This is a genomic window from Pseudomonas taeanensis MS-3 (assembly GCF_000498575.2).
Lineage (GTDB): Bacteria > Pseudomonadota > Gammaproteobacteria > Pseudomonadales > Pseudomonadaceae > Aquipseudomonas > Aquipseudomonas taeanensis.
Map to the genome: position 1 here is coordinate 1 of NZ_AWSQ01000005.1, position 57,671 is coordinate 57,671.

General features: G+C 59.2%; 45 protein-coding genes and 1 pseudogene (1 of these 46 running past the window's edge). 7 read left to right on the forward strand and 39 right to left on the reverse strand.

Annotated elements, in window-relative coordinates:
* Nucleotides 1–1,271: glyoxylate carboligase (gcl, locus tag TMS3_RS17385; RefSeq protein ID WP_025166563.1), on the reverse strand; the 1,271-nt coding region annotated here is incomplete at its 3' end.
* 337 nt (nt 1,272–1,608) lie between these two features.
* On the opposite strand from gcl, the gene TMS3_RS17390 reads away from it, so the two are divergent.
* Entirely contained in the window at nt 1,609–2,049 is a 441-nt protein-coding gene (locus tag TMS3_RS17390) for a GlcG/HbpS family heme-binding protein (RefSeq protein ID WP_025166564.1), read from the forward strand.
* A 226-nt stretch (nt 2,050–2,275) separates the two neighbouring features.
* On the opposite strand, the gene TMS3_RS17395 is transcribed toward TMS3_RS17390, so the two are convergent.
* Nucleotides 2,276–2,920 (reverse strand): TetR/AcrR family transcriptional regulator, encoded by a 645-nt coding sequence (locus tag TMS3_RS17395; RefSeq protein WP_025166565.1) that lies wholly within the window; start codon nt 2,918–2,920, stop codon nt 2,276–2,278.
* Nucleotides 2,921–3,143: 223 nt separating this feature from the next.
* Here TMS3_RS17395 and moaA point away from each other — a divergent pair, with 223 nt between their 5' ends.
* The 3 genes from moaA to TMS3_RS17410 all read left to right on the forward strand — a co-directional run bounded on the left by moaA (nt 3,144) and on the right by TMS3_RS17410 (nt 7,370).
* The gene (moaA, locus tag TMS3_RS17400; RefSeq protein ID WP_025166566.1) at nt 3,144–4,139 is read left to right on the forward strand and encodes a GTP 3',8-cyclase MoaA; all 996 of its coding nucleotides are present in this window, start codon (nt 3,144–3,146) and stop codon (nt 4,137–4,139) included.
* An 82-nt stretch (nt 4,140–4,221) separates the two neighbouring features.
* Nucleotides 4,222–5,040 carry a transporter substrate-binding domain-containing protein gene (locus TMS3_RS17405; protein ID WP_025166567.1) on the forward strand — a complete coding sequence of 273 codons (819 nt, stop codon included), beginning with the start codon at nt 4,222–4,224 and terminating at the stop codon, nt 5,038–5,040.
* Between the two features lie 269 nt (nt 5,041–5,309).
* Nucleotides 5,310–7,370 carry a CHASE2 domain-containing protein gene (locus TMS3_RS17410; protein WP_407691625.1) on the forward strand — a complete coding sequence of 687 codons (2,061 nt, stop codon included), beginning with the start codon at nt 5,310–5,312 and terminating at the stop codon, nt 7,368–7,370.
* Between the two features lie 45 nt (nt 7,371–7,415).
* Here TMS3_RS17410 and TMS3_RS17415 read toward each other — a convergent pair whose 3' ends face one another.
* Both TMS3_RS17415 and TMS3_RS17420 read right to left on the reverse strand, forming a co-directional pair.
* The gene (locus tag TMS3_RS17415) at nt 7,416–8,012 is read right to left on the reverse strand and encodes an OmpA family protein (RefSeq protein WP_025166569.1); all 597 of its coding nucleotides are present in this window, start codon (nt 8,010–8,012) and stop codon (nt 7,416–7,418) included.
* 13 nt (nt 8,013–8,025) lie between these two features.
* Nucleotides 8,026–8,568 (reverse strand): FecR family protein, encoded by a 543-nt coding sequence (locus TMS3_RS17420; protein WP_235576662.1) that lies wholly within the window; start codon nt 8,566–8,568, stop codon nt 8,026–8,028.
* Nucleotides 8,569–8,582: 14 nt separating this feature from the next.
* On the opposite strand from TMS3_RS17420, the gene TMS3_RS17425 reads away from it, so the two are divergent.
* Entirely contained in the window at nt 8,583–10,694 is a 2,112-nt protein-coding gene (locus tag TMS3_RS17425) for an HD family phosphohydrolase (protein ID WP_235576663.1), read from the forward strand.
* 380 nt (nt 10,695–11,074) lie between these two features.
* Nucleotides 11,075–12,049, forward strand: a complete 975-nt coding sequence (locus tag TMS3_RS17430) for an HD-GYP domain-containing protein (RefSeq protein WP_025166572.1) — start codon at nt 11,075–11,077, stop codon at nt 12,047–12,049.
* 418 nt (nt 12,050–12,467) lie between these two features.
* Here the strand turns inward: TMS3_RS17430 and TMS3_RS17435 are convergent, their stop codons facing one another.
* From TMS3_RS17435 to TMS3_RS17445, 3 genes are all read right to left on the reverse strand, one after another.
* A complete protein-coding gene (locus tag TMS3_RS17435; RefSeq protein ID WP_025166573.1) occupies nt 12,468–12,695 on the reverse strand; it encodes an anti-sigma factor in 228 nt (75 codons plus the stop codon).
* Complete coding sequence (locus tag TMS3_RS17440; RefSeq protein WP_025166574.1) at nt 12,689–13,294, reverse strand: RNA polymerase sigma factor; 606 nt, start codon at nt 13,292–13,294, stop codon at nt 12,689–12,691. The genes TMS3_RS17435 and TMS3_RS17440 overlap by 7 nt, the downstream gene beginning before the upstream one ends.
* 374 nt (nt 13,295–13,668) lie before the next feature.
* Nucleotides 13,669–15,867, reverse strand: a complete 2,199-nt coding sequence (locus tag TMS3_RS17445; RefSeq protein WP_025166575.1) for a M14 family zinc carboxypeptidase — start codon at nt 15,865–15,867, stop codon at nt 13,669–13,671.
* A gap of 513 nt (nt 15,868–16,380) precedes the next feature.
* On the opposite strand from TMS3_RS17445, the gene TMS3_RS17450 reads away from it, so the two are divergent.
* Nucleotides 16,381–16,833, forward strand: a complete 453-nt coding sequence (locus TMS3_RS17450; RefSeq protein WP_025166576.1) for a hypothetical protein — start codon at nt 16,381–16,383, stop codon at nt 16,831–16,833.
* 51 nt (nt 16,834–16,884) lie between these two features.
* Here TMS3_RS17450 and TMS3_RS25090 read toward each other — a convergent pair whose 3' ends face one another.
* From TMS3_RS25090 to tssA, 32 genes and pseudogenes are all read right to left on the reverse strand, one after another.
* The gene (locus tag TMS3_RS25090; RefSeq protein WP_152985524.1) at nt 16,885–17,472 is read right to left on the reverse strand and encodes a hypothetical protein; all 588 of its coding nucleotides are present in this window, start codon (nt 17,470–17,472) and stop codon (nt 16,885–16,887) included.
* On the reverse strand, nt 17,447–19,879 hold the full coding sequence (locus TMS3_RS17465) for a hypothetical protein (RefSeq protein ID WP_025166579.1): 2,433 nt from the start codon (nt 19,877–19,879) through the stop codon (nt 17,447–17,449). Before TMS3_RS17465 ends, TMS3_RS25090 begins: the two co-directional genes overlap by 26 nt.
* A 61-nt stretch (nt 19,880–19,940) precedes the next feature.
* Nucleotides 19,941–21,242 (reverse strand): annotated as a pseudogene (gene tssI / locus TMS3_RS17470) (type VI secretion system tip protein TssI/VgrG); the annotation flags it as partial.
* A complete protein-coding gene (locus tag TMS3_RS26165; RefSeq protein WP_051394264.1) occupies nt 21,164–21,430 on the reverse strand; it encodes a hypothetical protein in 267 nt (88 codons plus the stop codon). The gene TMS3_RS26165 and the pseudogene tssI (TMS3_RS17470), both read right to left, overlap by 79 nt.
* A gap of 86 nt (nt 21,431–21,516) precedes the next feature.
* Nucleotides 21,517–22,383 carry an XAC2610-related protein gene (locus TMS3_RS25095; protein WP_152985525.1) on the reverse strand — a complete coding sequence of 289 codons (867 nt, stop codon included), beginning with the start codon at nt 22,381–22,383 and terminating at the stop codon, nt 21,517–21,519.
* Entirely contained in the window at nt 22,380–25,055 is a 2,676-nt protein-coding gene (locus TMS3_RS17480) for a hypothetical protein (protein ID WP_025166580.1), read from the reverse strand. The genes TMS3_RS25095 and TMS3_RS17480 overlap by 4 nt, the downstream gene beginning before the upstream one ends.
* Before the next feature lie 61 nt (nt 25,056–25,116).
* Nucleotides 25,117–27,216: a type VI secretion system Vgr family protein gene (gene tssI, locus TMS3_RS17485; RefSeq protein ID WP_025166581.1), complete on the reverse strand. Its 2,100-nt coding sequence runs from the start codon at nt 27,214–27,216 to the stop codon at nt 25,117–25,119.
* A 38-nt stretch (nt 27,217–27,254) separates the two neighbouring features.
* Nucleotides 27,255–28,268, reverse strand: a complete 1,014-nt coding sequence (locus tag TMS3_RS17490) for a serine/threonine-protein kinase (protein ID WP_200929705.1) — start codon at nt 28,266–28,268, stop codon at nt 27,255–27,257.
* Nucleotides 28,265–28,996 (reverse strand): PP2C family protein-serine/threonine phosphatase, encoded by a 732-nt coding sequence (locus TMS3_RS17495; protein WP_029866451.1) that lies wholly within the window; start codon nt 28,994–28,996, stop codon nt 28,265–28,267. Before TMS3_RS17495 ends, TMS3_RS17490 begins: the two co-directional genes overlap by 4 nt.
* The gene (tssM, locus tag TMS3_RS17500) at nt 28,996–32,535 is read right to left on the reverse strand and encodes a type VI secretion system membrane subunit TssM (protein WP_025166584.1); all 3,540 of its coding nucleotides are present in this window, start codon (nt 32,533–32,535) and stop codon (nt 28,996–28,998) included. The genes TMS3_RS17495 and tssM overlap by 1 nt, the downstream gene beginning before the upstream one ends.
* On the reverse strand, nt 32,532–33,413 hold the full coding sequence (gene icmH / locus TMS3_RS17505; protein ID WP_025166585.1) for a type IVB secretion system protein IcmH/DotU: 882 nt from the start codon (nt 33,411–33,413) through the stop codon (nt 32,532–32,534). The genes tssM and icmH overlap by 4 nt, the downstream gene beginning before the upstream one ends.
* 2 nt (nt 33,414–33,415) lie before the next feature.
* On the reverse strand, nt 33,416–34,747 hold the full coding sequence (tssK, locus tag TMS3_RS17510; RefSeq protein WP_025166586.1) for a type VI secretion system baseplate subunit TssK: 1,332 nt from the start codon (nt 34,745–34,747) through the stop codon (nt 33,416–33,418).
* A gap of 3 nt (nt 34,748–34,750) precedes the next feature.
* Nucleotides 34,751–35,233, reverse strand: coding sequence for a type VI secretion system lipoprotein TssJ (tssJ, locus tag TMS3_RS17515; RefSeq protein WP_025166587.1), 483 nt, complete (start codon nt 35,231–35,233; stop codon nt 34,751–34,753).
* Nucleotides 35,234–35,238: 5 nt separating this feature from the next.
* The gene (gene tagH, locus TMS3_RS17520; protein WP_025166588.1) at nt 35,239–36,435 is read right to left on the reverse strand and encodes a type VI secretion system-associated FHA domain protein TagH; all 1,197 of its coding nucleotides are present in this window, start codon (nt 36,433–36,435) and stop codon (nt 35,239–35,241) included.
* A gap of 19 nt (nt 36,436–36,454) precedes the next feature.
* The gene (locus TMS3_RS17525) at nt 36,455–36,592 is read right to left on the reverse strand and encodes a hypothetical protein (protein ID WP_025166589.1); all 138 of its coding nucleotides are present in this window, start codon (nt 36,590–36,592) and stop codon (nt 36,455–36,457) included.
* 214 nt (nt 36,593–36,806) lie between these two features.
* Nucleotides 36,807–37,760, reverse strand: a complete 954-nt coding sequence (locus tag TMS3_RS17530; protein WP_025166590.1) for a hypothetical protein — start codon at nt 37,758–37,760, stop codon at nt 36,807–36,809.
* Nucleotides 37,757–38,725, reverse strand: a complete 969-nt coding sequence (locus TMS3_RS17535) for a hypothetical protein (protein WP_025166591.1) — start codon at nt 38,723–38,725, stop codon at nt 37,757–37,759. The genes TMS3_RS17530 and TMS3_RS17535 overlap by 4 nt, the downstream gene beginning before the upstream one ends.
* On the reverse strand, nt 38,722–39,690 hold the full coding sequence (locus TMS3_RS17540) for a hypothetical protein (RefSeq protein WP_025166592.1): 969 nt from the start codon (nt 39,688–39,690) through the stop codon (nt 38,722–38,724). Before TMS3_RS17540 ends, TMS3_RS17535 begins: the two co-directional genes overlap by 4 nt.
* Before the next feature lie 3 nt (nt 39,691–39,693).
* On the reverse strand, nt 39,694–42,564 hold the full coding sequence (locus TMS3_RS17545) for a toxin VasX (protein WP_025166593.1): 2,871 nt from the start codon (nt 42,562–42,564) through the stop codon (nt 39,694–39,696).
* Nucleotides 42,561–43,124, reverse strand: a complete 564-nt coding sequence (locus TMS3_RS17550) for a DUF4123 domain-containing protein (protein ID WP_025166594.1) — start codon at nt 43,122–43,124, stop codon at nt 42,561–42,563. Before TMS3_RS17550 ends, TMS3_RS17545 begins: the two co-directional genes overlap by 4 nt.
* On the reverse strand, nt 43,121–45,214 hold the full coding sequence (locus TMS3_RS17555) for a type VI secretion system Vgr family protein (RefSeq protein ID WP_025166595.1): 2,094 nt from the start codon (nt 45,212–45,214) through the stop codon (nt 43,121–43,123). Before TMS3_RS17555 ends, TMS3_RS17550 begins: the two co-directional genes overlap by 4 nt.
* Nucleotides 45,215–45,231: 17 nt before the next feature.
* Nucleotides 45,232–46,746 carry a sigma-54 interaction domain-containing protein gene (locus tag TMS3_RS17560; RefSeq protein WP_025166596.1) on the reverse strand — a complete coding sequence of 505 codons (1,515 nt, stop codon included), beginning with the start codon at nt 46,744–46,746 and terminating at the stop codon, nt 45,232–45,234.
* A 10-nt stretch (nt 46,747–46,756) separates the two neighbouring features.
* On the reverse strand, nt 46,757–49,384 hold the full coding sequence (gene tssH, locus TMS3_RS17565) for a type VI secretion system ATPase TssH (RefSeq protein ID WP_025166597.1): 2,628 nt from the start codon (nt 49,382–49,384) through the stop codon (nt 46,757–46,759).
* Nucleotides 49,385–49,398: 14 nt separating this feature from the next.
* Nucleotides 49,399–50,406, reverse strand: a complete 1,008-nt coding sequence (tssG, locus tag TMS3_RS17570) for a type VI secretion system baseplate subunit TssG (RefSeq protein ID WP_025166598.1) — start codon at nt 50,404–50,406, stop codon at nt 49,399–49,401.
* Complete coding sequence (tssF, locus tag TMS3_RS17575; protein ID WP_025166599.1) at nt 50,370–52,160, reverse strand: type VI secretion system baseplate subunit TssF; 1,791 nt, start codon at nt 52,158–52,160, stop codon at nt 50,370–50,372. Before tssF ends, tssG begins: the two co-directional genes overlap by 37 nt.
* 13 nt (nt 52,161–52,173) lie before the next feature.
* A complete protein-coding gene (locus TMS3_RS17580; protein WP_160321040.1) occupies nt 52,174–52,668 on the reverse strand; it encodes a carboxypeptidase-like regulatory domain-containing protein in 495 nt (164 codons plus the stop codon).
* A gap of 15 nt (nt 52,669–52,683) precedes the next feature.
* Nucleotides 52,684–53,100 (reverse strand): hypothetical protein, encoded by a 417-nt coding sequence (locus TMS3_RS17585; RefSeq protein WP_025166601.1) that lies wholly within the window; start codon nt 53,098–53,100, stop codon nt 52,684–52,686.
* Complete coding sequence (locus tag TMS3_RS17590) at nt 53,093–54,664, reverse strand: PAAR domain-containing protein (RefSeq protein WP_025166602.1); 1,572 nt, start codon at nt 54,662–54,664, stop codon at nt 53,093–53,095. The genes TMS3_RS17585 and TMS3_RS17590 overlap by 8 nt, the downstream gene beginning before the upstream one ends.
* Before the next feature lie 10 nt (nt 54,665–54,674).
* Nucleotides 54,675–55,079 carry a type VI secretion system baseplate subunit TssE gene (gene tssE, locus TMS3_RS17595; RefSeq protein ID WP_025166603.1) on the reverse strand — a complete coding sequence of 135 codons (405 nt, stop codon included), beginning with the start codon at nt 55,077–55,079 and terminating at the stop codon, nt 54,675–54,677.
* Nucleotides 55,080–55,085: 6 nt separating this feature from the next.
* On the reverse strand, nt 55,086–56,561 hold the full coding sequence (tssC, locus tag TMS3_RS17600; protein ID WP_025166604.1) for a type VI secretion system contractile sheath large subunit: 1,476 nt from the start codon (nt 56,559–56,561) through the stop codon (nt 55,086–55,088).
* 24 nt (nt 56,562–56,585) lie between these two features.
* Nucleotides 56,586–57,092: a type VI secretion system contractile sheath small subunit gene (gene tssB / locus TMS3_RS17605; protein WP_025166605.1), complete on the reverse strand. Its 507-nt coding sequence runs from the start codon at nt 57,090–57,092 to the stop codon at nt 56,586–56,588.
* A 33-nt stretch (nt 57,093–57,125) separates the two neighbouring features.
* On the reverse strand, nt 57,126–57,671 hold the end of the coding sequence (gene tssA / locus TMS3_RS17610) for a type VI secretion system protein TssA (protein WP_025166606.1). 1,017 nt of this gene lie beyond the right edge of the window; 546 of the gene's 1,563 nt are visible here — the last part of the coding sequence; its start codon lies off the right edge, out of view — the gene reads right to left on this strand; the stop codon is at nt 57,126–57,128.

The window sequence follows — 57,671 nt, forward strand, 5'->3', positions numbered from 1 at the left end:
GTCCAGCCCAGCGGGCCGGCCTGACCACAGTTGATCCAGTGGCGCGGCTTGTAGACGTGGAGGAACTGCGCGCCGGCGATCTGCGACAGGCCGATGGTGCTGACGTAGCAGGTGTCCTTGCCGAAGAACTCGTTCATCTCTTCGTACACGCGCTGCGGCTTGACCGGCACGTTGTCGAAGTGGGTCTTGCGCTGCAGGGTGCGCTTGCGCTCCTGGCAGTCGGCGACCCAGGCGCTGCGGTCCTTCAGCTTGCCAGCGGCCTTCCACTCTTTGGCCACTTCGATAAAGGCCTCCAGCGCGGCGCCGGCGTCGGAAACGATGCCCAGGTCCGGGTTGAACACGCGGCCGATCTGCGTCGGCTCGATGTCGACGTGGATGAACGTGCGGCCTTCGGTATACACCTCGACGCTGCCGGTGTGGCGGTTGGCCCAGCGGTTACCGATGCCGAACACCAGATCGGAAGCCAGCAGGGTGGCGTTGCCGTAACGGTGCGAAGTCTGCAGACCGACCATGCCGACCATCAGCTTGTGGTCGTCGGGAATCGCGCCCCAGCCCATCAGGGTCGGAATCACCGGCACGCCGGTCAGCTCGGCGAACTCGACCAACTTGTCCGCTGCGTCTGCGTTGAAGATGCCACCACCGGCGACCAGCAATGGCCGCTCGGCGTCATTGAGCATGCTCAGGGCCTTCTCCGCCTGGATGCGGTTGGCCGTCGGCTTGGCCAGCGGCAGCGGCTGGTAGGCGTCGATGTCGAACTCGATCTCGGCCATCTGCACGTCGAACGGCAGGTCGATCAGCACCGGGCCCGGACGGCCGCTGCGCATTTCATAGAAGGCCTTCTGGAAGGCGCGCGGCACCTGGCCCGGCTCCATCACGGTGGTCGCCCACTTGGTCACCGGCTTGACGATGCTGGTGATGTCGACCGCCTGGAAGTCTTCCTTGTGCATGCGCGCACGCGGCGCCTGGCCGGTGATGCACAGAATCGGAATGGAGTCGGCGGAAGCGGAATACAGCCCGGTGACCATGTCGGTGCCGGCCGGGCCGGAGGTGCCGATGCACACGCCGATGTTGCCGGCGTTGGTGCGGGTGTAGCCCTCGGCCATGTGCGAGGCGCCCTCGACGTGACGCGCCAGGACGTGGTCGATGCCACCGACTTTCTGCAGGGCGGCGTACAGCGGGTTGATCGCCGCGCCGGGAATGCCGAACGCCGTGTCAACGCCTTCGCGGCGCATCACCAGTACTGCAGCTTCGATTGCTCTCATTCTGGCCATTATCTTGTGCCTCATTACTTATTAAATTGTATACAAAACGTCTGGCATGGATTCTATTCAGCTCATGACTCAGAGGTCAACAAATTTTCGGCTAACGAACGTGCTTGCCGAAAAATCTTTAAAACACCCGTTTTAGCTAAGCGACGCGGCATGGCATGAGAGCTGTGACTTTATGTGTATACAAAGGCTAGTGGTATTGTATTTAATTGTTGAGTTTTTTGTTTCTGATGGGATAGTGATTGTCAGCTTTTGATTGCCTGCGGCTGGCGCCTTGTATCGGCGACAGCGTTCCGGCAGGTGTTTCGTTCGACTTATCACTATTGAAGAAGGGCTACCTATGAGTACGTTGACTCTGCACACCGCAACCGCCATCAGTAACCGCGCCCTGGCGGCTGGGCGAGAAATTTCCTCGGCGCCATTGACCGTTGCGGTGCTGGATGCCGGCGGTCACCTGATCAGCCTGCAGCGTGAAGATGGCGCAAGCCTGCTGCGGCCACAGATCGCTATCGGCAAGGCTTGGGGGGCTATGGCGCTGGGTAAGGGCTCGCGCTCAATCGCTGCCGATGCGCAGGTGCGCCCGGCCTTCATCGGTGCGGTGAATAATCTGGCCGACGGCAACCTGGTGCCGGCGCCAGGCGGTGTATTGATTCGTGACGAGCGGGGCGAGGTGATCGGCGCCATCGGTATCACCGGCGACACCTCGGACATTGACGAGCAGTGCGCGATTATTGCGGTGGAATCGGTCGGCTTGAAGGCCGATGCCGGCGCCGCGGCTTAACCGTTACCAAGAGGTGGTGCTGCACTAGCCCTGTAGGAGCTGGCTATGCCCGTGACAAGCAAAGGTGTCGCGGGCAGGGTGTTCCTGCGAATGGCTCAGCAGGTGATGAGGTTTAGCGGGAAGGGCATCGTTGTGCGCGCCCATCGCTTGGCGCGGAGCGCAGCAAGATGCAACAGCAGCAAAGCGCCTGCAACGCTACTGCTGCTGGCCTCGAAAGCCAGCAGGCTTAGGCGCTGCCGACCTGTTCTGAAGGGCTGACCACGCTTTCATCGATTTCACAGCCTTTAACAACCAGGCGGATGATGGTTTGTGTGGCAGCTTCGTAGTCGGCTTCATCTAGATTGGCTTTGCCGGTTACGGTGGATATTTGCCAGTCGAAGTCGGCATAAGTCTGGGTCGCGGCCCAGATGCTGAACATCAAGTGATGTGGGTCGACCTGGGCCATCAAGCCCCGATCAATCCAGCGTTGGATGCAGGAAATATTGTGCTTGGCCTGGGCATTCAGATGTTCGGTCTGCTCGGCGGAGAGGTGCGGAGCGCCATGCATGATCTCGCTGGCGAACACCTTGGAGGCATAGGGCAGTTCGCGAGAGATGCGGATTTTCGAGCGGATGTAGGCCTTGAGCACATCGGCTGGGAGCCCCGGTTGATTGAACGGAGCTGAGGCCGCGAGTAGCGGATCGATGATGCTTTCCAGGACCTCGCGGTAGAGGTTTTCTTTCGACTTGAAGTAGTAATAAACGTTAGGTTTTGGCAGGCCGGCCTTGGCGGCGATGTCACTGGTTTTGGTCGCAGCAAAGCCCTTGTCGGCGAACTCTTCACTGGCCGCGCGCAGGATCAGCTCTTTGTTACGTTCGCGAATACTGCTCATAAGCCTTGTCGTTTTCCTTGTGTCGCCCGGCGCCGGGCGGCGGTTGGGCATGGTAGCACCGGCTCCGCGGGAGCCTCAAGCTGACGGCCGGCGGGCCTTTCGGCAGTCTACCTGACTTGCTGGTCAGGTTGTTGTGTACAAGATTCTGTTTTTCTGTTTCTATCTGCGCCCATGCAGTCCATAACAAAAATGTCTCGGCTCCCTGAGCACCAGGAGACTCACCGTGCATAACTCTCAGCTAGTCGATCCCTTCGGTCGGCGCATCACCTACTTGCGGCTGTCGGTCACCGATCGCTGCGACTTTCGCTGCACCTACTGCATGAGCGAAGACATGGTCTTCGCTCCACGTGAGCAGATCCTCAGTCTGGAAGAGCTCTATGCCGTGGCCGACGCCTTCATCGGCCTTGGGGTCAAGCGCATCCGCATCACCGGCGGCGAGCCTTTGGTGCGCAAGAACCTGCTCAGCCTGCTGACCCGCCTCGGCGAGCGTCCCGAGCTGGAGGATCTGGCGATCACCAGTAATGGCTCGCAGCTGGCCGAACTGGCGCCGCAATTACGCGCGGCCGGGGTCAAACGCCTGAACATCAGCCTCGATTCCCTGCAGCGTGAACGTTTTGCGGCGTTCACTCGGCGCGACAAGCTTGACCAGGTGCTGGCCGGGATCGATGCGGCGTGTGCTGCCGGGTTTGCCAGGATCAAATTGAACACTGTGGTGCAGAAAGGGCGAAACGACGATGAAGTGCTCGACCTGGTCGAGTACGCCATGGGTCGCGGCCTGGATATCAGCTTCATCGAAGAAATGCCCCTGGGCAGTATCTCCAGCCATCAGCGCGAGCAGACCTTCTGCTCCAGTGACGAAGTGCGCCAGCGCATTGAACAGCGTTATCCCCTGGTGCGCAGCAACACGGTTACCGGTGGGCCGTCGCGCTACTGGCAGGTGGTCGGCAGTGATACCAGAGTCGGTTTCATTTCACCGCACAGTCACAACTTCTGCGGCGACTGCAACCGCGTGCGGGTCACCGCCGAAGGCAAGTTGGTGTTATGCCTGGGACATGACGGCGCGCTGGATCTGAAAAGCCTTATGCGTGCCCACCCTGGTGATAGCCGGCGCTTGCGCGAGGCCCTGCAGCAGGCTTTGCAACTCAAACCCGAGCGTCATCACTTCGACAGCCATGAGCAGGTGCAAGTCGTGCGCTTCATGAGCATGACCGGTGGTTGAACCACCCGGTTAAACCCTGGCAGCGTTCTATGGCGCGCCATCCTACTGCTTTGTCGATCCGACACTAACCTGGAGGGTTATTGTGAAGCCCACACGCGTCTGCAGTTTGTTAGCCGTTCTGCTCGCCACTGATGCCAGCGCCGAAAGCTATGTCATTGGCGTTGAAGACCTGGCCTTTACCCCGCATTACAGTATTGATGCGCAAGGCCAGTATCAGGGCTTTGCCCGTGAGTTGTTCGATTTGTTCGCCGCGCAAAACGGCATGCAGTTGAGCTACAAGCCGCTTTCGGTGGAGCGTTTGCTGCCGGCGCTGTTGCAAGGCGAAGTGGACTTCAAATATCCGGATAGCGGCAACTGGTCGCTGTCGCAGAAGGCCGGTAAAAATCTGAACTACAGCCAGGCGGTGGTCAGTTATGTCGATGGCGTGCTGGTCGCCCCGCAGTATCAGGGGCAACCCATCGAGCGACTCAAACGTCTGACTATCGTCAATGGCTGGACGCCCCGAGGTTATCAGGAGCGCATCGATGCTCAGCAGATCCGCTTGGCTCACAGTGACGATCTGCGGCAGATGATCCACCAGGCGCTGAAAAAACAAACCGACGGCGTCTATTTCAATGTCGTGGTTGCCACCCACTATCTCGACAATATCCGTGCCCGCCCCGGCGCACTGGTGTTCGACCCCAAGCTGCCGCATACCCAGGGCAGTTTTCATCTGTCCAGCCTCAAGCACCCCGAACTGATCCAGCGCTTCGATCGCTTTCTAGTTGAACAGCAGGCTGCGGTGGATGGGCTGAAGAGCAAGTATCGGGTCGAGGCCAATCTTGGCTCCGAGTTCATGGGGATGGAGCAGTGGAAGGTGGACTTCCTCAAACGGCAGAAGGCCAAGGCCGTCGCTAACTAATCGCGCAGGGTTATATACGCTCTCGTTGCCATGCCAGCGCTGAGGCGCGTAGCGAAGGCTCCGGTTAGGTAGCGCGGCAAATTGATCAGTGCCTGTTCTTCTCGTAAGGTGCGATGGCGAAGGTACTCGATGGTTGCAGGTTGAGCGGCTTTTGTATTTGATCGAGGCGCTACATCCCTAAGAGCTGAACAGAGCCTGCTGATTTGTCCATTTCAAGGATGCGCGCACCGAGCGCGTGGATTTGCCTGGTCGTGTTATGTGCCAGTCTGGTGTTTTTTTTGCTGGAACCCTTGCCGCTGCAGAGCCTGCGCAATGGGCTATTCGATCAATTTCAGCGTTGGCAACCACGGGTTTACCAGGACGTTCCGGTAAAGATCATCGACCTCGATGAAGAGAGTCTGCGTCGCCTGGGGCAATGGCCTTGGCCACGCACGCAGGTTGCTGAGCTAGTCGATAAGCTACGACAGGCCGGTGTCGCCGTTGTCGTATTCGATGTGCTGTTCGCCGAAGCAGATCGCACCTCTCCTAGCCGCATGCTGCGCAACAGTTCATTGCCTCCGGCGATAGCCAGCCAGTTGGCTGGCTTGCCCGATCATGACCTGCAGTTGGCTGCAAGCTTTGCCAGGCAACCGCTGGTTTTGGGGTTTGCCGCCGAGCACAGCTCATCGCGCAAGGGGCTGCCTTTGGCGCGGTTCGGTTTGATCATTAGCGGTGAACCACCTGTCCCGTATCTGCCGGCGTTTCAGAATGCAATTCGCCCATTACCTGTCCTCGAGCGAGCCGCTAGCGGTATCGGCGCCCTGACATTCCAACCTGGTGCGGATGGCGTGGTGCGCCGCGTTCCGACGTTCGTCGTCATGGGCCAGGAGCTGCGACCATCGCTGATGGCTGAAGCGTTGCGTGTCTATCAGCAGGCTAACCAGTACCGAATTCATAGCAGCAGCGCAGGCGTGGAACGCATCGACATCGGTCAGTTGCGTGTGCCGACGACGTCTACTGGTGAGCTTTGGGTCTATTTCAGCCACACACAGCCAGCACGCACAATGCCAGCCTGGCAGGTTCTCGAGGGGCAGGGTGGCGCATCGCTGAAGGGCAGTATCGCCCTGATCGGTACGTCTGCGCAGGGTTTGCAGGACCTTCGCTTTAGCCCGCTTGGGGGGATCATTCCCGGTGTCGAAATTCATGCCCAGGCGCTGGAGCAAGTGCTCAGCGGTGATTATTTGCTGCGTCCCGCGTGGGCCGTTGTGGCGGAGGCAGCAAGCATCTTGTTCGCCGGGCTGCTGCTATTAGTGTTGGTGTTCCGCACGCGTGTGTTGATCTCGGCCGCCTTGGCGCTGGGGCTCATGGCTGGTTTGAATGCACTCGCCTGGTATCTGTTCGTCAGCCAGCAACTGTTGCTTGACCTGTTCGTCCCGTCGCTGTGTCTGGCGTTGATCTATGGCGTCGCCAGTATCGTTCGGCACATGGCTACAGAGCGAGAGCAGCGGTGGATGCGCGCGGCTTTTTCTCGCTACGTTTCGCCCAACCTGGTAAGCCATTTGGTGGCGAATCCAGGCCAGCTCACACTCGGTGGTAAGCGCCAGGTTTGTAGTTTCGTGTTTACCGATTTGGCCGGTTTCACCGAGATGATGGAACGCCAGGCGCCTGAGGCTGTTGTGAGTTTGCTCAACGATTATCTGGAGCAGGTAATCAGTATTGCTTTCAAGCACGAAGGCACTCTGGACCGGATAGTGGGGGATGCGGTGGCCATCATGTTCAGCGCTCCGTTGCCACAAGTGGATCACCAGGCTCGGGCGCTGGCGTGTGCGTTGGAAATACATCGCTTCGCCACTGCTTACGTAGCTGAACTGAGTGCGAAAGGAACTACCTTCGGGCAAACGCGCATCGGTGTGCACAGCGGCGAGGTAGTGGTTGGTAATTTCGGCGGTTCTACACTGTTCGATTACCGCGCCTTGGGCGATCCGGTTAATACGACCGCAAGGCTTGAAAGCCTAAATCAATACATTGGCACTTCGGTCTGCGTCTCTGAGGCAATTCGAGGGCAATGTGCGGATATTCCGATGCGTCCGATTGGGCTGGTGCGGCTCGTGGGAAAGACTGCAGCGGTCAAGGTCTTTGAGCCGCTTGAAACCATGCAGGCAACACTCGGCACGAGACTTGATGCCCCTTATGAGGCCGCATACAGACTAATGGTCAATGAGGATGGCGCGGCTTTGACCGCCTTCGAGCAACTGCATAGCCAGCGCCCGCAAGATGATCTGGTGGCTTTTCATCTGCAACGGTTGCGGTCGGGCGAACGTGGCGAGCAATTCGTGATGACGCGCAAGTAAGCGTTGCGCTGAGGGGCAAATTGCCCCTGAGAACGCAGTGTATGGTCAGCGAATGGTGACTTCTACCCGTCGATTTTTAGGCTCCCGAGTTTCATTGGGCGTCTTGACCAACAGGTTGCTTTCGCCATGAGAGGTAACGATTAGTTCAATTGCCTGCAGGCCGTTAGCCTTGAGCAGTTTGGCGATGGTCTGGGCGCGCATGAGACCGAGTCGTTCATTCCAGACATCACCGCTGGCGGTATCGGTATGGCCTATCACCGAGACGGCGGATGGCCCACGATCGCGAATGGTCTGGATGACTTCAGGAATTTTGGCCTCGGAGTCGGCGGTGAGCTTGGTGTCACCAAGCTCGAAATACAGCAGGTAACTTTTAGGCAAGATGGGCTGGGCAGACATCGCAGCGGAGAAGTCCTTGTCGAGTCGAGTCTGCGCCACCGTGAAGGTCTGTGAGCTACGACTATCGAGTGCTATGCCCTGATGTTTCTTGTCGATCCGCGTCACTCCCTGAGAGGTCTGCACAACGATAGCCCCGGTAGTGCCATCCGGGCTTTCCAAAAGCACTACATAGGATTTCGATGCGCAACCGCTGGCGATTGTGGCGAAACAGAGCAGGCCGAGCCAGCGAAGGGATGCATATCTCATGGGTGTGCTTGACTCAACTGTCGACTTTAACCAGGAAGTGGGTGCCGCGTACGCCGATAGTGCCAGTTGGTGTGTTGATTTCCACCGCCTCGGGCTTGAGTTTGGCTATAACACCGGAGATGAAATTGAGGGTGCCGCGGGAGATTCTGGTGCTTAGTTTAAGGTCGCCTTGGTCTGGTTTGTAAAGAAAGGCATCGAGGCTCACCTCGGTATTCGGCCCGAATGACATCACCGTGTTGTCGGCCAATGTCACGCCCATGGAGCCCTCGGTGCCGGTATTAAGAGAACTGCCGACCTGGAGCGGCAGACCAATGACTGCTGGTTGGGTTATGCCATCAAGTGTGACGAACGCCTCACCTTCAGCTTTCATAACGTAGCCAATGACTGCCTTGGGTTCTTCAGCGTGTGAAGCGGCACTGAAGATAAGGCATGCGAACAGCCAGAACAGGATCTTTTGGGGTATAAACACAGTAGTCTTCTCTCTATTGATTTTCCGTAGTCGAAGATGGCTCAGACCTGAAGTCGCAGGCACATTTAACATGAAAGCCGCGATCATTAGGAATTTCCAGTATGAGAGCTAAAGGAATTTCTGTGGCTGATAATAGTATGTCACCCGTGCGCCTCAAGCTTCGTTTTAAGAACTGGACCGTCGTTCTTGGCGTTTTTTTTGTATTACAACTGCTGCCTATTTGGGCCCTGACGTCTGGTCAGCCGCCGACCATCGTCTTGGGGTTGTCGGTGCTGGTGTTGCTATTCACGATGCCGCTGGCTCTATATGGCATGAGCAGCATTAACCGGACCATTACCCATTTGGCCGAAGACAGTCGATTAATCCGCGAGCTGGATTTTTCCGGACCACGTCCTAAAGCTTCGATGTTTTACGAAGTGGACGCTTTGAATCGCAATCATGCACAGATGAAAACCGCGCTTCAAAGTCAGACCCAGAGGCTCCAAGAGACTCAGTTGAAACTCTCCAGTCTGGTGGAAAACGGTCTGTTGCTGTCCTCCGAGCGCGACCGAGAAACGTTGCTCAGGCACATTCTCATGGAGGGTAAGCGGATTTGTAACGCCGAAGCCGCGACCATGTATCTCAAGACGGAGCAGAATACGTTGCGTTTTGAATTGCGCTCGATGGAGGACGTCTTGCCCTCTTTTGAGATTCCGCTATACGACCCCGTAAGTGGAAAGCCCAACGAAAATCATGTTTCAACGTTTGCTGCGTTACATGGCCAAACGGTGGTTATTGATGATGTATATAAGGAAACCCGCTTCGACTTGAGCGGTACTCGTCATTTCGATGGCCAGTCTGGTTATCGCACTGTGTCGATGGTGACTGTGCCACTGGCCGCTCGACAGAACGAAGTGATTGGTGTGCTGCAGTTCATGAATGCGCTGGACCCGCATACCGGTGAAGTGATCGCCTTTCCACCGCAAGAGTTGTCCTTTATCGAAGCGCTGGCCTCGCAGGCCGCTGTTGCCCTGGAAAACCATAACCTGATTGATTCGCAGAGGGCTTTGATCGATTCCATGATCGAGATTCTCGCGGGTGCCATCGATGCAAAAAGTCCTTACACCGGAGCCCATTGTGAGCGTGTACCAGACTTGGCACTGATGCTCGCCGAAGAAGCATGTTCGGTCAGCGAAGGTCCTCTTGCGGATTTTTCGTTCAATACTGCGGACGAATGGCGGGAGTTTCGTATCGGGGCTTGGTTGCATGATTGCGGCAAGATCACCACGCCGGAGCACGTTGTCGACAAGGCGACCAAGCTGGAGACCATTTATAACCGTATTCATGAAGTGCGCATGCGCTATGAAGTGCTTTTGCGCGATGCGCAAATCGTCCGCCTCGAAGCTATCTGTTCTGGGAAAAATGAAGCAGAGGTCGATCGCGAGTACGAGCGCCTCGCTGAACAGTTGCGCAACGAATTTGCATTTGTCGCCGAGTGCAATATTGGTGGTGAAGTCATGGCTCAGGAGCGAGTGGACGCGCTGGAGAAAATTGCCGAGCGAACCTGGCTGCGCTATTTCGATGATCGACTCGGTTTGTCACAAGCCGAACTGGCACGTGTTGATTGCCAGCCGGCTGCGGTCCTGCCGGTACAAGAGCGGGTACTTGCGGATAAGCCACAACACATTACCCCGCGCCCAGCGAGCAAAGCGCTTGATCCCAAATATGGTTTCAAGGTCAGCGTGCCGGAACATCTGTTCAATTTAGGCGAGTTGTATAACCTCAGCATCAGCCGCGGCACCTTGACCGACGAAGAACGGTTCAAGATCAACGAGCACATTATTCAGACCATCGTAATGCTGGAGAATCTGCCGCTGCCATCGAACCTCCGACGGGTGCCGGAGTACGCCGGTACGCACCATGAAACCCTCCTGGGCACAGGGTATCCACGCAAACTCGATAAAGACCAGCTATCCATTCCCGCGCGAATCATGGCTATTGCCGATGTGTTCGAGGCGCTTACCGCATCCGACCGACCTTACAAAAAAGCCAAGAAACTATCCGAGTCCGTACGAATTCTTGCCAACCTACGGGATAAGGGGCATATCGACGCTGACTTGTTCGCTTTGTTTTTACGGTCGGGTTTACCGATGCGTTATGCCAAGCGGCATCTTCATCTTGATCAGATAGATGAAATCGACGTCGAGTGCTACCTGCTGAGCGAGTCCGCCTGAACCAACCTATAAGGTGCACTCATAGGGTTGGATGCAGTATTTGTTGTACCGATTTCGATTTAGCGGCCACTCTCCGCCCCATGAAAGCCTGGCTGGAGCTAAAGCCGGGGAGGCTTGGCGCCCACAGTGCCTGTAACAAAACCAGCCCTCGAAACACTAAACCTCATAGAGCGTTGATCGTTGAGTCACAGCGGCAGCGCAAGTAACAAGGGAGGTGGTGCCGACCAAACAGGCATAGCCTACCCCAGGCACAGGGAAGTGCCGCCCATTTAGTGTAGTCCCCTTAGGTGAAAATCATCGTGCTAGAGCAAGCACGCGAGAGCCGACTGGGGGCATCTCAAGCTGATCAGTTTCAGTGCTTAGCTCAGGAGGCGAGTGGCATGCTGTCGAATCTAGTGAAGTGGCTGACAGGGGCGGCAAAGACTGCTGAGGCGAGTATGCCGCCGCCACACAATGCCCTGCTCAACAGCTTGCTGGTAATGGCGTGGTTCGTCGAGTCACGCGATCCCTATACCGGCGGGCATCTATGGAGGGTTTCGCGCTTTGCCAAGATATTGTCCGAGGCCTTGGAGCTGCCAGTTGCCGAAGTGGCAAGGATCAGTTTAGGAGGGTTTCTCCACGATCTGGGCAAGATTGGCATTCCCGATGCCATTCTGCGCAAGCCTACTGCGCTGACCGAAGAAGAGTATGCACTGATGCGCACCCATCCTGAGATAGGTTGGCGCATGCTCGCGGGCCACCCTTTGGCCGGACTGGTCAAAGAGGCCGTTTATAGCCATCACGAACGCCCGGATGGCTTGGGTTATCCGCGCGGCCTGACACTCCAAGAAATTCCTCTTGAGGCCCGCATAGTGGGGATTTGCGATGCCTTCGATGCCATGACCAGCAGCCGGCCATACCGTTCAGGCATGAGTCGTGGGCAGGCGCTGGCCATTTTGCATAGCCAGAGTGGTAAGCAATTCGACAGCCCATTGTGCAAGCGCTTCATTGCCCTTGGACGGGCTGGCGCGCTGGACCATGTGATGGGACATTCCGATGATGGCATTCCCCTGCAGGAATGCCCGATGTGTGGCCCTACCTTGGTCGTCAGGCGTGAGCAGCAGCCAGGCGAGCATATTTTTTGCCGTAACTGTGGCGGTGATTTCATCTTGCACAACACTGACCAGCAGGGACTGAGCGCCCAGCCCACCGGTCAGCAAGGGGAGGTCAGGGATCTTCAACCCGAAGCCGATATTCCCTTGATCAAGCGAGTGCTGGACGAGGCTATGTCGCGCATGCCTATTGCCGAATTACTAGCATTCCCCTTGCTGAACGCGAGGAGCGACGTCGTGGCGAATCGCAAGGTGCTCAGTTGAGGCGCTGGTGGCGGATTTGGCTGCAACCAGCACTCCTGCTAGGGTCGGCCAAGGTCGCCTTGATCGTAGGCACGCTGCTGAATCTGATCAATCAGGGCGATGTGCTGTGGGGGCAGGGGATAGTATCGGCCTGGCATTTACTGTTGAACTATCTAGTCCCGTTCGGCGTTTCCAGCTTCAGTGCGGCTCAACAGGAGTGGCGCCGTAGCGGTGGGCTATCTGGCCCTGAGAATTCCTCCAAGACATGGCGCTGACCTTACATTCAACGCCCCGTACCCGGTAGGGCAAAACCAAGGTCGAGCCCGCTGCGGATCTAGATCAGCGTAGATTTACACAACACCCTTAAATATGGGCTAACTGTCTATGAGCCAGCAAGCGGCCATTGAGCACCGAGTTGGCCTAAAACGGATCCGTCAATTTATTCGCGAGGCTTGTTCAGTTTTTCCAGAATAGCCTGCGGGTCGACGGACTGACCGTTCAGTGAAGTTTGCTGCAGTACTTCTGAAGTAACCTTGAGCTGCTCGATGTAGAGACTGCAGCGTGAACATTTGTGCATGTGCATGAATACCGCCAGGCGGGTGCGCAAGCCCAACTGTCCGTCGATGATGTCTGAGCCCAATTCCGACATTTCTCGGCAGGTCAGCATGTTCCTACCTCCTCGAAGTGATTGAGCATGGCGTGCATACGTTGGCGTCCACGGTGCAACAAGACGCGAATATTGCCCTCAAGCAGACCGAGTGCCTGAGCTATTTCTGCGTAATCGAGCCCGGCCAGCTCACGCATGATCACCACGCTTTGTTGGTCATCAGGTAACTTGTGCAGATGTTTGCGTATGCACTCCTGTAGCTCTTCTTGGCTGAGTAGTTCCTCAGGAGTGTCATGGTGCCATTGCGCGGGAAGTACATCCCAGGCGCCTTGCTCATTAAAGCGCGAGGCGATGGGTGAGCCAGGGTCGCTCCCCCAGCTGTCCAGGGAAACCTCGCGCTTGCCCTTACGTGTCAGGGCGTGCGCCTCGTTGATCGCGATTCGAGCGAGCCAGGTGCGCAGTTTGGATCGCCCTTCAAACCCGTTGATCGCAGCCATGGCTTTCAACCAGGTTTCCTGGGCCACATCATCTGCCAGTTGCGGCCCTACTAGTGGAACTGCCATGGCAACCAGAAAAGCATGATGCTGCTTGATGATGGCCTCGAAAGCGCTTGTATCGCCCTCGCGCAAGCGCTTGAGCAATCCTTGTTCTTCGTCCATCTGCTCCTCCCATGCCTTGCGGCGATCTCCTCAGCAGTAATCAGCGCGGCAATAGTCTGTAGCTAGGGTTAGAAGCTTCGTATGCATTTTTGTTACAACTGAATGCCGAAGCAAATGGGTAGTAGAGTGGCCTGCAAATGTTCTTGAAACAAGGCTTTGTAGCCGTTGCCCAGTTGGGATCGATTCGAAGTGTGCCGCTTTATGGCGATAAGAAGCGCCGGGTAAGTTGCCTGTGCAGAAGTGTAGCCCTGAATAGCTGGTGGAATATCAGACAAAACGCTGAAAGCAAAGAGCGTAGTGATTGCCAGTCACTACGCCTTTATCTTAGGTGGAGGTCAAAGCCAGGAAGGCATTGCGGCCACCTCCCTCAAGGGTTATGGAATGTAGACGCTGTAATCCTCCACTTCCCCATAGTTGTAAGTGCCACAGGCGTTGGGTGCAGTGTTGTAGCGCATGGCCACGCGCATGGTGGTTTTACCGTTGGATGCCCCGGCGGGAATGCTCAGAACTCCGTTGATCACCGAGGTGCTGGCACTGCCTGAACTGAACACCTGTTCCCCGGTGTCGCTGAAATCACCGTCCTTGTTCAGATCGATCCACACTTTCCAATACTGTTTATAGGCGCTGCCGGAAAACTGGGGCGTGAGGCTCAGGCTGTTATTGCCACGCTGCACATTGATCTGCTTGCTGGTGAAGTCGCTATAGGTCGTGGCGCCTGAGGGGTTACTGGCGCCGCCGACTTGGACATTGCCAATCCACTCATAATTGGCGCTGCCGCTGGCGGCGCTGCAATACTGCGCTGGCGGAGTCCCGCCGTCCTTATTGATCACCAAGAAGCTAGCGCTGACTGCCCCCCAAGTATTCGAGCTATCGCGGCCGCGGACATATACCAGATGTTTGCCTTCGCTAAGGCCGGCGGTGATGAGCCCACCGCTGAAAGCCTCAGTAGTAGAGTTGAAGCTGCCGTCACTGGCCAGCAAGGCGGCAGGCGTCGCGCCGGACTCCCATGGGGCTTGGTCGATGTAGTACTCCACGGCATTGATCGCTTGGGTGCTTTCTGTGCCGTTGCTGTTGTTGAAGCGTGCGTCGCTTACCGTGCCGCTAAGGGTGACCTCGGTACCGGCAGGCACCCCAGTCGTGCCCGCCGAGCCACTTAGACTGACGGAAGTTACATCAGGGCCGGCAGCGGTGATGTAGGGCGTTCTCACAACTTTTGCGGCGTAGATCAGCGCCGGCAGGTTGTTGGGTTTGATGGTGTTGTTATAGGTACTGCAGTTCTGGAAGAACTGAGTGCCCAACTCGAAGGTGAAAGCCGCTACGCCGAGTTCGCCGTAACTGATGCCGTCGCTGGTGCCATCGGTGGGGTAGAGGCCGATGGATTGCTGCGGGCTATAACCGTTGAAGAAGGCAAACTTGCGTCCCAGGGTCTGCAGGGCGCTGCCATTGGGAGCCAGATTGCTGGTATCGCCCCAAGGCCATAGCACCAGCTCACTGTAGCTGTGCACATCCAGATGGATGCCGCTGGTATCGCTAGGCGCCGCATCGTTCAGGCCGGGACCCCGGCGATCCGGCCACAGGCTGCGCACATAGTTCTCGAGTGCCTGAATCTCCGGTTCGGAGCCTGCGCTTGGACCGCGATAGGTGTCGTTGCACTGACTGCCGCTGGAGCCCTGTCCGTTGGTGCTGTTCCAGCCAAAGCTGAAGTTGCGGTTGAGGTCGGCGCCACGGTTGTTGCTGTTGGTACCGCAGTAGTTCTGGTTGGCATTCTTGCGCCAGGACAGTCCGGTCTCCGCCTTCTTGCGGCCGTCCGGGTTGGCCATCAGCATGATATGCACTTCGTGGTTATCGAGAATCCAGGTGGCATCGGCGTCTTCGCCATAGCCATCGACCAGCCAGCGAGCAAAGTCCAGCGTCAATGCGGCAGTGGTGTATTCACGGGCGTGAATGGCGCTGTTGATGAACAGCTTGGGTTTGTTGCCGCCCTTGGTCTGGTTGGTCAGCTTCAGTACGCGCATGTCGTAGCCGCCCTGATTGCTGCTCTTCTCCCAGGAATCGCCGACGTCCAACCACTGTGCCAGGGTCGGCTTGCTGCTGGCCATCTCAGCGGCCACCGCAAAGGTTTCTTCCACCGTGGCGTAGCAGGAGTAGCCAGGAATGCCGCTGATGCTGGCACTGGCGGCTTCCATGCTACTGCTGACCGCCGCCTGGCTTTTCAGCTGCAACCGGTTCTGCATATTGGTCAGCACCTGGTTGCGCTTCTCGATGAACTCCGTGGCCGGAGCAAATGTGAAGCCGAACACCTGCAGCTTCTGCATCTCTTCGTCGTTCAGTTCCATGACCAGATAACCATTGTCGTAATGCGACTCGAGCATCTGGCCGTGGAAGCTGATGGCTGCCTTGCGGGCGATCTCCTTGCTGGGAAAAAACGCCTTGTATATCTGGCTGGTTGCCTTTTCCTGCTCGAGCAGCAGAAAGTCATCCTGCGGAGCGCTGGTGGCAGCAAGCGCCAGGCTGGTATTTACACCAGCCACCAAAAGGGCGATAGCAGACAAGGTATGTAGAGCTGTCTTCATTATTCAGTTCCTTCGAATAAAGTTGTTCGACGAAGCGGGATAGGCTTCGCGATTAGAAGAGTTCTTATGGAACTCAAGGTGGTGCAGGGGAATGCATTCCGCTGCCAGCCCGAAACGTGGTCAATACTTCCTACATTGACCATGCGCGTCTGGTGGTACCAGTAATGGCAGGCAACCGTTGCAAAGTAGAAGTGCTCTAATTAGCTGTCAATTGCCGGTAAAGTGACAGGATTTGGTGGCTATTAGGGCATTTCTTGCTGCATTTCTGTCAGTCTGTAAGGCGTGTTTAAGAAGGGGGGCAAAGGCGCGCTTAGAGCTGGGTAGCGGCCGATTAAGCGAATCAACCTGTTATCACCGCTAAAGCGCTGTTGTTGAGTTAAAGAGGGTACTGGTCAAATAACTGACTCGGCCGTCGAGTTGGCAGAACAGCGGAAAATTTGCGCAACGGAAGTGTCGAGTCGATCACGGAGATATAAGGATATGTCGCAATCAGGAAAAACATGGCAGCGCACGATGTGTAGGCGAATCGCCGCCTGCGGTCTGGCCACAGTACTCACAGCTTGTGCCATCGCCGAACCCTTACCGACGTTGCCGGTCGAGGCTCAACTGCTGGCACAACAATGGCAGGCGATGCGCGCCAGGCCCGGACATTTTGCCGGGGGGGAGTGGGATGACCAGGTCGACAAATGGCAGGGCGCCAAACATCAACTGATGCAGCAGTTGTTCGATCTGGCCTGGGGGGACCGCTATGACGTAGCGCAGCTACGCGCACTTCTCGGCGCCCCCGACAGGGTATGGACACCAGCGGCAGATGAATATGCCAACTGGCTGCGCATGACCGAGTGGCATGGCCAGCCAGCCGGCGAACTCTGGGCCTACGCCTGGCGCGGCCAGCACGATCAACTACTGTTCGCGGTGGAGAGCGGCCAGGTGAGGGCGGCGGGGTGGTTGTTGATGTATGAGTAGTGGGGGGATTAGGCGGCTTGATAAATGAATCTGCCTCCTTATCGCTCGTTGCTATTTGTCTTGAAGAGCTAAATATTTTTTAATATCACTGGCGTTTTTGTAGGCGCAGGTAACTATTTTACTATCTTCAAGGTAGAGTCCCTCATAGCAATTCTGGAGCTTGGAGTCCTGAAGGTCACCAGGGAAGAAATTCAATGACAATTTATCCCCTTCCGAAATAACAGAAAGCTCCATTGCTGTGTATGAAAGTCCTTCAAAAATCCGATTTGAAACCACAGTTTTCATCAGCACATACATCGATCGCCCAGCTCTCTCAGGAGTTTTCCAGTCGTAAAAAAATACTGAGGAAACATGATCGCCTTCCACCTTCCAAACGTACTTAAGTTCAGGTGTAAGTGGCTGAACTTGAAAATAATAGATTTCACCAGTTGCTACGTGAGTATTTTCGATGCTTTTTTTGAAGTTATTTTTCAAAAACAGCACGGCCATTTTTTTACCTGCATCAGAAACTATTATTGGAGGGTGAAGTTCTCCGACATAACGCGGATCGCTACCGCCAGCTGCTAAAGCCTGCGTCGTCGCAGAAAAGGTGATTTGCAGAATAAGTATCTGCCTAAATATCTTTAAAAATTTGTTCAATTTCAAATATCCTCTTGAAGTTATCTCTACGCTTTCCGTAGCTGTCTGTAGCTTCATTTATTATTCTTGTTATTGCATCTACATCTGAGTCGGTAGCACCGTTGTCAGCCTCGGCAAATAGGTTGTTAGATAGCCAGAAGTATATGCCGGATCGCACCGAATATTTATAATTTTTGTGCAGCAAGTCAGGCGTCCGAACAAAATCAATATCTTCCCCCCAAAAGTGCTTATGGTATTTTTTAAATGCAGCATAATTACTTCTGAAGGTTAAATGCTTTAGGCCGCGCCCCCTGTAGCGCCAGCCATCACCAGATGCAATGTCGCCATTGTCGTATCTGCTGGCGTATGCTCTATTTCCGATTGCAATTTGATTCTCAGTTGAAACAAATTTACTATTCCCTGCGTATCCATAAGTAGTTGCTTCTGATGAATGCAGCCTGAAATATCTGAAAGTGCCTTTCAATCCTTCCGGGCTGTATGTGAAATCTTCAGCTACTCTACATTTTGACCCAATTTCTTGTCGTACTTGTGCAAAGAAATGACTCAGTCTCAAAGTTGTGTCGAGCTTGTATCTTTCACAGTTTACATTGATCTGGCTGGCTATTTCACTTAGAAGTTCATCGGCCTCATTAGTGTTCGTTAAGCCTTCAAAAACTTTTTTGAGCATTTCAATAGTTATATTTATTTTTTTACCTTTGATAAAGGTGCCAGCCAATCCAATCGGCTGAAAGTGCCACGCCTTACCATCTGCACTGATCCCATGTTTGTCCGCCAGTTCCTTCCACCAACTTAGCGCTTTGATCCGCTGCTTTTCTATCTCCCAAATGGGATTCGGCTTGCCAGGTTCTTCGGCCAGCAGTGGGTCGAGTTCGTCCCATTTGCTCTTGTTCCAGAACCACTCGCTTTCATATTTGCTGATCAGTTGGCCGAGTACCTGGGCGTGCCAGGGTTTACCCAGGGCTGCGCGGATTTCTTCGCGGGTGAGTACGCCGTCTTTATCGGTGTCGACGATGTCGTAGAGGCGGGCGATGGCAAGGATAGGGCCGCCGTCGGCCGTGCTGATTTGGGCGCGGTAGTTATGCTTTTCCTCCTCGCTCAGCATGCCTCTGGCGTTGAAGGTGTAGGCCAGTTTCTCGACCGGCTTGCCGGTGTCTTCGATGCACTGGAAGTCTGGCCACTCCCAGGGGCTATGGCGTGTGGTGATCAGGTCCTGCTCGGCGAGCCAGCCGTTAATGGGGTTGCCCTCTTTGTCTGCGAACAGCCCGTCCAGGCGCCACCAAGTTGTGGTCTGAGGGGTGTTGCTGCCGGCGACTGGTGTGCTGACTTTGATTTTTCTCGTGGCCGGTAGTCCATCGAGCAGGGCTTGCGGGATAATCAGGTCAACGCCTATCTGGCTGCCGGTGTCGTCCAACTTGGGTGGGTTGTCTTCCTTGATATCGTCACGGTGACTAATCAGCCGGCTGGCGTCCTTGTGGATCTTGAGCAGGGTCTTATCGGTTTCTGGCAGGGTACGAGCCCAGGCTTGGCTCTTGCTGATAAAACCGGGTACGTCTTCGCAGCTGAATACTTCCAGGTGCAGCAGGGGTTGCTCCGCGCCGTTGTGGTTCTGATAAGTGCCTAGATGACCGATCAGGTCGCCGGCCTTGATCGCGATGCCTGGGTCTAGCACTACCACGCTGTCCTTGGCCTTGGGTTCGTGTTGAGCTTTGAGCAGTTTGAAGGCCACAAAGCCGGGCAGCTTGCCTTCGCTGTCTGGCGTGAGTGCCGGTTCGGCTGCGCCACTGACGATGCTTAGCAACTTACAGTAATCGCCCTCTAGGTGGCTGACGGTGACCTGCGTGCCCTTGGCTAACACGGCCAAATGCGTGCCGTTGGTGTTGGGTTCGGCCCGCACGTTGAGGCCATGGTCTTTGGTGTCGACGATGTAGATTGCTGCCTTCCAGAACGCGGGCCGGGCAAGCTCCGCTTTGGCCTGATAGCCGGCCCAGTCCTGCAGGTGCATATACAGGCTAAAGAGGGTCAGCGTGGGCGGTGATTGTTCGCTGTGTGTCGACCTTGCATTGATAGGCTGCGGAGGACGAAGTGTGTGCTTGACCAGCACAAACCCTGTAGAGAATGGCACGCGTTTGATCTGTGGGATGGCTTCAGTGTATTCGCTGACCGGGTAGCTCTCATTGATCCGGTAAGCGATCACCTCGCCATCGGCGATACAGCGCACGCTGGACTGATCAAACACAGCAGCGGTGCCTTTATCGAAGTGCACACCGCCATGCCACAGACCGTTTTCTCCAGTCGGGTAGTAGCCGCCATTGGCCTTGGCCATGTTGGTCAGGTACTGCAGCGGGTTGGTTGATGCTCCAGTGGTTTTGAACGGATACGCCCAGTTGATCGGTTTGCTGTCTGCCATGATTTTTCCGAATCCCTAATCCTTGTTTGCGGGCGTGAAGATGGCCCGCGCTTGATCCCTGTTAACCCGAAAAATTGAGCATGCGCTTGGGCTTTTTCTTGGCCTGTTCGAGCCGATTGAGCAGCGCCTCATCCGTCAAACTCCCCAACTTATCGCTATCTGCCGCGCCCGGCAATACCGGTGGCTTGATGCCGATGCCCGAGCCCTTGCCCGGCGAACCACCGGCGTTGATCTTGGCCAGCGGGCCGCTGAGGGTGATGCCGCCGGGATCGAGTTTGATGAAGCTGCCGCCGGCCTTGAGGGTCAGCTCGGTGCCGGCCTCGATGACCATCTTCTGTCCGGCCTTGAGGTGGATTTCCTTGCCGGCCTTGGTCAGCTGGGCGCTGCCGAGTTTGATGTGCTGGTTCTGCCCGACCGTGAGGTGGTCGTCGGGTTTGACCTCGACCTTGCGGTCGGCGAGCACGCTGAGGTGCTCCTCGGCTTGTAGCTCGGTGTAGCTGTTGGCTTCCACTGTGTCGTGGCGTTCGTTGCCTACGCGGATCTTCTGGTCGTGCTCGATGTTTTCGTCCCAGTCGCGCTGGGCGTGCAGGTAGATCTGCTCCTGGCCGGCGCGGTCTTCGATGCGCAGCTCGTTATAGCCGCCACCGCTTGGACTGCTCAGGGTCTTGAATACCGTGCGAGTCTTGTTCGCCGGCAGGTCGTAGGGCACCACGTGTTCCTTGTGGTACAGACAGCCGCTGACCAGCGGTTGGTCGGGGTCGCCTTCGAGAAAAGTGATCAGCACTTCCATGCCGATGCGCGGAATGGCGATGCCGCCGTAGCGGTCGCCGGCCCAGCTGCTAGAGACGCGCAACCAGCAGCTGGTCTTGTCGTCGGCTTGGCCGTGCCTGTCCCAGTGGAACTGCACCTTGATGCGGCCGTACTGGTCGCAGTGAATCTCCTCGCCTGCAGGGCCGGTGACCACGGCGGTCTGGCTGCCCAGCACCTTGGGCTTGGGATGAGCCAGGGGAGGGCGGAAAGGTACGTCCCAAGGTGTCGCGTTGAAACGATTGCGATAACCCTGGGTGAAGCCATCGGCCGGTGCTACATCGTCGGTCACCGACTCTTCCAGTACCTGTGGCTGTTTGCCCTCGTGCTGGATTTCGGTGAGCAGCCACAGGTCGTTCCACTCACTACGCGGGTGGTCGGAGATTTCCAGCAGATGGCCGCTGAGCAGCCTGGGCTGATCGCTGCGGCCCTCGGCCAGACGGTAGTCGCTGCGGTGGCGTTGCAGGTTACGTTGGCTCAGGTGTTTGCCGCGGCTGCGATCCACGAAACGGCCGGGATAGTCGTAGTCTTCCAGGTCCGGTAGCGGGTCAGGCGCTTGCCGGATTCGCCCTGGGCCACCTGGTAGATCTGGCCGTGGATGCCCAGACCATCGGGGGGGAAGGCGAGAAAGGCCGGTTGGTGCAGCAGGCTCTGCAGGTCGAGGTCCGGTCGTTCGCTGATCAGCTCCAGCTCGAAGTGATATGGCTGATTGATTGTGTTGAGCTTGGCGTCAGATGACGCCAAGTGCGTTGCGGGCTAGTTGTTAAAGAGCAGGATTAATGGCGTTGTTTGAAAATAGATCTGTGGGCCTGAATAGCCAGATGTTTTTCTCAGTTTTTGCCGGTGCTGCCCTTAAAGTTCAGATAATTATCTTCAAAGTATTTTTCGGTTATCGGCTGTTTTAAGTCACTGCCTGCGCCTTTGTTTTTTATAATCTCACTTCCTGTTTTTGACTCAAAGTCATAACTGGCCGAGAGAACTTCTGTTGGTAATATTTTGATCGCATGATAAGTGCAGCAGCCATCTCTTGATGTTGATATTATAATTTTTTCGCTATGAAATATTTTTGGGCTTACTAAGCGGCTTATCTCGTTTGATGATGTTTTGAATTTTCTGTTTTTTGCGTCGTAGTCAAAATAAATAAACGAGCTATTTCCTCCTGTTTCAACTTCAAGGATTCGCATGTCAGGATAGCCGTCAAAAGTAAAATCCTCAAAGATTATTGATGTTGACTTCTCTAGTGTCGAGATTTCTATGTTTTGGCTGGAGCCATCTATGAAGGTGATAGATAGAATTTTGTTTTCATTGTCTTCGTCTGATACATCGATTTCTTTAATTATAGTTTCGTATGATTTGCTTAAAGCTTTGGAGTAAATCTTATGACTCTTACCATTGAGCTCCCAGGTTCCGTTAATGGATCCTTCTTTTATTTGTGCATTTATATACGCGTTGCCATTAATGGTTTCCTCTGTCAGAAGAAGTTTTGAATCAGAAAGACTTCCACTTAGGGTGATCGGTGAATTGTATTTAGTGTAGAAATAATTTCCAAACACTTTGCCACTTGCGGTGCTTAAGGTCATGAATATGTTTTGCTTTCCAATTTTTCCGCTATAGGCAATTGTTTCATTTATTTCTGGGGTTACTGCTAAGCAGCTGAGCGGAAAAAAAAGCGCCAGAAGAAAAATATAAATTTTCATGGGGTCACTCCGAGGACATTTTTAGCTCGAGCTAGCATTGTCGACCGATGGTGCATATTATTTGGTTCCTTTGGTCGGCTTGGATAAAATGGATTTGCTTGGACTGCCCATCCGTTAACATAAACTGAGACCCAAAATAAATCATCTGCGTCAGATACAGTATTCAGTTTCGGCTTTAGTTTAGCCCAGTAGTAACCTGAAGCGAGTGCAGCTAACTCAGGGCTCGCAGAAAGTTGCTCAGCTTTTTCTGTTGAAGATGTTATATCTAGCTCCGCGTATTCTGGTAGGGTTTTAAGATAAGCTTCACATGCAGAATAGTTGGCGCGGCCTGTGACTTGGAGAAGGCCCCGTCCTTTAAATAGTTTGCCGTCGCCGGGTTGATTATTCCCTAAGTCTGCTCTGCCTTCATATTGTGCTCCAGAACTCAGCTCTTCTGAGAATTTTAATTGCCCTGTTTCATGTCCTATCTGAGATAAAAAGTGAGCAATTCTGAGTGGGGTGTTTATTTTAAATGTACTTAATGTGTGATTGATTGGGAGTAGATATTTATCTATTGTTTCTTCTGGGGCGGATAGCATTATTGCTGCAAGCTGATCTTTTGTCACAAGTAATTTTGTGTGTATATATAGGGTTGAAATTAATCCAATAGGCTGAAAATGCCAAACTTTCCCATCCGCATTAATCCCCTGCTTTCCCGTCATCTCACTCCACCAACTGAGCTTTTTAATCCGCTCTTTTTCGCGCACCCACTGTGGGTTTTGGTCTTCCTCTGTGTGTTCCATCAACTTATCCAGCTCATTCCATTTGGCATCCTGCCAGAACCACTCACTTTCATAGTGAGTGATCAGGCGGGAGATGGATTGGGCGTGCCAGGGTTTGCTGAGGGCGGCGTTGATCTCTGTCACGCTCAGTATGTCGTCGCGTACGCTGTCATCGGCACCGTCAATGATGTCGTACAGACGCGCTTTGATCGGGCCGTGGTCGGCGGTGCTGATTTGCGCTTGGTAGTCGGGTCCTTCCTCTTCTGTGAGCAGGTGTTGCGCCTCGAAATGGCAGGCTAGGTGATCAAGTGCGCTGGCCGTTTCGCTGATAAAGTCGAAGCCATCCCATTCCCACGGGCTGTGCCGCGAGGTGATCAGGTCTTGTTCGGCGAGCCAGCCGCTGATGCGGTTACCAGTGTCGTCGGCCAGCAGGCCGTCGAGCCTCCACCAGTGGGTAATACGTGGCGTGGTGCTACCGAGAACGGTTTCGCTGACTTGGATTTTGCGTTCTGCGGGCAGGTTTTCCAGCACGCTGACGGGAATGGTCAGCTCGACGGCAATGGTGACGCCCGCGTCGGTGATTCTAGGTGGGTTGCTGCTGGTGATGTCTTCGCGGTGGGGGATCAGTTTGCTGGTCCCTTTATGGATTTTAAGCAGGGTCTTTTGCTCGGCCGGTAAGCTGGCAGCCAGCGCGCGGCTCTTGGCTATAAACGCCGGTACATCTGCACAGCTGAAGACTTCCAGATGTAGGCGTGGTTTGGCGGTGCCTTCGCCTTGGTTCTGGTAAAGGCCAATATGGCCGATCAGCTCACCGGCGTTGATGGAGTGAGGTTTTGGTAAAAGATGGACAAACCCGAGTTCGTCGAAGTACACGTAGCCCAGCGGTTTGCCATCTGGTCCATTGGGCAGGGCAGGGACACCGCGATAATCCATCACCTCCAGCACCTTGCAATAGCCGCCTGACTGCTTCTCTCCGACTTTGAGCGTTGCGCTGCGCGGCAGTACACCAATGATGGCCCCGTTACGATTGCCTTCTTTGCGCACGCGCAAGCCTTGATGGCTCAGTGTTAAGGCGGGCTCGGTGTCTGTGGCCTTATCCCCCACGGTGTTGCCGGTTAGTTCAGGGGTATACACCCAGCCGGCAGTGCCAACCGGTAAGGCGGGGATAGCAGCGCCTTCATCGACGCTGAGTAACTGCTTAAATTGAGGCTTTAGGTTGTGGGTTTCACTCAGGGTGACTTTGCAACCTTTGGGTAACAAGGCGAGCACCTTGGTCGTGCCATCGTCGCGCAATGCACGCACACGCAAGCCCATTAGTGGGTCGTCCGGGGTTTGCTTGACCGCATAGCGGGTTGGCGCGAGGAACGCGGGCGGTTTAGGGGCGTTGGTGGCCTGGTAACCGGTCCAGTCGAGCAAATGCATATACAGGCTGTAAAAGGTCAGCCCTTCGTTGGCGGGTGCTGCCTCTGCGGCCAGGGCGGCTGGCGATGCAGTCTCCGTAGGCGTTGTTGCCGTTGTGGTCCCGTCCGCCGGGGTTGCCGGCGCTGGCGGGAGTGCCAAATGATGTTTTACCAGCACAAACCCCGTTGAATATTTAGCACCCAGCGGCTCTGGCCCCATACCTGGATGAATAGTGGCGGTGTGGGGCGTCTCGGGATACTTGTCATCGATGCGGTAGGCAATTACTTCGCCATCGGCGATGCAGCGAACCTGGTTCTGATCAAGCAGCGCGCCGGTATTGGCATCAAAGTGCACGCCGCCATGCCAGAGGCCATTGGCACCCATTGGGTAGAAGCCATTTTTGGCCTTGGCCAGCGCATCGAAATAGAGTTGCGGATCGGTAACTTCTTTGCTGGTGTCTCCAGCGGTCTTAAACGGATACGCCCAATTAATCGGTTTGCTGTCTGCCATGATTTTTCCGAATCCCTAATCCTTGTATGCAAGCCAAATGGCGGCTCGCGTTCTATCCCTGTCAGCCGGAGAAATTGAGCATGCGCTTGGGCTTTTTCTTGGCCTGTTCGAGCCGATTCAACAGCGCCTCATCCGTTAAACTCCCCGCCTTATCGCTATCTGCCGCGCCCGGCAATACCGGTGGCTTGATGCCGATGCCCGAGCCCTTGCCCGGCGAACCACCGGCGTTGATCTTGGCCAGCGGGCCGCTGAGGGTGATGCCGCCGGGATCGAGTTTGATGAAGCTGCCGCCGGCCTTGAGGGTCAGCTCGGTGCCGGCCTCGATGACCATCTTCTGTCCGGCCTTGAGGTGGATTTCCTTGCCAGCCTTGGTCAGCTGGGCGCTGCCGAGTTTGATGTGCTGGTTCTGCCCAACCGTGAGGTGGTCGTCGGGTTTGACTTCGACCTTGCGGTCGGCGAGCACGCTGAGGTGCTCCTCGGCTTGTAGCTCGGTGTAGCTGTTGGCTTCCACTGTGTCGTGGCGTTCGTTGCCGACGCGGATCTTCTGGTCGTACTCGATGTTTTCGTCCCAGTCGCGCTGGGCGTGCAGGTAGATCTGTTCCTGGCCGGCGCGGTCTTCGATGCGCAGCTCGTTATAGCCGCCACCGCCCGGACTACTCAGGGTCTTGAAGACGGTGCGGGTCTTGTTCGCCGGCAGGTCGTATGGGACGACGTGCTCCTTGTGGTACAGACAGTCGGTCACCAGCGGTTGGTCGGGGTCGCCTTCGAGAAAAGTGATCAGCACTTCCATGCCGATGCGCGGAATGGCGATGCCGCCGTAGCGGTCGCCGGCCCAGCTGCTGGAGACGCGTAGCCAGCAGCTGGTCTTGTCGTCGGCCTGGCCGTGACGGTCCCAGTGAAACTGCACCTTGATGCGGCCGTACTCGTCGCAGTGGATCTCCTCGCCTGCAGGGCCGGTGACCACGGCAGTCTGGCTGCCCAGCACCTTTGGTTTGGGGTGGGCCAGGGGAGGGCGGAAAGGTACGTCCCAGGGTGTCGCCTTGAAACGATTGCGATAGCCCTGGGTGAAGCCCCTGTCGTCTGTTTTCCCCTCACTCCAACCCTCTCCCCGTAGGGGCGAGGGAGTGCTAGTGATGGATTCTTCCAGTACCTGTGGCTGTTTGCCCTCGTGCTGGATTTCGGTGAGCAGCCACAGGTCGTTCCACTCACTACGCGGGTGGTCGGAGATTTCCAGCAGATGGCCGCTGACCAGCTTGGGCTGGTCGCTGCGGCCCTCGGCCAGGCGGTAGTCGCTGCGGTGGCGTTGCAGGTGGCGTTGGCTCAGGTGTCTGCCACGGCTGCGATCCAGAAAACGGCCGGGGTAGTCGTAGTCTTCCAGGTCCGGCAGGGGCGCAGCCTCGGGATTGCGCTCAGCGCTTTCGCCCTTGAGGGCATAGCCGGCCTCCATCAGCAGACGCGGTTGCTCGAAGTCGTAGTCGCGGCGCGTGGTGCGACTGGTGCGGGTTTCCAAGCGTACGCTGAGGCGCTTGATCACCGGCTCATCGGCGGTCATGCCGTTGTCCTGCAGATAAGCAGTGGGCTGGCCCAGCTTGCCAAAGGCGGTCTGGTCGTCGCCGAAGGTCAGTACATGGCCCTGACGGCTGTGCTGAAAGTGGTAATGAATACCTTCTTCCTCACACAGGCGCTGGATGAAGTGCAGGTCGCTCTCGTCGTACTGCACGCAATACTCGCGCTCGGGATAGACGCTGGGGCCGAGCTGGAACTGGTAGGCACCGGCGAGGATGCCGTGCTCTTCGAGCACCTGCGCGATGATCTGCGGCACCGTCAACTGCTGGAAAATGCGCTGGTTAGTGCGATGCGTCAGGTAACTGAGCTGCGGCACTATGGACAGTCGGTAGCGGGTCAGGCGCTTGCCGGATTCGCCTTGAGCGACTTGATAGATCAACCCGTGAATACCTAGCCCATCGGGCGTATAGGCGAGAAAAGCCGGCTGATGCAGCAGGCTTTGTAAATCCAGATCCGACAACTCGCTGATCAGCTCCACCTCGAAGCGATAGGGCTGGCTGATCGCCTCGCGGCCGTTGAACTCGAGCACTTGCAGGTCGTGTTCGATACCTTCGATGCTCAGGCTGAAATGGGTTTCATTGGCCGCGTTGAACATGTTCGTTTCCTTGTGAATGAATCATCCATGGGTGCGACTTAGTGCGTACCACGTAACCAGCGTGTCCAGCGCCCCAGCGGTGGTGCGCGAAAGGCGTGCAGCAGCTCGGCGCAGCTGATAGTGCGCTGCGCTTGCTCAAACGCCAGGGCGGTGCGTAGGGCTGGCCAGCAGTGCACGGGTAGCTGTTCGGGCCGCTGTAACTGTTTGTCCAACTCCATGCTCTTGGCCTGTTTGGCGCTAAGCCGACGGAACGGGTGACGGCCGCTGGCCAGCTCATAGAGCACGCACGCCAAGGCATAGACATCGGCAGCGGGACTGAGCGGCGCGCCGTCGAGTAATTCCAGAGCAGCGTAGCGTGGTGTCCAGGCGGTGAAACGATTGCGGCACAGCCGTGGCAAACCAGGTAGCAAGCCCTCTACCGGCTGGCCGAGACCATAATCGAACAACCGCAGACCGTCGTCGGCAAGCATCACATTGCTGGGTTTCAAGTCGCCATGCAGCACGCCCAGTTGGTGCGAGTAGGTGAGGGCTTCGAGCAGGGCGATGGCAATTTCGCTGAGTTCATCCCAGGGCAAACCCTCCGGCCGCTCGCACAGCAGCTGGTCGAGGGTCGGACCCTTGAGCAGTTCCAGGATCAGGAACGCGCGCTGGCTCGGCACATCGACCTCGAAGCCGAACAGACGCACCACATTGGGGTGGTTGAGTCGCGCGGTGAGGGCGAACTCGCTGTACAGCAACGAATTGGCATCCGGGTACTCGGCGAAGTCATCGCTGAGCGTTTTCAGCGCCACATAGGGCTCCGGGTCGCCGAACTGTTCGCGCAACAGATCACGCGCGCGGTACACCGCCCCCATGCCTCCGACGCCGAGTAAGCGTTCGATTTTATAGCGCCCTCCGAGTACGTCCGGCAGCTCGCCGAGGCGGGCAGGTGCGCTGCTGCGCGGTTGCTCGTTTTTCTCCGCCTGGGTCGCGGTGGCGGCCAGGGCAAAGTAGGTCAGGTCACAGGCTTCGCCGTTCAGCACCTGCTCCGATTCCAGTAGTTGCTCAGTCATCGGCGAATCACCACGGCGCTGAGGTTGTCCCGTGCCGGACCATCCAGCGCTTGCTCGAACAAGCGCTGTAGCGCGAAGTGCGCAGACGGCAGATTAAGCGCAGCGCCCAGCGCATCGCTGGACAGGCCTTGGTAGAGTCCGTCGCTGCACAGCAGGAAGGCATCGCCGGGGAGCACGTCCAGTTCGAGGATGTCCAATTGCAACTCCTCGCTGGCGCCGATGGCGCGGGTCAAGGCGTGCGCCGACGGATGCCGGGCGGCCTGTTCCGGGCTGTACTGCTGTTCATCGATCAATTGCTGGCGTAACGAGTGATCGCGGCTGAGTTGGTACAGCCGGCTGCCGCGCCACAGGTAACAGCGACTGTCGCCGGCCCATACACAGGCGGCGCGATCGCCGTCTACCAACAGAGCGACCACGGTGCTGCCGATCAGCGTATCCGGGCGTTCGGCGGTCACCGTCAACTCCTGGCCCAGGCGTCGGTTAAGCCCGTGCAGGCGCTTGCGTAACTCGACCAGGCGCTGCTGCAAGTTACCCTCACTGGGTTCGGCCAGGTACTCGACGATCAGGCGGCTGGCCAAGGCGCCGTTCTGGTGCCCGCCCATGCCGTCGGCAACCACCCACAGGCCCTGTTCGGGCAGGGCCAGAAAGGCATCCTCGTTGCGCGCGCGCACCTTGCCGGTATCGGTACGCGCGGCGCTACGCCACAGGCTGCTGGCGATTTCCTGCATCAGAGCGTCGCCGGCAGTTTGAAGCTGCGCAGCAGGCCGATGTCGAAGGGGTTCGGCGAGCGCTGGCTGTGCAGCAGGTAGTTGGCGCGCAGGCCGCCGAGGTCGGCCTTGAGCATCAGTACGTCGCGGCCACTGTGGTAATCGACGCTCATCAGGTCGAGCAGGCGGAACAGCGACCAGGGGCCGGTATTCTTCTCGATGCCGACACGGCGCCCACCCAACTCTTCGACCACCAGACTGGTGCGGCCTTCGTCGGCCTCGGCCGGCCAGCGGAAGGCGGTTTGCACGATGGGGCCATGACGGTATTCGAGCTGCTGGTTACCGAAGCGGAACTCCGCGCGACCCAGGCTGGAATCCAGCGAGTAAGGCTCGAGCTTGAATAGCACCTGCGGCTCGTTGGGGTTCTCGGCGAAAAAGCTGCGGCGGATGGTCTGCGCGTGGCTCATCTGCAGCAGGAGCTCGCGCGACAGCGGTAGGCCGTGGCCATCGACATTGCGCAGGCGATACTGGCCGGCGCTGCCACTGACGAAGGGCTTGAGGTAGCTGTCGAAGAAACGCTGGGCGATGCCCTGGCCCTTGAAGAACTCGCGGAAGTCGGCAATCGCCACGTCGCTTTCGCTGTGGGCACTGAAGGGGTAGCGCTGTTTCAGCGAACCGTCATAAGCGGCGTACAGCTCACTCTTGTAGCGCTGATTGAGGTACTGGTAGGCGTCGCCCAACACCAGCATCCAGCTGTCTTCGGCGAGCAGGGCGAGCCAGTTGCCAATCGGCTGTGGCAGACGCCCCGCGCTGCTGCGGACCTGGTTGATCGCATCACGCTTGCCGCGCATGCGCGCCTTGGCCAGCTCGAACGCGGCCTGTTCCGGGGCGCTGGCGTGGGCCAGCGCGGCCAGTTGCCGTTGTAGGGCATCCAGGGCCTGCAGGGTGTTTGCCAGTTCAGCAGCGGCGCCGCCGTTTTCGTCGAGCAACTGGTGCAGCGGGGCGAAGCGTCGCTCGAGTGTCTTGCGCGCGGTGTCCGGCAGGCTCTTGACCAGTGCCGCCTGGGTCTGTTGTGCGGCAGCGGCGGCCAGTTTGGCGGCCTTACCCAGCTTGCCTTTGGCGCCCTTGAGGCCCTCTGCGGCGTCGCCGACACCATCGGCAGCTTCGGCTAAACCAGTGAAGCGAGTGTTGTCGCGCACTTCCACCAACAGTTGCAGTAGTGGCGAGTTGGCGGCGGTCAAGCCGGCCAGCTGCAGGGCGCCTTGATTGGCACTGCCGATCGGCTCCAACGTCAGTTGCGCCAGGGCTTCGCCCCAGTAATTGGCGTAGTCACGGAAGTACAGCTGCTCCATTTCCACCAGCAGACGACTGAGGTCGTTGCTGCTGAGATTTTCGCCTTCGCCGAGCACCCAGTTGTCGCGCAGGATGTCACGCACCAGGTCTGGACCCTGAGCGACGAACAGCTTCTTGTAGCCGATCTGGGTGTAGAAGCCCGGAATGGCGTAGTCACTGCCGGCGAACAGGCTGGCCTGTGGCCCGAGTTTCTGGCTCAAACGGTAATCCGGCAGGCTGCGGGCCTGCTCGCGAAGCATGCGATAGACCACGTTGGCCAGCGATTCGCTGCGCAACACCTGACGCGCCTGGGCCACTAGCGGAGCATTCAGCGAGTAGGCGTTGAATGGCTCGGCCAGCAGGCGTTCGAAGTGGCTGTTGAGACCGCGTTGCGCGGCGCCGTTGCCGGCGTAACGCAGCGACCAGTCGGCGGCCAGCCAGTCTTTCAGGAAGGCCGCGTCGCGCCGCTCTTCCAGGTTGAGCATCAGATAAGCGCGCAGGCTGTTGAGCAGGCGTTCGCGGTCGTTCAGGTTGGCGCGCACTTGCGCTTCCAGCTGGCGCGCGACGCGTGGCAGCAACAGGTTTTCCAGCTCGCCACGGTAGGCGCGCTGCAAGGTCGGATCGACCTGCTCCCCCTGATACAGGCCACCGCGTTGCAGGTAGGCGGCTTCGTCTACCGGAGGGAACACCTGGGTCGCGGCAAAGCTGCTGTTCAGCGCCTTGAGGGTCTGCAAGGCATCGTCCTGCGGGTTGATCGTGTCGTGCTGCTGGGTCAGGCGTTGGGCAATTTCACGCAGCTGCTCCAGGCGGCCGTGGTTGGCCGAAAAACCGCTGGCCCAGAGCACGCCGAATAGCGCCAGGCAGGCGAAGGCGCAGGCATACATGGCGCGCTGGCCCCAGTCGATGCGGCGCACTTCGCGCTGGTCGAGGCCTGCCAGGTCGGCCTCGGGGAAAATCACCCGACTGAGTAGCTGGTTGATAAAGCGTGCGCGGCCGCTGCGAAAGGTCGGCAGGGCGCTACTGGCCAGGCCGAGATTGCGGCCGATGCCCGTGGTGCTGGGGTCAAGCTGGTCGTTGAGCTGCGGCGCGCTGGTCAGGTAGAAACCCCGCAGCTGGCTGGCGCGCTGGTAGCGGTTACCTGTGAAGGCCAGCTCGACGAACAGGCACAGGCGCTCGCCGATCTGTCCAAGTTGATGCGGGAAGTCGAGAATGCGACCGCGACGCTGGGTATCGCGCTCCTGGTGCATGCGCAGGATTACCTGGCTGTTGAGGCGGCGCAGCAGCTCCTCGAACTCCTCACGGACCACTTGCACATCGGTGCTGTCTTGCTGTTTGCGGAAGCTGGCGCCGAGCACCTGGTCACTTTCCTCGCGTGACAGTTGGTCGAAGAACTCCTCGAAGCCGAGTACCTTGTCGGCCTTGCTCAGGGTCAGGTAGACCGGCACATTGGCGCCCAGGCGCTGATGAATCTCCTGCAGGCGCTGACGGGTCTGACGGGCCAGGTTCTCCAGTTCGACTTCGCTGCCGCCTTGCAGCTGTTCGATCGGGATATTCACCAACACGCCGTTCAGCGGCCGTGCACGGCGCTTGCGCAGCAGGCCGAGCAAGGTGTCCCAGGCGCGCCCGTCGATTTGCGGGTCCGGTTGGGTCAGGTAACGCCCGGCGGTATCGATCAGCACCGCATGGTCGGCGAAATACCAGTCGGCGTAGCGGGTGCCGGATACGTCTTTGGTCAGGCGCTGGTTCTCGCCGCGATTAAGCGGGAAGTCCAGGCCGGAGAAGTCCAGCAGGCTGGTCTTGCCGCTGCCCTGCGGGCCGAGCAGCAGGTACCAGGGCAGCTCGTTGCGCCATTTCTCGCTGCGCCCACGGTACAAGCTGGAGCGTTTGAGAGTGCGCAGGGCCTGTTTGAAACGGTGGCGCAGTTCGACCTGTTCCTCGTTGACCAGACCTTCGCGACGTTGCCGCTCTTGAGCGTCGGCATCGTCTTCCTCAGCCTTCTTGCGCGCAGTGGCTTTCCAGCTGGCGAAGACCATGGCCAGGCCCCAGATCAGGAACAGCGCACTGATGCTCAGCAGGCGGCTGGTGGCCGACTCCCAGAATTTGTAGTCGCTGACCGCCAGCAGTGGGCCGACGAACCACACCAGCAGGACCAGCAGCAGTACCAGTAGCAGGCTCCAGACCCAGGTCTTGCGCAGGAATGCGGCTAATTTGCCGAAAAAAAGCTTCATTTCAAATCATCCATGATTACACCCGCGGACGGGTCGAGTTGCTCATACGGTTGCAGTACGGTTTCGCGTTGTTCGCCGAGTACCCAGGCGAAGCCGCTGTACATCACCCCCAGACAGACCAGGGTGAATAGCGCCACCAGCCACCAGGGCACGATGCGCACCAGGCGCCGACGGGTGTCCTTCAGACCCTGCCAGTGCGGCGAGATTTCCCGCGGCACGTCGCCACGCATCTGGCGGATCTGCCGGTACAGGCTGTCGCGCACCGCTTCCAGTTCGAGCATGCCGCGTGGCAGTACGCGGTACTTGCCCTCGAAACCAAGCGATAGACACAGGTACATCAGCTCGAGCATCGGCAGGTGCTTGACCGGGTTGCGCGACAAACGCTCGAGCAACTGAAAGAACTTCTCGCCACCGAAGGTTTCATTGTGGAAGCTCGACAGCAGGCTCATCTGCGACCACTCGCTTTCGTTACCCCAGGGGGTGGTCACCACGGCTTCGTCGACCACGGTGCAGAGTACGTAGCGTGCGGCCATCACCTGGCTGCTTTCGGCACCGTCGTGCAGGGCGCGGTGTTCGAACAGCTTGATCGCGCTGGACAGGCGCTGATTCAGCGCGTGCATATCCTCACTGTCAAAACTGTGCTTGAGCCGCACCACTTCCGAGAGCAGGGCAGAGGCCGCCGCCACCAACGGGTTGAGGCTGATGTTGAAGCTTTCCGCCGGGCGCAGGCGCGCGGCATAGATCATCCGCTCTTCCAGCTGCTCGAATTTCGGCGGCGCGGCGAAGTCGGTCAGTGGGCTGTGTGCCGGGGCATCGCCCTGGCGGTTGAGGATGACGGTTTTGTCGTCCTGGCCGTATTCCATGTCCTTGGTAGTCATCGTCAGTTCCTGATCGCCCAGAATTTCAGCTCAAGCCCGGTAAACTCGCCGGACACGTGGAAGGCGAAGCCGCCGGAGCTTTCCAGCTGCGCCAGTTCCTCGGAGCTGAGCTCCAAAGCGAAGTAGGTCTTGCCGGAGTGAAAGGGGATCTGCCGTGGCGCCACCGGCAGCGGCCTGACCTTGATCCCCGGCAGATGCAGGTTGACCAGTTGGCGGATGCGCTCCACAGGCCCCACCTTGAGGTGCGCCGGCAGGCGGTTGCGCAGCTCTTCGGAGTCGCACTGGGCACTGGCGGCCAGGACGAAGGAGGAGCTGCCGAGGAGCTTGTGGTCGTGCAGCGGCGACACCTGGATACCGTACTGGCGTTGTTGCAGCAGCAACTCGATGGCGTGCTGTTCCAGCACCATCGACAGCACCTGGCGGATCGCGTCCATCAACTTGCGAAAGCTGCTGCCCTGGTCGCTATGCAGGTAGCGGCTCTCCAGGCGCGAGCGCTTGGTTTCGCTGGAGAAAGTCGCCAGTTCGCCGTGCAGGCCCAGCAGCTCGCGATAGATCTGTTCCGGGTGCACCTGCTCGATACCCAGGTAGTGGCGCAGTACCGGCTCGAAACGGTTAATCAGTTGCAGCATCATGAAGTCGCCGACCTCGGCGCCGCCGACCTTGCCGGTGGCGCGAATGCGCTCGGCGAGAATGTCGCCGCGGTGGGCAAGCATGCTGATCACTTCCTTGAGGCACGACAGCAGGTAACCGGAAGCCTGGAAGTTGACGTAGGTGGGAATGAATTCAGGGTCGATGCTGATCACCCCGTCCGGGGTTGTATCCAGCACCTCGCACAGCTGCAACTTGACGTAGGCCTGGTCGCTCTGTTGCTCGCCGAGCAGCAAGCGGAAGTCCGCGTGACCGCAGCTGACCTGGCTGGAGGCGCTGTCACCGGCATTGGAGTCGGCGATTTCCTCGTCGAAGGCGGTGTAACGCGCCAGTACGTCTTGCTGGTCCGGTCGGCGGCTCTCGATATGGTTGCCGGTGACCAGCGGCAGCGCCAGGTACACCGGGGTGTTGCCGGTGTTCGGCGGTACATCCAGAGCCAAGGGCTCACGCTCGGCACCGATGTCGAACAGGCTGCCATCGGGCAGCACGCCGCTGGCCTTGCTTACCACCAGCTTGCCCATGTTGAGGAACTGGCGGTCGATCTCCAGCTCGAAAAAACCCCAGGCATAGCTATCGAGCTTCTGCGTACGGGTCTTCAGTTGATAGTCGTAGTAACGGTCGTTCTGCTGGAAGTGCTGTGGGCGCAGCAGCATGCCTTCTTGCCAGACCACTTTATGCTGGGTCATGGCTTATTCCTCATCCTTGGCGTTGTCATCGAGGGTGCGAATGCCCTGGGCATCCAGGTTCAGCTCGACTCGATTGCGTTCCTGCGCGTGCAGCGGGATGACCACGCGCCAGTTGGCTTCCGGCAGGTCTCGGTAAGCCGCGAGCACTCCGACGTAGCGACTGCCGTCCTCCACCGAGAGCTTCAGGACACGCTGTTCGCCGGGACGCAGTTCGAGTTCCTCCAGCGTCACCAGGTCCGGCGACAGTGCTTCTTTCGGGCGCTGATAGAGCGAGAAGAAGTCGGCGCTTTCAAAGGCCACCGGGTGTTTCAGTTCGATCAGCCGCAAGACGATCGGCGAAGGACGGCCATTGAGGTCCGGGTTGAGCTGATCACTGCCATTCAGGGTCAGGTCGAGCTTGGTCATGCTCGAGTACGGTGATAGCGCTGAGCAGCCGCCGAGTGTCAGCAGCGTGGCCAACAGGGCCAGGGGGGTAAAACGGTGCATGCAGATCATCCTTGAACATCGGTGTTGAGGGTGGCGATCAGGCGAACCTGTTCTTCATAGGCTTGGGCAAAGTCACGGGCAAACAGGCGATCGCTCCAGTCATCGTTCTGCTCCAGCGAGCTGTGCAGGCGACGATAGGCGCGCCAGCGGCTGCCGGCAGTGGCAATCAGCGGTTTGCGACCTTCGCGCTCGAAACGCAGGGCCAGGTGCTCCGGCGACAGCTGCTCGAACATACCCTTGAGCGCGGCGCGGCTGGCGGCAAGCAGCGCTACCTGATGCGCCTGCAGGTCACGGAAGCCGCGCGAGATCGCCTGTTCGGCGGGCAGCTGAGCAGTTTTGCCACCCCGTAGCAGGGCAGTCAGCGCTTCACTGCTGTCGCTGGTGTGCTTGAGCGGGTTGTTGCCGGCACTCTGCACCGTGGTCAGCGCCAGGCGCAGTTCGTTCTTCAGCTCGCTACGCGTGCGCAGGCTCTGTTGCAGGCTACCGACACTCTGCTTGAGCAGTTTCGCGGCGTTCAGCGCCAGCGCTTCGCGAGCCTCATCATCGAGGTCATCGAGCTTGACTCCGAGGGCGTCACCGAACTTCTCCCAGAAGCTCGGCGGCAGGCGCACTGGCTCGGCGGCAGGTTTGGGCTGCGGGGTTTGAGTTGGCATCACCAACTCGGGCAACAGCAGGTTCTCCTCATCGATCTGTGCGTAGTCACGTTGCTGCGCCTGAGCCGTGTGAGGGCGAATGATTGCAGTCAGGTCGTCGACCTCGGCATAGACCCGTTCCTGCTGATCGAGGGCGGTGAGCGGGTCGAGATCGAGGAAGGCGTCATCCGGAATGATGCTGCCGGCCGGCTGCGAGCGGCCGATATCGGCCTCGAATACGGCCGGGTCCTGGGTCAGCCGCGCACGGATCTCGAAATCACCCAGGCAATACACACTGCCGTGATCGATACGCTGAGGCTGGCCCTTGGGCAGGCTGGCGCCGCTGTCTTTCAGCTGCACGCCGTTACTGCTGGTGTCGGTCAGGTAGAACGCACCGTCACGAAAGCTCACCGCGGCATGTCGGCTGGACAACACGCGCTTGCGATCGGGAATCACCCAATCGCAGTCCTCCGCACGACCGATAATGCCGCCGGCGTGCTTGAAGCTTTTGGTGGTCAATAGACCTGGCACGAACTGCTGTGCACTGACCACATCGAAGACCAGTTCCATGGTGTTTAGCTCCTTGCTATCAGTTGCCGCGAGTTTCTGCTTGCGGGTCGCCCAGGGGGCGGTAATCGTCGTCGCTGAACTTGTAGTTACCGCTGCAGCCGGTGAGGCACAGGGCCAGGGCGAGCAGGGCGGCGGGGTAATAGCGTTTTTTGTGCATGCAATTTCCTCCTTGAAAGTGTGGGTGACGCGCCAGGCGCGCTAGCGTGATGGCGAAGTGATACTTGGGGGCGCGTATTGGAGTGCAATGCGCGGCTTGCTCAGGTTGATCTGGTTCATAAAACGGGGTGATGGGCGGCCGGAAATGAGAGCGACTACCGCGGTGCTTGTACGGATGCTCACTGAGGGCTGCATTGTGTGGACAGAGCAGTTGTTCATTGCTTCTCCGCCCGTTCCAGATCAACCAACCGATTGCTCGGCCCGTCCGGGCGCAGGCGCTCTTTTACCAGCGTTGGCCATTGGCTACGGGCACGACGCTTGGCGATTGAGTAGGTGAAGTTTTGTACGGTATTGAAAGGCGAAAAAAGCATTCCACCCAGTAGCAACGCAAAATCGGAATAACTGAGAAAGTTACGTCCGTTGTTGGCCTTGTACTCTTTCTTAAGCAGCCCCCAGTGCAGACGCGCCCATTGACCTTTGCTTTTGCGTACCTCTAGCAGGCTCTGAATAAACGCATCCGATTCACTGTGATTGCCCTGTGCGTCAAACCAGGGGCCTTTGTCCATATAGGTGCGCAGGTATTCCCAAAAGCCCAGCTGCATCTCCAGGCTTTTGCTAATGGGGCTGCCCAGGTTGATCAGCACCTGTTCCTGGGGATGGCCATAACGGTGCAGCAGTGCTTCCAGGGCGGCATGGCGCATGCCGGCGGTATAGGGGCCAACGGTGCCGAAGCTATAGGCGGCCGCAGCGATCCCATCCCAGGGGCTGTGGTACAGCTCGCCGTCTTGCTCGAAGTACAGCTCGCGGGTGCGGCGATTGAGCAGGATGGGCAGCGGCATGGGGCGCAGGACTTCCCAGAGGAAGGGCAATACAGAACAAGCCAAAGCCATAAGAAAGCATGTAAGAGCTGGCTCGGGTCTTTGATCTAAGTAGAACGCAAAGGAAAAACCGCTCAAGAAAACCCCTCCCACACCGGCCAACGCGCCGGTCAGCATCCCGCGATCCGCGCTATCGCCATGCTCGATGGCCAGATAGTGCTCAAACTGTTCTTCCACCTCGGGAATGCACAGCAACTCCGCGCCAGTGGCCTGGTCGGCGTAGAGCAAGCGGCTCTCAGGGCTGCCGTGCAGACGCTGGGCGAAGGGGTGTGATGCGGTCGTGCCGGTCATGGTTTAACGCCGCCTTGCTCCGCCGTCTGCTCCAGATCAACCAGCCGGCTGCTCGGCCCGTTCGGGCGCAGGCGCTCTTTTACCAGCGTTGGCCATTGGCTACGCGCACGGCGCTTGGCGATGGCGTAGGTGAAGTTTTGTAGGGCATTGATAGGCGAAAAAAGTATGCCGCCCAGTAGCAACATGAAATCGGAATAACTGAGAAAGTTACGACCCTTGTTGGTCTTGTAGTCTTTTACGATGAGCCGCCACTGCAAGCGCGTCCATTGACCTTTACCTTGGCGTGAAGCCAGCAGGCTCTGAATAAAGGCATCCGATTCACTGTGGTTGCCCTGTGCGTCAAACCAGGGACCTTTGTCCATATAGGTGCGCAGGTATTCCCAGAAACCCAGCTGCATCTCCAGGCTTTTGCCAATGGGGCTGCCCAGGTTGATCAGCACCTGTTCTTGCGGGTGGCCAAAGCGGTGCAGCAGTGCTTCCAAGGCGGCATGGCGCATGCCGCCGGTATAGGGGCCAACGGTGCCGAAGCTGTAAGTGGCCGCGGCGATCCCATCCCAGGGGCTGTGGTATAGCTCGCCGTCTTGTTCGAAGTACAGTTCGCGGGTGCGACGATTGAGCAGGATGGGCAGTGGCATAGGCCGAAGAACTTCCCAGAGGAAGGGAAGAGTGAAGGCCAGAGCCGTAATTGCAAAATAGGCGAGTGCAGGCTCCAGTCGATTATCCAAAAAAAAGGCCACGGAGAAACTGCCGAATATTAGTAAACATCCTCCGCCCAAGGCGCCGGTCAACATCCCCCGATCCGCGCTATCGCCATGCTCAATGGCGAGGTAATGCTCTGTCTGTTCCTCGACCTCGGGGATGCACAGCAGCGCCGCACCAGTGGTTTGGTCGGCGTAGAGCAAACTGCTCTCTGGGCTGCTGTGCAGGCGCTGGGCGAAGGGGTGTGATGCGGTCGTGCCGGTCATGGTTTAACGCCGCCTTGCTCCGCCGTTCGCTCCAGATCAACCAGTCGACTGGCCGGGCCGTCCGCGCGCAGGCGCTCTTTTACCAGCGCTGGCCATTGGCTGCGGGCACGACGCTTGGCGATGGAGTAGGTGAAGTTTTGTAGGGTGCGTACAGGCAGCAGCAAAATACTGCCAAGTACTAATACCAGATCGCCATAGCTGAGAAAGTTGCGTCCGTTGTTCGCCTTGTATTCCTCCTTAAGCAGCCCCCAATACAGACGTACGGACTGGCCTTTGCTTTTGCGGACCTCTAGCAGGCTCTGAATAAAGGCATCCGATTCACTGTGGTTGCCCTGTGCGTCAAACCAGGGGCCTTTGTCCATATAGGTGCGCAGGTATTCCCAGAAACCCAGTTGCATCTCCAGGCTTTTGCTAATGGGGCTGCCCAGGTTGATCAGCACCTGTTGCTCGGGGTGACCATAGTGGTGCAGCAGTGCTTCCAGGGCGGCATGGCGCATGCCTGCGGTATAGGGGCCAACGGTGCCGAAGCTGTAGGTGGCCGCGGCGATTCCATCCCAGGGGCTGTGGTACAGCTCGCCGTCTTGCTCGAAGTACATCTCGCGGGTGCGGCGATTGAGCAGGATGGGCAGCGGCATGGGGCGCAGAACTTCCCAGATGAAGGGAGCCGATATGCTAATTGCGGCAACTACGAGGGCTTGTAACGCGCTTTGGTCGTTTCCGTAGCAATAGGCAATTAAAGCCATCACAAGTAGGAAAGCCCCCAGCCCGCCCCCCAATGCACCGGTCCACATCCCGCGATCCGCGCTATCGCCATGCTCGATGGCCAGGTAATGCTCGGTTTGCTCCTCGACCTCGGGGATGCACAGCAGCTCCGCGCCAGTGGCTTGGTTGGCGTAGAGCAAGCGACTGTCTGGACTGCCGTGCAGGCGATGGGCGAAAGGGTGCGGTGCGGTCGTGTCGGTCATGGTTTAACTCAAGTCGATATCGATGGGCGGCAGGTAGAGGCCGTCAATGGGCTGATAGGTCAGGCTGCCCACGACACGTACCAGTGTGCTGAGGCCATCATCATGGTAAACGCGGCGCAGGCGTACGCTGCCGTCCGGCTCCGGGGCTATGCGGGTGCCGCTATCCGGGTCGAAGGGGATGGGGTCTTCTTCGCCCCAGACCAATGGAAGGCAACGCGTGGTTGAGCGAAATAGGCTGCTGTGCTGTTGCCACTCTTCATGGCCGTCAAAGCTCAGCATGCCCTGGCGGTACACCCGTTGCCCGGCTAGGCGCAGATACAAACGCCGCTGTTCAACTATTGCCCCCGTGCGTGGGTTCTGCTCGTTCCAGCTTTCCAGGCTCATGCGTATCGGCAGTACGATCTGATAGAAGGCGCGCATGCTGCCGGCATAGCTGCTTGCCCAGTCGGCGGGGCGGGTGCCGAAGCGGGTTTGCTTGAGCCACTGTTGCAGCGGGGTGTCCTGGGTATAGAACAGCGAGACCATGCCCACAAAAAGGGTGGCGGTTAAACCGAGCAGGCTCAGGCGCAATGGCAGGGTAAGTACGCGCAGGCCTGTGGCCAGGGCTTCCCCTTCGCCGGCCAGCACCGCTGCGCGGGCGATACGCATGGCGCGAATGGCCTGCACCGATACCCGGGCCAGGGCCATATTGGCGCCGGCCAGGCCGGTGTACACCCCGGCACTGTCGAGGTCGCCGGTGCGGTAGGCGTCCAGCGCCTGCCAGCCGTAATAGAACACATCGATACCGGCCGTAATGGATTGGAACAGTAGTGCAACCGAGCCTAGGCCTAAGGCGTCGCCCAAGAGTTTCTGTGCCTTCGGGTTAACCTTCCCGGCCTGTGCAACGTGGCGTTCCCACTTGGTATCGGCTAATTGCTGTAAGACAGCGGATGCGGCGGTTAATGTTGCAAGCGCAGCACTACTTGCCGCCACCAGACTTTTTTCAGTTCCATCTTTTACCCATGCCCCTCCTGCAACCCCTAGATTCCATATCGCCACCATCGCTATCAGGGTTTTCAGGGGCGCGTCATCGAACAGGTCGCCGATATTGCGGGGTAGATCCGGGGTGGCGTCCGCCTTGATGGGCGCCAGAACCGGGGCGGGCTTGTTCACTTTATTCGCTGTACGCGGGGCCTCACTGCCATAGCCCGGTTGGGGGTGGGCAGGCACGGCTTGCGGCTTGGGTACTAGGCGCAGGTGGGGAATCTGCTCCTGCACGCCTGTGCTGATGGGGTGCTTGGCCGGCGCCTGGGGCGTGCTGGCGTTAGTGCCGCGTTGCTCGGCACGCTCCAGCTGTTCGATACGTTTACCCAGACTGCGGCGCTGGCCTTTGTTATGGCTCTGGCCCATCTGCGCGCTAAGCCACAGTAGGCTCTGCTTAGGTGTCAGTGCTAATACATCCATCTGTTGCTGGCTGCGCGCCAGCATGGCCAGCATCAAGGTGTAGGTGTGCTGGTGGATCTGCGTGCTCAGGCTCGGCATGCGGCCGCCTAGAATGGTCGCGAGCGCGGCGGGCAAGGGCTCACTGCTGGCGGCCAAGGCTAACTGCTCAAGACGCTGTGCCCCGCTGTTCAGTTCGTTGACCAGAGCCGCGACGCGGGCAAAGCTCGCCGCGGCCTTAGCCACGTCATCGGTTACCGGGGCCAGATTCTCGGGTACCTGCAGCAGTTGCTTGAGTTGGCCAGGGTCGATGCGTTGGCGTACGCCCAGCAATGCCCAGAGCAACCAGGGTTTGCCGGCGGTACTGCCTGGGTCGAGGGCCAATTCGATGGCCTTGACCCCGGTTGAGGTGGCAGCAGGCCCGAGGCAGGCGGCAGCGAAGCTGGTCTCCAGGGCGTCGCGGGCATCGGCTTGGGTAATGTCGAAATGGCCGCAGGCGGTTTCCAGGCTGGCGGCGGTGTTACCGCCCAGGGTGGCGAACCACTGTGCCCAGATATCGACAATGCGCTGGCGATCGACATCCACGGCATCCTGCTCCCGTTGCTGCTCTTGCAGGGTGGCCTTGAGCTTAGTCACGTCGAGTAATGAGCCAAGCTGGGCACGTACTTCGCTGTCACTGTCGCTGATGTTTTTTATCGTCGCGGCGATGGCCCAGTCGTCGCCATGGTGCTGGCTGAGGGTGTCGAAGGCCTGATTGCGCGCACGCAGCAAGCCGGCGAGGTCGAACAATACGCCCCAGGGGTCGTCGACCAGCGCATAGTGCTGCTGCTCACAGCGCTGCATGCGCTTGAGTGGCGGCTCTTGCAGCAGCCAATAGCCTGGTTTGGGTGCGCTACTCCAGCGCAAATTCTCGGGTTTGATATCCGCGATCTGCGGGTGCAGCGTTTGCAATTGGCCACTGTCGCTACCGGTGCCTGGGGTCAGTTCGCGCAGTACCCGTTGGCGAACATCGGGTTGTTGCTCGGCGGCGCTAAATTGCGCGTCACTCCAGCGTACCGGCGACCAGGCCAAGCCCACGGACGCCCCCGCCTCAAGCATCAGGTAGGCCAGTGCTTGCCGGCTTACAGGCGCGCCACCGCGGTCGGTTGGTGTGAGCAGCGAGGCGTTTACCTGGTACTCGCTCAGTGTTTGCAGCGATTGTTCCCATAGATACAGCCAACCGTCGCGCAGCATGCGCGGTACGTAGCCCAGGGGTTGGTCCTGCAACTGCGGGTGAGTGGGGCCAAGGTCGGGGAATGCCCCCGAGACTGCCGGTAACCTCAGGGCGGCGGCGTCCAGGCTGGATGGGTTGCGAGGGTCGATAGGGCCGATGGCGTAACGCACCGGCAATACGGCGGTTAACAGTGGGCAGGCCGCCGGTTTCAGGTTGGTGGGAGCGTTAACGGGTTGGTTCATACGGCAATCTCCTGCGTGCTGTCCTTGTCGTGTGCCAATGCTTCCAGCAGTGACCAATCCAGCGTTATCTGTGCATTTAGGCCCTGGATGGCGGCGGTGCAGTCAAGTTCAGGAGCGGAATTGCTCCAGGCTGGCAGAGGGCCGTTTGGGGTCGGCAACCAGACTTCCGTGATGCCGTACCAGAAGCCTTGTGGCCATTGGCACTGTGCCTGCCACGCCATATGCAGTGGCCGTGCGTCTGCCAGGCGTAGCCAGAATTCACGGCCATCGGGAGAGAGGATGCGCAGACGCCGTTGCAGGCTGTTGAACAACCGATCCGACGGCAAGTCGGTTGCCAGCCACACAGCATGCTCCAGGCCGGCATCGCCCTGAGACCAGGCACGGTGCAAGTGGCTGCCTGGTGCGGCCTCCAGAAGGATCGGTCCGATATCGGCCAAGGGCTCATACGGTGTGCCGTGAAGCAATGGTCGCAACCCATGCTCGGGGTAGGTTTGACTCAGCCACCTGGCGGCTTGCTTGCGCGAGGCACCATCAAACAACAGCGCGCCGTTGTCAGTCATAGTGTCTCCTCGGCTTGTTTGGCCGCTACACAGACCTCGCAAATACCTGTACTGGCTTGCATAAACACATGGCGCTGTTTGGCCAAGGCCTCTAGCGGGACATTCGCGGCGGCCACGTCCAATAGACTACCTGCTACGTCCGCATCGGCTGCCTGTACCAAACCGGGTAATAGAATTTTCAGCCCCGAGCCTTTGCCCGGGCTGCCGCCGGAGTTCATCTTGATGGTGGCGCCGCTCAGTGTGACGCCGCCGGGGTCGAGTTTGAGGAAGCTGCCGCCGCCGGATGCGGTGAGCTCCATGCCGGCGTCGATCACCACTTTGCTGCCGGCGTAGTAGTGAATCTCGTTGCCGGCTTCGACGAATTGGCCGACGCCGACTTTGACATGCTGCTTCTGGCCGACGGTCAGGTGGTCGTCGCTGCGTGCTTCCACTTTGCGGTCGAGGAGGGTGGTGCGGTGCTCCTCGGCCTTGAACTCGCTATGGCTGTTGGCTTCGACCGTGTCGTGGCGCTGGTTGCCGATGCGGATCTTCTGGTCGTGTTCGATGTTCTCGTCCCAGTCGCGCTGGGCGTGCAGGTAGATCTGCTCCTGACCCTTGCGGTCTTCGATGCGCAGTTCGTTGTAACCGCCACCGCCCGGAGAGCTGAGGGTTTTGAACAGCGTACGGGTCTTGTTGGCCGGCAGGTCGTAGGGGACGACGTGTTCCTTGTGGTACAGGCAGCCGGTCACCAGCGGTTGGTCGGGGTCACCTTCGAGGAAGGTGATCAGAACTTCCATGCCAATGCGTGGAATGGCGATGGCACCGTAGCGGTCGCCGGCCCAGCTTGAAGACACGCGCAGCCAGCAGCTGGTGGTGTCGTCGGCTTGGCCGTGACGGTCCCAGTGCCCTCTATCCCAAAAGAAGTGCACCTTGACCCGGCCGTACTGGTCGCAATGGATCTCCTCGCCAGCTGGCCCGGTGACCACGGCGCTCTGGCTGCCCAGTACCTTGGGCTTGGGGTGCGCCAGCGTTGGGCGGAAGGGCACGTCCCAGGGGGTGGCGCTGAAGCGGTTACGGTAGCCCTGTTGGAAACCGTCGCTCTGTGCAGTGTGGCTGGTGACCGACTCTTCCAGCACCTGCGGCTGCTTGCCCTCATGGAATATATCAGTGAGCAGCCACAGCTGGTTCCACTCCTCGCGCGGGTGCCCGTTGAGGTTGAGGAAGTGACCGCTGACCAGCATTGGCTGGTCGCCTTCCCCGTGGGCCAGCTCGTAATCGTGGCGGTGGCGCTCGAGGGCACGTTTGCTCAGGTGTTTGCCGCGCTTGCGTTCGACGAAACGACCGGGGTAGTCGTAGTCCTCCAGATCCGGGCTGAACTCGCTGGTAAAAGCGCTTTCCATCAGCAGGCGCGGCTTCTTGAAGTCGTAGTCACGGCGGGTCACCCGGCTGGTGCGGGTTTCCAGGCGCAGGGCGAAGCGTTTGATCACCGGGTCGTCGGCGACCATGCCGCTGTCCTGTTGGTAAGCGGTGGGGGCCAGCTTGGGAAACGCCGCCTGGTCGTCGCCGAAGACTAGCGTATGGCCTTGTTCACTGTGCTGGAAGTGGTAGTGAATACCTTCTTCCTCGCACAGGCGCTGGATAAAGTGCAGATCGGATTCGTCGTACTGCACGCAGTACTCGCGCTGCGGATACAGCGTCGGGCCGAGCTGGAATGAGTAGGCATCACCCTGGATGCCATGTTCTTCGAGCACCTGGCTGATGATCTTCTGCACTGTCAGGTGCTGAAAGATGCGCTGATTGATACGGTGCGCCAGGTAGGCCACGTGCGGACGCAGGGTGACCTGGTAGCGGGTCAGGCGCTGGCCGGACTCACCCTGAGCCACGCGGTAGATCAGACCATGAATGCCGCCGCCATTAGGGCTTAGGCCGAGAAAGGCCGGTTGGTGCAGCAGACTCTCCAGGTCGAGGTCGGGGCGTTCGCTAACCAGTTCGACTTCGAAGGCAAAGGGCTGGCTGATGGCTTCGCGCCCGCTGAATTCGAGCACCTGCAGATCATGGGCAACGCCCTCGATACTGAGGCTGAAATGGGTCTGGTTGGCTGCATTGAACATGCTCTTCTCCTTAAGCCTTATACGTCCGCTGGGCTGATGCTCAGACGTTCCATGCGGTAGAGCAGGGTGCGTCTAGGCAGTCCCAGCACACGGGCGGCCTGGCTCTGGTTGCCGCGGTTCTTGCGCAGGCAGTCGAGCAGCAGGTTGCGCTCGACTCGCTCCATGCGTTCGCGCAGGTTCAGGCTGCTGTCTTCGGCGCCGCTGTCCTGGCGCAAGTTGAAGTGCTCGGGCAGCAGTTCATCGCCTTCACACAGCAATACCGCGCGCTCGACCAGCCCCTTGAGTTCACGCACATTGCCGGGAAAGGCGTAGCTGGCCAGTTGCTCCAGGGTGCGGTCGGACCAGCGGCAGGCGTCGCGCTGGAGGAAGGCGCTGGCCTTGTCGGCGAAGTGCCGGGCCAGGCGCAGGATGTCCTGATCGCGCTCGCGCAGCGGCGGCAGCTCGATAGGGAAGTGCGACAGCCGATAGAACAGGTCCTCGCGGAAGCGGCCTTCCTCGACCAGTGCGCGCAGGTCGCGGTGGGTGGCGGCAACGATGCGCACATCGACTTTGTGCGTATCGGTGCTGCCCAGTGGGCGCACTTCGCCTTCCTGCAACACGCGCAGCAGCTTGGCTTGCAGGGATAGCGGCATGTCGCCGATCTCGTCGAGGAACAGGGTGCCACCGTGTGCCGCATCGAACAGCCCTTTGCGGTCACGCTCGGCACCGGTGAACGCGCCCTTGCGGTAGCCGAACAGCTCGCTTTCCAACAGGTTTTCCGGCAGCGAGGCGCAGTTCTGTACGACAAAGGCCTGGCTGCGGCGCAGGCCAAAATCGTGGATGGCGCGTGCCACCAGCTCCTTGCCGGTCCCGGTCTCGCCGGTCAGAAGTACGCTGACCGGGTTATGCAGCACCTTACCGATCAACTGGTAGACGCTGCGCATGCGCGGGCTGTCGCCGGTCAGACCGTAGCCACTGAGGTTTGGTCTGGGTTCTGCCTGCACACTGCGCGCCTCGCGTTGCGGTGCACGCAGACGTTGCAGCAGATGCAGCTGAGCGATGACAAAATTGCCGAGATGGCCCAGCGAACCGGCGAAACCCTGGATGTCGCGAGGCTGCTGACTGGCAGTCAACAGCAGACCGTTGACCTGCTGTTGCTCGTTCAGCAGCGGTATGCACAACAGACTGCGCCAGGGCCGGGGAGCCTCCGGCAGGAAGCCGGTCTGGTGCAGGCTGTGGTCCAGTTCGCTGAGGCTGAGCACCTGGTTCTGGCACAGGCAGTATTGCAGCAGGTGCTCGCCGTCATAATCGCTCGGCAGGCTGGCCACTTCACGCGGCAGTTGCTGGCCATCGAACCATTCCGCACACAGGGTCAGGCGCGTGTGGCTGTCGTCCAGCAGGTACAGCTGGCTCAGCTCGCAATCGGACAGCTGGGCTGCTGCCTCGACCAGGCCGCCAAGCAGGCTGTCACCCTGAGTCGCACGGGCAAGGGCAGAGAACCGTTGCAGCAGTGCCTCGGCATAATGCAGCGGTTGCGCCACCTGATGGAACATTGCCGGCACCTTAAGCGAACTCACAGAGCAGCGCTCCTTCGCCATCGAGGGTGGCGTGCACGCGCTGTAGAGGCGTGCCGCCGGCCATGGCGTCCAGCAGGCGGTCGACCACCAGCGGTTGCAGGTGCTGATCGATCAGGTGATCGATCAAACGCGCGCCGCTGTCGCTGTCGGTGCAGCGCTCGGCCAGGTGGCTCACCAGTGCGTTGCAATGGCTGAAGTGCAATTGCCGGCGTTGCAGGCGCTCGCCGAAACGCTGCAGCTTGAGGCTGACCAGCTCGTTGAGTACTGCGCCGTTGACCGGGTAGTAAGGCACCACTCGCATGCGCGCCAGCAGGGCGGGTTTGAAGTGCTGACTCAGGGTCGGGCGGATGGCCTGCTCTAGGTCTTCGCTGGACGGGCGTTGACCGCCCTGGCAGAGCGCATCGATGCGTTCGCTGGCGAGGTTGCTGGTCATCAGGATCAGGGTGTTGCGGAAGTTGATCTCGCGACCCTCGCCGTCGTTGGCCACGCCCTTGTCGAAGATCTGATAGAAGATGTTCATCACGTCCGGGTCGGCTTTCTCCACCTCGTCGAGGAGGATCACCGAGTAGGGCTTCTGCCGCACCGCTTCGGTGAGCATGCCGCCTTCGCCGTAGCCGACGTAGCCGGGCGGCGCGCCGATCAGCCGGGAGACCGTGTGCTTCTCCTGGAACTCGGACATGTTGATGGTGGTGAGGAAGCGCTCGCCGCCATACAGCAGGTCGGCCAGGGCCAAAGCGGTTTCGGTTTTGCCGACACCGCTGGGGCCGACCAGGAGGAATACCCCGACCGGCGCATCGGGTTTGTTCAGGCCCGCAGCGGTGGCGCGCATGGATCGATCCAGGGCTTCGATAGCCTGCTCCTGGCCGCGCACGCGCTGGCGCAGGTCGCTGGCGAAGTTGACCACCTTGCTGTTGTGCTCGCGGGCCAGCTGGCTCAGCGGCACGCCGGTCCAATGGCTGATCACCTCGGCCACCAGGCGCGGGCAGACCTCATGGCTGACCAGGCGTTCGGCGGCCTGTGCGGCGGCCAGTTCGCTCTGAGTCTGGCGCAGTTGCTCTTCCAGCTGCGGCAGTGAGGGTTGCGCTTCGCCGTCTGCCTGGCTTTCCGGATCGACTGCGGCGCTGGCTTCAGCAGGGGCCTGGCGTGCGCTGGCGCACTGCTTGCGCAGTTCGAGCAGGCGCTCGGCCAGTTCGCGCTGGATCGCCCAACGGGTTTCCAGTTGCTCCAGTTCGGCGCGGGCTTGACCCAGACGCACCTGCAGTTGGGCGAGTGCGTCGCGGTCGATGGCCAGGCCGGCGTCGAGGTCGCGGCGCAGGGCTTGGTCCTGGCGCTGACCCTCGGCAATCTCGCCGCGCAGGCGTTCCAGGGCCTCCGGCGCGGCGGCCAGGCTGATGCGCACCCGGGCGCAGGCGGTGTCGAGCACGTCGACGGCCTTGTCCGGCAGCTGGCGGCCGGACAGGTAGCGCGCGGACAGTTCGGCGGCGGCGACTACCGCATCGTCACGCAGGTAGATGCCGTGGCTCTTCTCATACACCGGGGCCAGGCCGCGCAGAATGGTCACCGCCTCGTCGACGCTCGGCTCATGCAGCTGCACCGGCTGGAAGCGCCGCGCCAGGGCCGGGTCTTTCTCGAAGTACTTCTTGTATTCGCTCCAGGTAGTGGCGGCGATAGTGCGCAGCTCGCCACGGGCCAGGGCCGGTTTGAGCAGGTTGGCGGCGTCGCCACTGCCGGCCTGGCCACCGGCACCGATCAGGGTGTGGGCCTCGTCGATAAACAGGATGATCGGCTTGGGCGAGGCTTTGACCTCATCGATCACCCCTTGCAGGCGGCGCTCGAACTCGCCCTTGACGCTGGCGCCGGCCTGCAGCAAGCCGAGGTCGAGGCACAGCAGCTCTACGCCTTTGAGCGCTGCCGGCACTTCGCCAGTGGCGATGCGCAGGGCCAGGCCTTCGACTATGGCGGTTTTACCGACGCCGGCTTCGCCGACCACGATGGGGTTGTTTTTACGCCGGCGGGCGAGGATGTCGATCATCTGGCGAATCGATGCATCGCGGCACAGCACCGGGTCGAGCTTGCCGTCGCGGGCCTGCTCGGTGAAGTTGTGGGTGAAGCGCGACAGGTTGGATTCACCGCCTGCCGAGGGCTTGCCTGCCGCTGAGTGCGGTTGCTGGGCCATAGCGAATTCGCGCAGGCGCTCGGCATTCAGCTTGGCCAGTAGCGGCTGGTAGTGGCTGCCGGCATAACGCATCGGGTTGCGCAGCAGGGCGAGGATCAGCGCGGCTTGTTCGACCTGGTTCTGGCCCAGTTCCAGATTGGCCACCAGCAGGGCGTCCTGCAGCCATTGCACCAGCTCGGTGGAAAATACCGGGTTGCGCGATTCATTCTGCTCGCCGCGCGGTTGCAAGGCACGGGCCAGTTCGCCGGCATCCACCTCGGCATCCAGCAGGGCACGGGCCAGCAGGCTTTCCGAGCGCTGCAACAGGCCGAGTAGCAGGTCTTCAACCAGGATTTTGCTGCCGCCGCGCACCACACAGCGCTCGGCGGCGGTTTCCAGGTCGCGCTTGGTTTCTGCGTCAAGGGCCTGTACCAGTTGTTGCAAGTCGACGTTGATCATTCTTCTCTCTTTCCCTAGTGAGTCTTGCTACCGAGGGTGACGATGCCGTCGGCGTTATCGCGGCCGAGCCAGCTGGTCCAGCCGAGTCGGCAAAGGTTTTCAGCGCCGATGCGCAGCTCGCGGATCTCGTCCTGGCGCAGTTCCAGGCGTATGTCGTAATCAAGGGGGTCGCGCAGGGTGAAGCGCACCAGTGCGCACAGGGGTTGGTAGCCGGTGCCGATAGGCAGGAATTCATGGAAGCGATCCCAGCTGAGCTGGCGGATATGGATACGGAACTTGCCACCGCGATCTCGCACCCATTCACCGAGCACCAGGCTCTCACCCAGTTGGCTGTTGGCCAGGCCGAGGCGATTCTGTTGTTCGCCGAGGATTTCCACCTGGCGCTCAAGGCACTGCTCGATAAACAACTCGGCGTGTTTGAAGTAGTAACGCAGCACCGACTCGATCAGCGCCGCCGAGTGTGCCCGTAGGCTGAGCAGGCCAAGGTAGGGCAGCAGGCGCTTCCAGTTCAGTTCGGAGGCGGCGCGTATCTGTGCACCACCCAGGCCGATCAGGGCGAACAACTGCTCCGAGAAGGGGTCCAGCGCGCCGCTGTGGAAGCGCGCGTGATAACGGTATTTCTGCCAGATCGGCAGTAACAGGCGCTGTAGGCGATTGTTGAACAGATCGAGAAAATCGCGGGTAGGGTTGCCGTCGATGCTGTCGCCCAGCGCCTGCTCCCCATAGAAAGCAGGCAAGGGCGAGCCGGCGCCGAACAGGCTGACCAGATTGATGCGCAAACACGCGCGCAACTCGCCGTGTTCTTCGAAGAACTCCACGCGATCGATATCGCTGCCCGGGAAACCCAGGCTTGGGTTGGCCTGGAACTCCAGGCGCTGCTGCAGCGACTCCTCATCCAACTCGGGATGAGCGGCTTGCAAGCGCTCCAGCACCAGCTGCACACCCTGAAACAGGCTGTACTCGCGGATACCCTGGCTCAGCCGGTTCAGAGCAGGGGCTGTTGCCCCATGCGCGGCGTCCATTTGTACACCTCTCCCTGTGTGCTCTGTACGCGCAGCTCGTGATACGAGTTGAGGCTGGCGTACAGGGCAAAAAATTCATTGAGTACCGAGGCGAAGAGAAACAGATCGCCTTCGCCGACATAGCCCTCGGGGTTCATGGTCAATTCAGTGCGCACCCCGCGCACTGGTAGGCCACGGTGCAGACGGTCAACATGCTCATGGCGGATACTTTTCAGGCCATCGAGCAGACGCTTGCTGACTTTCTCTGCGTGCTGGTCGTAATAGCGCGGCAAATCGTAGGTCTCGAGGATCACCTTGAGCGCCTCGACGTTGGCCAGCGACAGGTAGTTCAGCGACATGTTGCTGATCAGCTTCCAGAGGAAATCGCGGTGCAGCGGCGGCGCATAACTGGGCGTCACCGCACTGATGTTGCGGAAGCTGAGGAATTCCGGGGTGTCCTCGCAGGGCATGCAGATGTCGCCCAGGCCCAATTGGCGCGGCAGGTTCTGGTTGGTGCAGGTCAGCTCGATCGACAGCGTCTCGTGCTGATCGAGGTTGCGCAGGCCGAAGCTCAAGTAGGTTTCCAGGCCGTCGCCCAGCAGCGAGGGTTGCTGACGCACGCTGTAGTGCGGGCGCGCCAGCGGCACGTCGAAGCTCGGATCATGCTCGAAGGATTCGAACGGCACGTACTCTTCATAGCCCTTGCCGCCGGGCTTCCAGCCGGTAACCCGGTCCACCGAGAACACCCCGCAATGCTGCGAGTCGAACTCGGCTGGCAGCAGCAGGTATTGATCCTGTTTGCCGTCCAGGCGGATCGGAATGGCGTCGTGGGCGAACAGGTTGACCACCGGCGTGCAGTACAGGCGCACGTTGTCCAGGGTAGGGCGGATGCGTTGCACCCCGGCCTTGTGGATATCGAAGCGCAGCTCTAGACCGCGGGCCTGCTTGAGCAGGTCTTCGGGCAGGCGTTTGAGCGCATCCAGGCCAACAAGGTCGACGAACAGGAACTTGTCCTGGAAGGCGAAGTATTCCTGCAGGTAGCGGTAGCCGCGAAAGGTATTGAGCGGGTAGGGGATCAACGCCTGATCTTCGGCAAAGCCCACCGGCTGAACCTGAGTACTGGGCAGCTGCAAGGCGGCAATCGGTTGATCGTAAGCATCCTTGAGTGGCTTACCCGCACCATCGAGCAGTACCAGTTGAATGCCGCCGAGGTGCCGCAGCAGGCTGAGGTAGAGCAGCTGGCTGATGTAGCGTTCGCCAGCCAGGTGCAGGCGCAACTGCTTGAGATTCAGCTCACCAAGATGACCATCGGCGGTCATGCCCAGGCGCAGGCTGAGCAGGGCACCATCGCCCTTCACCGAATAATCCAGGCCATTCAGCGCCAGAGGCAACACCTCGGTGGCGAAGGCGGTGCGAAAGCGACAGGTCACGCCCTGGATCGGCTTGGACTCTACCGGCGTGTTACGCGGCACCGGCAAGGCCGGTCCGGGTCGTTTGAGCGGGTCGAACTGCAACATGCTGAAGGCCGGCAGCGGACGCATATAGTTCGGCCACAGCAGGTGCATCAGCGAGTGGGTCAGCTCCGGTAGTTCGTCGTCGAGCTTCTGCCGCAGGCGCCCGGTAAGAAAGGCGAAACCCTCCAGCAGCCGCTCGACATCCGGGTCGCGCCCGCTCTGCCCAAGAAACGGCGCCAACGCCGGGCTGCGCTCGGCGAAACGCTTGCCGAGTTGGCGCAGGGCGGTGAGTTCGCTCTGGTAGTAGTGGTTAAAAGACACTGACTGATTCCTTTCAGTTCGGGGCGTCGCAGACGGGAATACCCGACGCCGGAAGCGCCCGGTATTTGCTGGGGCTGTGCTCGGGGAGGAGCGGAAGATTGGCCAGCGCAGCTTGCGGTTGGCCCGAGCACCAGCGCATCGACCCCCAGACACAGGTCCGGGCTTTGTAGCCGGAGGCCGTTATGGTCAGCGTGGTGGCGCAGGGCGGTGCATCAGCCAGCATGGCGATCAGGCGGTAGTCCGAGTGTCCGGCAAAAGCAAAACGCCCGTGCGCATCGCTGCGGGTTTTGTAGGTGCGTGACATATCGCTGCCGATTTGCAGCGTCAGCCCAGCATCGGCAATTGGCGCGCCGCTTTCGGCGGAAACCAGATTGCCTTCGATAGTCGGATTGACTACTACCGAGTGCGGGTAGATCACGCAGGCTTTGAGCTCAGTAGTTGTGCCGATAAGCATCGCTAGATGCATTCCGGCGCGGTTAGCACTGACGGTTCTGGATATCAGGGGCATGCAAGGACACTCGGTTCAGGGGGCTGAAGTGCCGTTGCTTGGGCAGAACGATCGGTCTTCGACAATCCACTGTCGAGTCGACCCTTCATCGCGTTTTTCTATATTGCGTAGGTGGCTTCTTAGCGTGCTGCCATCTATCTGCTGAGATGCACCATGGTTGGTAGCAATCGTCAGCTTGTATGAGTCCTGAATTTGCCCGATGACATCTTCCCCATAAGAGTTGTAGAACCCAATGAGTTCTCGATTACCAGGGGCGATGTCTAATGTTCGTTCGGGTAAACCAATGTTCGAGTCATTGGCGACAACGATTTGCAGTGTCTGGCCACAGTTGTTGAGCAGATAGATTTCGTTCTTGAGCAGTCGCTGGGCGGTGCAGGCACTGAATACCGACAGGCTTATGAGCAGCACGAACAGTTGTGATCCCTTAGTCATCGAACTGCACCCGTGCCAGCCATATAAGCCCCTTGGCATCGACTTCGGCCGCTACTGTTCGGCTCCAACGATCCCAATCGTTTACGGCGTAGTGTTTAAAGTAATGCATGACGTCTATCTCTCCTGATCGAGGGGTTGCAGTGCCGTCGATTTCGTTCTGCAGCAGGGTCGAGCTCCCCTTGTGAGTCCAGGAATAGTGAGGAATCAGGCCGCCATCGCCGTAGCTATTCAGAATGAAATGTCCAAACTCGTGGGCGGCGGTGTGAAGAAAATCCTCGCGGGCATAGTCCTTTGCAGCTTGTAGCGCGGAAGGAGCTTTGGCTTTAGTGACAAAGGCGTCATAGGCCCGACCCACGTTGTGGTGGATGTTGCGAAAGCCCCCGAGACTGGTTGAGCGCCCTCCGTCAACTGTTAGGTTCTCGGTCAGGGGAAATGTCTTGGCCTTGGGCTGGCTAGCCAGATCGACGCTGACAGTTAACTGATAAGTGCCCTGGCTGGAGTTGATGCCGCTGCCAATACCGGGTGCTCGCATGCCATTGCGTGACCAGTGCAATTCGATACCTTCTTTGGCGAAGGTCTCTCGATCTTTGTAAGGCGTGGGGGCGAGCCCAGGTATATTCCCTTTGACCCCACCATCAGAAAAGCTCGGCCGTACCGTGACTTCGACTGTCTTGGCATTGCGGTCGATACGCGCGTCGACCCATTTCACTTCCGCGGCTTTATTTTCCAGCTTCAACTCAACTACGTGCTGTTGGCCGCCCTTGTGAGCGGTCAGGCGGATGCAGAGGTTCGGGCTCTTCAGCACTTGGGTATCCAGTACCCCGGCCATGCTGTAGCCGTCCCACTGCCAGGGATGTTTACCTGCAGACAGCAATGCAGAAGTATCCGGCTCGGCATAGAGCAGGGTGCTGCCGTCGAAGACTTCCAGGCTCAGGCTGTCCGCCGTTTGCTTGCGGTTGTCGACGAGGAAATCGATGCTTTCCTTGTTCTGCGTCGTCGCGTTGGCGAGTTCGTCGTAGTCCGGGATTTCCAGCGGAGTCAGCAGGTGGTTGCCGCCGGATTTGAGCTTGAGGCGGTAATCCAGTTCGATAGCCTCCTGCTTGGCGTTGCTCGTCTGGATGGCCGCGGCGGCGGTCGCGGCAGAGGCGGGGGTTGCACTCGTCGTGGCTGCGGAGGATGTGCCGCCACCGCCACCGCCACCGCCACCGCCACCGCCGGATGCGGTTTTCGGCGCAGCAATCGCCGCCATGCTCAGGGCGGCAACTGGGCTGACGGCCACACCGCCGCCACTGCTGCCTATCAGCACTGTGCCGGAGCCACCCACCACCACATTGCCATGGCTGCCCACGGTGCCGATGGTGGTCGCCGGCTTGCCGTTGATCAGTACGGTGGGGATCACCGCGCTGGACAGGGCGCCGCCGCAGGCTGACGGGTCGCCTTGGCGGGCGGCGGGCAGGCTGTCGAACAAGACGTCGGGCGAGCCAGCGGCGATGGGGTTGGTGCCGTGACCGGGAATCGGGCAAGCAGTGGGGTCGCTTAGGCGTGCAGCGGGTTTACCGGACATGGGGCTCTCCTTAATTGACCTTGACCTGTCCGCTGCCATCCAGGCGCGCGGAGAAACTCACTTGGCGTTTACTGCCATCCACTTCCAGCAGGCCGTCGATGGCGAAGGCGAGGCTCAGTGGATCATGGTCGCGGGGCAGGGAAATCACCCGTACCTGGCTTAAGCGCGGTTCGTACGCTTCGATAAAGTGTTCGATGGCGATACGCGCCTGTTGCAGCGAGTCGTGCAGCGACAGGCGCATATCGTTGAGATCGGGCAACCCGTAGTCGGGCAGCGTTTGCACGCTGCCCGCCCGGGTGCTGAGCATTTTTGCCAGATGGGCAGCCACCGATGTCATGGCGGCAACCTCGAGGCTCCAGCCGGCGCGTTGGCTGGCTTCACCGCCGAGGCGTTCGAATAGGCTGCCGTAGCTCACTGGTTGTTACTCCTTGTCCAGCTTGCCAACCAAGGACAGGGTGAAATCTGCACCCATGTACTTGAAGTGCGGGCGTACGTTGAGGCTGACGCGGTACCAGCCAGGCTCGCCTTCGACATCGCTGACTATGACCTGGGCGGCGCGCAGCGGGCGACGGCTACGCACTTCGGAGCTTGGGTTTTCCTGATCGGCGACGAACTGGCGGATCCACTTGTTGAGTTCCTGCTCGAGGTCGGTGCGCTCTTTCCAGGCGCCGATTTGCTCGCGTTGCAGCACTTTCAGATAGTGGGCCAGGCGGTTGACGATGAACAGGTAGGGCAGTTGGGTACCGAGCTTGTAGTTCAGCTCCGCGGTCTTGCCTTCTGCACTGATGCCGAAGAACTTCGGCTTCTGCGCCGAGTTGGCGGAGAAGAACGCGGCGTTGTCGCTGCCTTTGCGCATGGTCAGGGCGATAAAGCCTTCTTCGGCCAGTTCGTATTCACGACGGTCGGAAACCAGCACTTCGGTGGGGATCTTGGTTTCGATCTCGCCCATGCTCTCGAAGTGGTGCAGCGGCAGGTCTTCAACCGCGCCACCGCTCTGCGGGCCGATGATGTTCGGGCACCAGCGGAACTTGGCGAAGCTGTCGGTCAGACGGCTGGCGAAGGTGTAGGCGGTGTTGCCCCACAGGTAGTGCTCGTGGCTGTTGGCGACGTTTTCTTTGTAGACGAAGCTCTTAACCGGGTTATCTTCTGGATCGTAGGGGTTACGCAGCAGGAAGCGCGGTACGGTGAGGCCGACGTAGCGGGCGTCTTCCTGTTCGCGGAAGCTCTGCCATTTGGCGAATTGCGGACCTTCGAAGTGGTCTTTCAGGTCTTTCAGGTCCGGCAGGCCGGAGAAGCTTTCCAGGCCGAAGAATTTCGGGCCGGCAGCTGCGATGAACGGTGCGTGGGACATGGTGGCGACGCTGGCAACGTATTGCAGGGTCTTGATGTCCGGTGCACTCGGGTCGAAGAAGTAGTTGGCGATCAGGGCGCCGACCGGCTGGCCACCGAACTGGCCGTACTCGGCGGTGTAGATGTGCTTGTACAGACCGGACTGAACGATTTCCGGGCTGTCTTCGAAGTCATCGAGCAGGTCCTGCTTGGAGGCGTTGATGATCTCCAGCTTGATGTTTTCGCGGAAGTTGGTCCGGTCCACCAGCAGCTTGAGACCGCGCCAGGAGGATTCCAGGGCCTGGAACTCGGCGTTGTGCAGGATTTCGTCCATCTGCCGGCTGAGTTTGGCATCGATCTCCGCGATCATGCGGTCGACCATAGCCTTTTTCACCGGCTCATTTTCGTTCTGCGGCTTCAGCAATTCTTCGATGAAAGCCGACACGCCACGCTTGGCGATGTCATAGGCTTCGTCGTCCGGAGTCAGTTTGGTCTCGGCAATGATGCGGTCGAGAATGCCGAGTTCGGCGGCGCTGCGACCGCTCTCTACTGCTGCACTAGTGCTCATGAATTAGCTTCCTTGTTAATTAGATCAGGAGTCCAGCTTGTCTTGGGCGGCCAGGCCTAGCTCACCGAGCACGCGGTCACGCGAGTCGTCATCGGCGAGTACGCTTTCGATCGCCTTACGGAAGGCCGGGGCATTACCCAGTGGGCCTTTCAGAGCAACCAGGGCGTCGCGTAGTTCCATCAGCTTTTTCAGCTCAGGCACTTGCTCGACCAGATTGGCCGGGGTGAAGTCCTTCATCGAGTTTATCTTCAGCTGCACGGCCAGCTCGTCGTCGGTGGCTTCGTCCTGCAGACGATTAGGCACGCCGAAGGTCAGGCTGAGTTCCTGTTTGCCGAGAACTTCATCGAAACTGTTCTTGTCGATGCTGATCGGTTTGCGGTCTTCGATCTTGCGATCGTCGGCACGCTGGGTAAAGTCACCAAGCACCATCAACTTCAGAGGCAGTTCGATTTCTTCCTGAGCGCCGCCAGTGGCGGGTTTGAACGTGACGTTAATGCGTTCCTTGGGGGCTACCGAGCCTTCTTTGGCCATGGTGATTCTCCGTTACGGTTATGGCCCGTGGGCCTAGTCCAGTACCACTTCAAGATCGAGGTGGCACAACCTGCGGTAGATCTCTTCCTTGCTTTCACGCACCGCGTGGTTCTGCGGCAACAGCTCGCAGCAACTGTGCAGCATGCGCAGTACGTCCAGGGCGAGATCGGGTTCCCAGTCGCCGAGGCCGGAGGCCTGTAGCGTCTGGTCGAGCGATTCGAGTTGGGTCTTGGCCAGTTCGTATTTCTTCGCGCTGAAACACAGGCGCGCCAGGGTCAGCTGCCAGAAGAAGCGCTCACGGCCGCCTCGTGCTTTGGCCAAGCCCAGTTTGAGTTGTTGCACGGCCGCTTTCAGGCCGTCCTTGCGCAGCTTCGGCAGAGTGTCCTGCAGGGCGACTTCCCAGGCCGGCTGGCTGCCGCTGTCATTGGCGGCCGGCGCGCTGGCGGTTACCGGTGGCTGCAGGTGCGGCATGACGTGGGAACTGAGCCAGGCGCGGGTTTGTCCGTCGGCGAAGGCGCTACCGTCGTGAAAGCGCAGCTCTTCCAGGCCGTTCATGCGCTGCAGGAACAGTGCAAGTTG

Excerpts from the sequence above, each read along its gene's own strand:
- TMS3_RS17480 (WP_025166580.1), bottom strand. The coding sequence starts at position 25,055 with ATGGCAGACAGCAAACCGATTAATTGGGCGTATCCGTTTAAGACCGCT.
- tssM (WP_025166584.1), bottom strand. The coding sequence starts at position 32,535 with ATGAAGCTTTTTTTCGGCAAATTAGCCGCATTCCTGCGCAAGACCTGG.
- TMS3_RS25095 (WP_152985525.1), bottom strand. The coding sequence starts at position 22,383 with ATGAAAATTTATATTTTTCTTCTGGCGCTTTTTTTTCCGCTCAGCTGC.
- tssC (WP_025166604.1), bottom strand. The coding sequence starts at position 56,561 with ATGAGCACTAGTGCAGCAGTAGAGAGCGGTCGCAGCGCCGCCGAACTC.
- TMS3_RS17425 (WP_235576663.1), top strand. The coding sequence starts at position 8,583 with ATGAGAGCTAAAGGAATTTCTGTGGCTGATAATAGTATGTCACCCGTG.
- TMS3_RS17560 (WP_025166596.1), bottom strand. The coding sequence starts at position 46,746 with ATGTTCCATCAGGTGGCGCAACCGCTGCATTATGCCGAGGCACTGCTG.
- tssJ (WP_025166587.1), bottom strand. The coding sequence starts at position 35,233 with ATGCACCGTTTTACCCCCCTGGCCCTGTTGGCCACGCTGCTGACACTC.
- TMS3_RS17585 (WP_025166601.1), bottom strand. The coding sequence starts at position 53,100 with ATGACTAAGGGATCACAACTGTTCGTGCTGCTCATAAGCCTGTCGGTA.
- tssH (WP_025166597.1), bottom strand. The coding sequence starts at position 49,384 with ATGATCAACGTCGACTTGCAACAACTGGTACAGGCCCTTGACGCAGAA.
- TMS3_RS17590 (WP_025166602.1), bottom strand. The coding sequence starts at position 54,664 with ATGTCCGGTAAACCCGCTGCACGCCTAAGCGACCCCACTGCTTGCCCG.
- tssI (WP_025166581.1), bottom strand. The coding sequence starts at position 27,216 with ATGTTCAACGCGGCCAATGAAACCCATTTCAGCCTGAGCATCGAAGGT.
- TMS3_RS17415 (WP_025166569.1), bottom strand. The coding sequence starts at position 8,012 with ATGAGATATGCATCCCTTCGCTGGCTCGGCCTGCTCTGTTTCGCCACA.
- icmH (WP_025166585.1), bottom strand. The coding sequence starts at position 33,413 with ATGACTACCAAGGACATGGAATACGGCCAGGACGACAAAACCGTCATC.
- TMS3_RS17545 (WP_025166593.1), bottom strand. The coding sequence starts at position 42,564 with ATGAACCAACCCGTTAACGCTCCCACCAACCTGAAACCGGCGGCCTGC.
- TMS3_RS17580 (WP_160321040.1), bottom strand. The coding sequence starts at position 52,668 with ATGCCCCTGATATCCAGAACCGTCAGTGCTAACCGCGCCGGAATGCAT.
- TMS3_RS17495 (WP_029866451.1), bottom strand. The coding sequence starts at position 28,996 with ATGCAGGAAATCGCCAGCAGCCTGTGGCGTAGCGCCGCGCGTACCGAT.
- TMS3_RS17525 (WP_025166589.1), bottom strand. The coding sequence starts at position 36,592 with ATGCACAAAAAACGCTATTACCCCGCCGCCCTGCTCGCCCTGGCCCTG.
- TMS3_RS17465 (WP_025166579.1), bottom strand. The coding sequence starts at position 19,879 with ATGGCAGACAGCAAACCGATCAACTGGGCGTATCCGTTCAAAACCACT.
- tssB (WP_025166605.1), bottom strand. The coding sequence starts at position 57,092 with ATGGCCAAAGAAGGCTCGGTAGCCCCCAAGGAACGCATTAACGTCACG.
- TMS3_RS17445 (WP_025166575.1), bottom strand. The coding sequence starts at position 15,867 with ATGAAGACAGCTCTACATACCTTGTCTGCTATCGCCCTTTTGGTGGCT.
- TMS3_RS17440 (WP_025166574.1), bottom strand. The coding sequence starts at position 13,294 with ATGGACGAAGAACAAGGATTGCTCAAGCGCTTGCGCGAGGGCGATACA.
- TMS3_RS17550 (WP_025166594.1), bottom strand. The coding sequence starts at position 43,124 with ATGACTGACAACGGCGCGCTGTTGTTTGATGGTGCCTCGCGCAAGCAA.
- TMS3_RS17435 (WP_025166573.1), bottom strand. The coding sequence starts at position 12,695 with ATGCTGACCTGCCGAGAAATGTCGGAATTGGGCTCAGACATCATCGAC.
- TMS3_RS17395 (WP_025166565.1), bottom strand. The coding sequence starts at position 2,920 with ATGAGCAGTATTCGCGAACGTAACAAAGAGCTGATCCTGCGCGCGGCC.
- TMS3_RS17390 (WP_025166564.1), top strand. The coding sequence starts at position 1,609 with ATGAGTACGTTGACTCTGCACACCGCAACCGCCATCAGTAACCGCGCC.
- TMS3_RS17535 (WP_025166591.1), bottom strand. The coding sequence starts at position 38,725 with ATGACCGGCACGACCGCATCACACCCCTTCGCCCAGCGCCTGCACAGC.
- TMS3_RS17450 (WP_025166576.1), top strand. The coding sequence starts at position 16,381 with ATGTGTAGGCGAATCGCCGCCTGCGGTCTGGCCACAGTACTCACAGCT.
- TMS3_RS17420 (WP_235576662.1), bottom strand. The coding sequence starts at position 8,568 with ATGATCGCGGCTTTCATGTTAAATGTGCCTGCGACTTCAGGTCTGAGC.
- TMS3_RS17555 (WP_025166595.1), bottom strand. The coding sequence starts at position 45,214 with ATGTTCAATGCAGCCAACCAGACCCATTTCAGCCTCAGTATCGAGGGC.
- TMS3_RS17430 (WP_025166572.1), top strand. The coding sequence starts at position 11,075 with ATGCTGTCGAATCTAGTGAAGTGGCTGACAGGGGCGGCAAAGACTGCT.
- tssK (WP_025166586.1), bottom strand. The coding sequence starts at position 34,747 with ATGACCCAGCATAAAGTGGTCTGGCAAGAAGGCATGCTGCTGCGCCCA.
- tagH (WP_025166588.1), bottom strand. The coding sequence starts at position 36,435 with ATGGAACTGGTCTTCGATGTGGTCAGTGCACAGCAGTTCGTGCCAGGT.
- TMS3_RS17540 (WP_025166592.1), bottom strand. The coding sequence starts at position 39,690 with ATGACCGACACGACCGCACCGCACCCTTTCGCCCATCGCCTGCACGGC.
- tssG (WP_025166598.1), bottom strand. The coding sequence starts at position 50,406 with ATGGACGCCGCGCATGGGGCAACAGCCCCTGCTCTGAACCGGCTGAGC.
- TMS3_RS17530 (WP_025166590.1), bottom strand. The coding sequence starts at position 37,760 with ATGACCGGCACGACCGCATCACACCCCTTCGCCCAGCGTCTGCACGGC.
- TMS3_RS17490 (WP_200929705.1), bottom strand. The coding sequence starts at position 28,268 with ATGACTGAGCAACTACTGGAATCGGAGCAGGTGCTGAACGGCGAAGCC.